The sequence below is a fragment of the Pseudomonas sp. PA-5-4B genome (genome assembly GCF_021606215.1).
GTDB classification, from domain to species: domain Bacteria; phylum Pseudomonadota; class Gammaproteobacteria; order Pseudomonadales; family Pseudomonadaceae; genus Aquipseudomonas; species Aquipseudomonas edaphica.
Genome location: NZ_WKDB01000002.1, coordinates 115344 through 173014 on the forward strand (window position 1 = coordinate 115344; position 57671 = coordinate 173014).

40 protein-coding genes and 1 riboswitch (1 of these 41 only partly in view) are annotated in these 57671 nt (G+C 61.2%); of the genes, 26 read left to right on the forward strand and 14 right to left on the reverse strand.

The window, feature by feature from the left end; all coding sequences use genetic code 11:
- Positions 1-3481: the 5' portion of a trifunctional transcriptional regulator/proline dehydrogenase/L-glutamate gamma-semialdehyde dehydrogenase gene (putA, locus tag GIW28_RS02455; protein ID WP_236445710.1), read on the reverse strand. It extends 473 nt beyond the left edge of the window; the window shows 3481 of its 3954 coding nt (coding positions 1-3481); the start codon lies at positions 3479-3481; the stop codon falls past the left edge of the window.
- A 460-nt stretch (positions 3482-3941) separates the two neighbouring features.
- Between putA and putP the strand changes: the two genes are divergently transcribed.
- Positions 3942-5426: a sodium/proline symporter PutP gene (gene putP, locus GIW28_RS02460; RefSeq protein WP_017138528.1), complete on the forward strand. Its 1485-nt coding sequence runs from the start codon at positions 3942-3944 to the stop codon at positions 5424-5426.
- A gap of 139 nt (positions 5427-5565) precedes the next feature.
- Here the strand turns inward: putP and GIW28_RS02465 are convergent, their stop codons facing one another.
- Positions 5566-6054 (reverse strand): DUF2165 family protein, encoded by a 489-nt coding sequence (locus GIW28_RS02465; protein WP_099548069.1) that lies wholly within the window; start codon positions 6052-6054, stop codon positions 5566-5568.
- Positions 6055-6240: 186 nt separating this feature from the next.
- Between GIW28_RS02465 and GIW28_RS02470 the strand changes: the two genes are divergently transcribed.
- Both GIW28_RS02470 and GIW28_RS02475 read left to right on the forward strand, forming a co-directional pair.
- Positions 6241-8253 carry a type VI secretion system Vgr family protein gene (locus GIW28_RS02470; RefSeq protein WP_236445712.1) on the forward strand — a complete coding sequence of 671 codons (2013 nt, stop codon included), beginning with the start codon at positions 6241-6243 and terminating at the stop codon, positions 8251-8253.
- Between the two features lie 15 nt (positions 8254-8268).
- Entirely contained in the window at positions 8269-8994 is a 726-nt protein-coding gene (locus GIW28_RS02475; protein ID WP_169986557.1) for a DUF4123 domain-containing protein, read from the forward strand.
- Here GIW28_RS02475 and GIW28_RS02480 read toward each other — a convergent pair.
- Positions 8980-10257, reverse strand: a complete 1278-nt coding sequence (locus GIW28_RS02480) for an O-acetylhomoserine aminocarboxypropyltransferase/cysteine synthase family protein (RefSeq protein WP_169986555.1) — start codon at positions 10255-10257, stop codon at positions 8980-8982. The two genes, GIW28_RS02475 and GIW28_RS02480, sit on opposite strands and share 15 nt — an antisense overlap.
- A 250-nt stretch (positions 10258-10507) precedes the next feature.
- On the opposite strand from GIW28_RS02480, the gene GIW28_RS02485 reads away from it, so the two are divergent.
- Positions 10508-11344 (forward strand): 23S rRNA (adenine(2030)-N(6))-methyltransferase RlmJ, encoded by an 837-nt coding sequence (locus GIW28_RS02485; RefSeq protein WP_017138523.1) that lies wholly within the window; start codon positions 10508-10510, stop codon positions 11342-11344.
- A 96-nt stretch (positions 11345-11440) separates the two neighbouring features.
- On the opposite strand, the gene msrA is transcribed toward GIW28_RS02485, so the two are convergent.
- The 4 genes from msrA to aceE form a co-directional block, all read right to left on the reverse strand.
- Entirely contained in the window at positions 11441-12088 is a 648-nt protein-coding gene (msrA, locus tag GIW28_RS02490) for a peptide-methionine (S)-S-oxide reductase MsrA (protein WP_017138522.1), read from the reverse strand.
- A 72-nt stretch (positions 12089-12160) separates the two neighbouring features.
- Entirely contained in the window at positions 12161-14854 is a 2694-nt protein-coding gene (locus GIW28_RS02495) for a putative bifunctional diguanylate cyclase/phosphodiesterase (RefSeq protein ID WP_169986553.1), read from the reverse strand.
- Between the two features lie 306 nt (positions 14855-15160).
- Complete coding sequence (gene aceF, locus GIW28_RS02500) at positions 15161-16810, reverse strand: dihydrolipoyllysine-residue acetyltransferase (RefSeq protein ID WP_099548073.1); 1650 nt, start codon at positions 16808-16810, stop codon at positions 15161-15163.
- Positions 16811-16821: 11 nt separating this feature from the next.
- Positions 16822-19467, reverse strand: a complete 2646-nt coding sequence (aceE, locus tag GIW28_RS02505; protein ID WP_017138519.1) for a pyruvate dehydrogenase (acetyl-transferring), homodimeric type — start codon at positions 19465-19467, stop codon at positions 16822-16824.
- A 383-nt stretch (positions 19468-19850) separates the two neighbouring features.
- Here aceE and glnE point away from each other — a divergent pair, with 383 nt between their 5' ends.
- From glnE to GIW28_RS02545, 8 genes are all read left to right on the forward strand, one after another.
- The gene (gene glnE, locus GIW28_RS02510) at positions 19851-22790 is read left to right on the forward strand and encodes a bifunctional [glutamate--ammonia ligase]-adenylyl-L-tyrosine phosphorylase/[glutamate--ammonia-ligase] adenylyltransferase (RefSeq protein WP_236445749.1); all 2940 of its coding nucleotides are present in this window, start codon (positions 19851-19853) and stop codon (positions 22788-22790) included.
- Between the two features lie 229 nt (positions 22791-23019).
- On the forward strand, positions 23020-24054 hold the full coding sequence (gene waaF, locus GIW28_RS02515; RefSeq protein WP_236445748.1) for a lipopolysaccharide heptosyltransferase II: 1035 nt from the start codon (positions 23020-23022) through the stop codon (positions 24052-24054).
- 1 nt (position 24055) lies between these two features.
- Positions 24056-25117, forward strand: coding sequence for a lipopolysaccharide heptosyltransferase I (gene waaC, locus GIW28_RS02520; RefSeq protein WP_138817158.1), 1062 nt, complete (start codon positions 24056-24058; stop codon positions 25115-25117).
- Positions 25117-26241, forward strand: a complete 1125-nt coding sequence (locus GIW28_RS02525; protein ID WP_176991746.1) for a glycosyltransferase family 4 protein — start codon at positions 25117-25119, stop codon at positions 26239-26241. The genes waaC and GIW28_RS02525 overlap by 1 nt, the downstream gene beginning before the upstream one ends.
- Positions 26238-27044, forward strand: coding sequence for a lipopolysaccharide core heptose(I) kinase RfaP (gene rfaP / locus GIW28_RS02530; protein ID WP_017138513.1), 807 nt, complete (start codon positions 26238-26240; stop codon positions 27042-27044). The genes GIW28_RS02525 and rfaP overlap by 4 nt, the downstream gene beginning before the upstream one ends.
- A complete protein-coding gene (locus GIW28_RS02535) occupies positions 27044-27778 on the forward strand; it encodes a lipopolysaccharide kinase InaA family protein (RefSeq protein WP_138817155.1) in 735 nt (244 codons plus the stop codon). The genes rfaP and GIW28_RS02535 overlap by 1 nt, the downstream gene beginning before the upstream one ends.
- Entirely contained in the window at positions 27775-28527 is a 753-nt protein-coding gene (locus GIW28_RS02540; RefSeq protein ID WP_099548076.1) for a lipopolysaccharide kinase InaA family protein, read from the forward strand. The genes GIW28_RS02535 and GIW28_RS02540 overlap by 4 nt, the downstream gene beginning before the upstream one ends.
- The gene (locus tag GIW28_RS02545) at positions 28527-29969 is read left to right on the forward strand and encodes a lipopolysaccharide kinase InaA family protein (RefSeq protein ID WP_236445745.1); all 1443 of its coding nucleotides are present in this window, start codon (positions 28527-28529) and stop codon (positions 29967-29969) included. The genes GIW28_RS02540 and GIW28_RS02545 overlap by 1 nt, the downstream gene beginning before the upstream one ends.
- 131 nt (positions 29970-30100) lie before the next feature.
- On the opposite strand, the gene GIW28_RS02550 is transcribed toward GIW28_RS02545, so the two are convergent.
- Positions 30101-32179, reverse strand: a complete 2079-nt coding sequence (locus GIW28_RS02550) for a TonB-dependent receptor family protein (protein WP_236445743.1) — start codon at positions 32177-32179, stop codon at positions 30101-30103.
- A 183-nt stretch (positions 32180-32362) separates the two neighbouring features.
- On the opposite strand from GIW28_RS02550, the gene GIW28_RS02555 reads away from it, so the two are divergent.
- The 8 genes from GIW28_RS02555 (at position 32363) to GIW28_RS02590 (ending at position 40986) form a co-directional block, all read left to right on the forward strand.
- Positions 32363-32698 carry a YceK/YidQ family lipoprotein gene (locus tag GIW28_RS02555; protein WP_099548079.1) on the forward strand — a complete coding sequence of 112 codons (336 nt, stop codon included), beginning with the start codon at positions 32363-32365 and terminating at the stop codon, positions 32696-32698.
- A 133-nt stretch (positions 32699-32831) separates the two neighbouring features.
- Positions 32832-34589 (forward strand): carbamoyltransferase family protein, encoded by a 1758-nt coding sequence (locus GIW28_RS02560; RefSeq protein WP_017138507.1) that lies wholly within the window; start codon positions 32832-32834, stop codon positions 34587-34589.
- Positions 34573-35703, forward strand: a complete 1131-nt coding sequence (locus GIW28_RS02565; RefSeq protein ID WP_056860561.1) for a glycosyltransferase — start codon at positions 34573-34575, stop codon at positions 35701-35703. Before GIW28_RS02560 ends, GIW28_RS02565 begins: the two co-directional genes overlap by 17 nt.
- Positions 35703-36599: an antimicrobial resistance protein Mig-14 gene (locus GIW28_RS02570; protein WP_017138505.1), complete on the forward strand. Its 897-nt coding sequence runs from the start codon at positions 35703-35705 to the stop codon at positions 36597-36599. The genes GIW28_RS02565 and GIW28_RS02570 overlap by 1 nt, the downstream gene beginning before the upstream one ends.
- The gene (locus tag GIW28_RS02575; RefSeq protein ID WP_236445741.1) at positions 36596-38011 is read left to right on the forward strand and encodes a PIG-L family deacetylase; all 1416 of its coding nucleotides are present in this window, start codon (positions 36596-36598) and stop codon (positions 38009-38011) included. Before GIW28_RS02570 ends, GIW28_RS02575 begins: the two co-directional genes overlap by 4 nt.
- Before the next feature lie 58 nt (positions 38012-38069).
- On the forward strand, positions 38070-38954 hold the full coding sequence (locus GIW28_RS02580; protein ID WP_236445739.1) for a DUF6625 family protein: 885 nt from the start codon (positions 38070-38072) through the stop codon (positions 38952-38954).
- A complete protein-coding gene (locus GIW28_RS02585; RefSeq protein WP_236445738.1) occupies positions 38951-40105 on the forward strand; it encodes a glycosyltransferase family 4 protein in 1155 nt (384 codons plus the stop codon). The genes GIW28_RS02580 and GIW28_RS02585 overlap by 4 nt, the downstream gene beginning before the upstream one ends.
- On the forward strand, positions 40102-40986 hold the full coding sequence (locus tag GIW28_RS02590; protein ID WP_099548082.1) for a glycosyltransferase: 885 nt from the start codon (positions 40102-40104) through the stop codon (positions 40984-40986). Before GIW28_RS02585 ends, GIW28_RS02590 begins: the two co-directional genes overlap by 4 nt.
- Before the next feature lie 559 nt (positions 40987-41545).
- Here the strand turns inward: GIW28_RS02590 and GIW28_RS02595 are convergent.
- Entirely contained in the window at positions 41546-43408 is a 1863-nt protein-coding gene (locus GIW28_RS02595) for a bifunctional O-antigen ligase/aminoglycoside phosphotransferase family protein (RefSeq protein WP_236445736.1), read from the reverse strand.
- 159 nt (positions 43409-43567) lie between these two features.
- Between GIW28_RS02595 and msbA the strand changes: the two genes are divergently transcribed.
- The 3 genes from msbA to GIW28_RS02610 all read left to right on the forward strand — a co-directional run bounded on the left by msbA (position 43568) and on the right by GIW28_RS02610 (position 47971).
- Positions 43568-45373 carry a lipid A export permease/ATP-binding protein MsbA gene (gene msbA, locus GIW28_RS02600; RefSeq protein WP_017138499.1) on the forward strand — a complete coding sequence of 602 codons (1806 nt, stop codon included), beginning with the start codon at positions 43568-43570 and terminating at the stop codon, positions 45371-45373.
- A gap of 245 nt (positions 45374-45618) precedes the next feature.
- Positions 45619-47043 (forward strand): bifunctional D-glycero-beta-D-manno-heptose-7-phosphate kinase/D-glycero-beta-D-manno-heptose 1-phosphate adenylyltransferase HldE, encoded by a 1425-nt coding sequence (gene hldE, locus GIW28_RS02605; RefSeq protein WP_017138498.1) that lies wholly within the window; start codon positions 45619-45621, stop codon positions 47041-47043.
- Positions 47036-47971 (forward strand): NAD-dependent epimerase/dehydratase family protein, encoded by a 936-nt coding sequence (locus GIW28_RS02610; protein ID WP_176991752.1) that lies wholly within the window; start codon positions 47036-47038, stop codon positions 47969-47971. Before hldE ends, GIW28_RS02610 begins: the two co-directional genes overlap by 8 nt.
- Before the next feature lie 74 nt (positions 47972-48045).
- On the opposite strand, the gene GIW28_RS02615 is transcribed toward GIW28_RS02610, so the two are convergent.
- The 4 genes from GIW28_RS02615 to GIW28_RS02630 are packed head-to-tail and all read right to left on the reverse strand — an operon-like array spanning position 48046 to position 51422.
- Positions 48046-49005, reverse strand: a complete 960-nt coding sequence (locus tag GIW28_RS02615; protein ID WP_017138496.1) for a hypothetical protein — start codon at positions 49003-49005, stop codon at positions 48046-48048.
- Between the two features lie 41 nt (positions 49006-49046).
- A complete protein-coding gene (locus GIW28_RS02620; RefSeq protein WP_236445734.1) occupies positions 49047-49859 on the reverse strand; it encodes an aldo/keto reductase in 813 nt (270 codons plus the stop codon).
- Positions 49856-51031, reverse strand: coding sequence for an NAD(P)/FAD-dependent oxidoreductase (locus GIW28_RS02625; RefSeq protein ID WP_169986541.1), 1176 nt, complete (start codon positions 51029-51031; stop codon positions 49856-49858). Before GIW28_RS02625 ends, GIW28_RS02620 begins: the two co-directional genes overlap by 4 nt.
- 55 nt (positions 51032-51086) lie before the next feature.
- Positions 51087-51422, reverse strand: a complete 336-nt coding sequence (locus tag GIW28_RS02630; protein ID WP_017138493.1) for a DMT family transporter — start codon at positions 51420-51422, stop codon at positions 51087-51089.
- A 103-nt stretch (positions 51423-51525) separates the two neighbouring features.
- Between GIW28_RS02630 and GIW28_RS02635 the strand changes: the two genes are divergently transcribed.
- Positions 51526-52416 carry a LysR family transcriptional regulator gene (locus GIW28_RS02635; RefSeq protein ID WP_017138492.1) on the forward strand — a complete coding sequence of 297 codons (891 nt, stop codon included), beginning with the start codon at positions 51526-51528 and terminating at the stop codon, positions 52414-52416.
- Between the two features lie 23 nt (positions 52417-52439).
- Complete coding sequence (gene waaA / locus GIW28_RS02640) at positions 52440-53717, forward strand: lipid IV(A) 3-deoxy-D-manno-octulosonic acid transferase (RefSeq protein ID WP_017138491.1); 1278 nt, start codon at positions 52440-52442, stop codon at positions 53715-53717.
- Positions 53718-53854: 137 nt separating this feature from the next.
- On the opposite strand, the gene GIW28_RS02645 is transcribed toward waaA, so the two are convergent.
- A complete protein-coding gene (locus GIW28_RS02645) occupies positions 53855-55294 on the reverse strand; it encodes a TolC family outer membrane protein (protein WP_026013800.1) in 1440 nt (479 codons plus the stop codon).
- A gap of 196 nt (positions 55295-55490) precedes the next feature.
- Positions 55491-55596, forward strand: a riboswitch (TPP riboswitch).
- A gap of 147 nt (positions 55597-55743) precedes the next feature.
- On the opposite strand from GIW28_RS02645, the gene thiC reads away from it, so the two are divergent.
- Positions 55744-57648, forward strand: a complete 1905-nt coding sequence (gene thiC, locus GIW28_RS02650; RefSeq protein ID WP_138453474.1) for a phosphomethylpyrimidine synthase ThiC — start codon at positions 55744-55746, stop codon at positions 57646-57648.
- The last annotated feature ends 23 nt before the right edge of the window (positions 57649-57671 follow it).

A 57671-nucleotide genomic window follows, 5' to 3' on the forward strand; every position in this document is an offset into this window, starting at 1 on the left:
CAAACTGGCTGCACAGGGCGCTCAGGTCGCTGAACGTGTTGCTGTCGGCCCAGGTTTTCAGGGTGGTCAGCGGTTGGCTCATGGCGTCGCGCAGGCGCACGTCCGGTGCAGCCAGCTTGTCGCCGCGCACGAAGGATTGCTCGATGGCATCCGTAGGGCGAGTCGACAGCAGGCGGTACAGATAAAGCGGGCCGCCAGCTTTCGGGCCAGTACCCGACAAACCTTCGCCGCCGAACGGCTGCACGCCGACCACGGCACCGACGATGTTGCGGTTCACATAGACGTTACCGGCATGCACATTGTCGATCACCTTGGCGATGGTCTCGTCGATGCGCGTGTGCACGCCCAGGGTCAGGCCGTAGCCGGAGGCATTGATCTGGCCGATCAACTGGTCGATCTCTTTGCGCTTGTAGCGCACCACGTGCAGTACCGGGCCGAAGATCTCGCGTTGCAGTTCGTCGAAGCTTTCCAGCTCGATCAGGGTTGGCATCACGAAGGTGCCGCGCTTGATCTCTTCGCCGTCGGCGATCGCCACCTGGTACACGTTGCGGCCTTTGTCGCGCATGGCCTGGATGTGTTTCTCGATGCCGGCCTTGGCTTCGGCGTCGATCACCGGGCCGATATCCACCGACAGGCGCTCCGGGTTACCCAGGCGGCATTCAGCCATGGCGCCCTTGAGCATTTCGATCACGCGGTCTGCCGAATCTTCCTGCAGGCACAGTACGCGCAGGGCCGAGCAACGCTGGCCAGCGCTGTCGAAGGCCGAGGAAACGACGTCGATCACCACTTGTTCGGTGAGCGCCGAAGAGTCGACGATCATCGCGTTCTGGCCACCGGTTTCGGCGATCAGCGGGATCGGGCGGCCCTGGGCATCCAGGCGACCGGCGACACTGCGTTGCAGCAGGCGCGCCACTTCGGTGGAACCGGTAAACATCACGCCTTTGACGCGATCATCACCGACCAGACGGGCACCGACGGTTTCGCCCTGGCCCGGCAGCAGTTGCAGCACGCCTTCCGGGATACCGGCTTCGAGCAGGATACGCACGGCCTGTGCGGCCACCAGTGGGGTTTGTTCGGCCGGCTTGGCCAGTACCGGGTTACCGGCGGCCAGTGCAGCGGCCACTTGACCGCTGAAGATTGCCAGCGGGAAGTTCCACGGGCTGATGCAGACCACTGGGCCGAGTGGGCGGTGGGTATCGTTGGTGAAATCGTTGCGCGCCTGCACCGCGTAGTAACGCAGGAAGTCCACGGCTTCGCGCACTTCGGCGATGGCATTGGCGAAGGTTTTGCCGGCTTCACGGGCCAGCAGGCCCATCAGCGGCTGGATCTCGCCTTCCATCAAGTCGGCGGCGCGCTCCAGGATCGCGGCACGTTCGGCGGGCGGCGTGGCCTGCCAGATCGGGCCGGCGTTGATGGCGCACTGGATCGCATTGTCGACGTCTTCGACGGTGGCTTCCTGTACATGGCCCACCACATCACGCAGATCGGACGGGTTCAGCACCGCTGCAGCGGCTTCATTACTGGAAGCGCAGCCCAGCATCGGCGCGGCTTTCCAGTTGTTGTGCGCGGTGGCCAGCAGTGCGCAAGACAGCGACGCCAAGCGATGTTCGTTGGCCAGGTCGATACCGGCCGAGTTGGCGCGGTCGCTGCCATACAGGTCACGCGGCAGCGGGATACGCGGGTGCGGCAGGCCGAAGCCGCCTTCCAGCGTGGCCATCTGCTCGATGTTGGCCACTGGGTCGGCCACCAGCTCCTGAATCGAGATGGTGTGGTCGGCAATGCGGTTGACGAATGAGGTGTTGGCGCCGTTTTCCAGCAGGCGACGCACCAGGTACGCCAGCAATGTTTCGTGGGTGCCGACCGGAGCGTACACGCGGCACGGACGGTTCAGCTTGCCCTCGGAAACCTTGCCTACAACCTGCTCGTACAGCGGTTCGCCCATGCCGTGCAGGCACTGGAACTCGTACTGGCCGGGGTAATAGTTCTGACCGGCGATATGGTAAATGGCCGACAGCGTGTGGGCGTTGTGCGTGGCGAACTGCGGGTAGATGACTTCCGGCACCGACAGCAGTTTGCGTGCGCAGGCAATGTAGGAAACGTCGGTGTACACCTTGCGGGTGTACACCGGGTAGCCTTCCAGGCCTTCGACCTGGGCGCGCTTGATTTCGCTGTCCCAGTACGCGCCTTTTACCAGGCGGATCATCAGGCGATGGCGGCTGCGGCGCGCCAGGTCGATCACGTAGTCGATCACATACGGGCAACGCTTCTGGTAGGCCTGGATCACAAAGCCGATGCCGTTCCAGCCGGTCAGTTGCGGCTCGAAGCACAGGCGTTCCAGCAGGTCGAGCGACAGCTCCAGGCGGTCGGCCTCTTCGGCGTCGATGTTCAGGCCGATGTCGTATTGCTTGGCCAGCAAGGTCAGCGACAGCAGGCGCGGGTACAACTCGTCCATCACACGCTCGTACTGCGCACGGCTGTAACGCGGGTGCAGTGCCGAGAGTTTGATGGAGATGCCCGGGCCTTCATAAATCCCACGGCCGTGGGAGGCTTTGCCGATGGAGTGAATGGCTTGTTCGTACGAGGCCAGGTACTTCTGGGCGTCGTGTTCGGTCAGCGCGGCTTCACCGAGCATGTCGTAGGAATAGCGGAAACCCTTGGCTTCGAACTTGCTCGCATTGGCCAGGGCTTCGGCGATGGTTTCGCCGGTGACGAACTGCTCGCCCATCAGGCGCATGGCCATGTCGACGCCCTTGCGGATCATCGGCTCGCCGCTCTTGCCGATGATGCGGCTCAGGGACGAGGTCAAGCCCGCTTCGTTATGGGTGGCGACCAGTTTGCCGGTCAGCAGCAAGCCCCAGGTGGCCGCGTTAACGAACAGCGATGGGCTGTTGCCCAAGTGCGGCTGCCAGTTGCCGGTGCTGATCTTGTCGCGGATCAGCGCGTCGCGGGTGCCCTTGTCCGGGATGCGCAGCAGCGCTTCGGCCAGGCACATCAGCGCTACGCCTTCCTGGGACGACAGGGAGAATTCTTGCAGCAAGCCCTGAACAATACCGGCACGGCCGCCAGCGCTTTTTTGGTTGCGCAGTTTTTCGGCAATCGAGGCGGCCAGCTTGTTGGTGGCCTCGGCCATTGGCTGCGGCAGGCGCGCCTGCTCGATCAGCATCGGCACCACTTCCGGCTCCGGGCGGCGGTAAGCGGCGGTGATCGAGGCGCGCAATACCGATTGCGGCAGAATGCTTTCGGCAAACTCCAGGAAGCACTGGTGGGCGTGGTCAGGTTGCACTTCGCCGGCGTCTTCAGCGTCCTTGCTGCCCGAGCCATTGAGCTCGGTCAGGGTTGCACCACCCTCGAGTTTCTCCAGGTAATTGAAAATCGCCTGCTTGATCAGCCAGTGCGGCGTGCGATCAATGGAGGTCGCGGCCGCCTTGAGGCGTTCGCGGGTCGGGTCGTCGAGTTTGACCCCAAGGGTGGTCGTTGCCATCTTTTTATCCTCATGGGTGCCACTACCGAGTGGCATCTGCTGGCGGCAAGATTAGCTTTGCGCATGCAGAGGTGCAACCGGGTGCAACCCAAATTGTTCAGGAATTTTTCGATCGTGATCGGGAAAAATTCCGGCCCTCGACGGAATACGCTGCGTCTTGGTGCGTTTACTTCTAAAATCGGCTGTTCTTGCTCCGAAAAGGAGCAAAAACCCGGTATTTTCGCGAAAACATATCAAGGTGCAACTTAATCTCAAGAAACTGGTTGCACCTTATTTGCTTTGTTGAATAGCATTCGCGCCCAAGGTGCAACCACTCGCAAGGGTCGGTTCATCGGCTGGCGGCTTTCCTGGGGAAACGCCAGTCATAAATGCGCGGCTCGCCGTATCGTCTACCCGTTACCAATGGGTGGCCGTCTGCCAGACCGCTGCTACATAAAAACAAAGCCAGGGCGTCACTCCTATGAGCGTTAGCAATCCAACCCTGATCACATTCGTGATCTACATCGCAGCAATGGTGCTGATCGGCTTCATGGCCTATCGCTCCACCAACAACCTTTCTGATTACATCCTCGGCGGTCGCAGCCTCGGTAGCGTGGTCACGGCCTTGTCGGCCGGTGCCTCGGACATGAGCGGCTGGTTGCTGATGGGCTTGCCGGGCGCGATCTACATGTCCGGCCTGTCGGAAAGCTGGATTGCCATCGGCCTGATCGTCGGTGCCTACCTCAACTGGCTGTTCGTGGCCGGTCGCCTGCGGGTGCAGACCGAGCACAACGGCGACGCCCTGACGCTGCCGGATTACTTCTCCAGCCGTTTCGAAGATAAAAGCGGCCTGCTGCGGATCATCTCTGCGGTAGTGATCCTGGTGTTCTTCACCATCTACTGCGCTTCCGGCATCGTGGCGGGCGCCCGTCTGTTTGAAAGCACCTTCGGCATGTCCTACGAGACCGCGCTGTGGGCCGGTGCTGCGGCGACCATCGCCTACACCTTCGTGGGTGGCTTCCTAGCGGTCAGCTGGACCGACACTGTGCAAGCTACGCTGATGATCTTCGCGCTGATCCTCACGCCAATCATCGTGCTGCTGGCCACCGGTGGCGTCGACACCACGTTCCTGGCGATCGAAGCCAAGAACCCCGACAACTTCAACATGCTCAAAAACACCAGTTTCATCGGCATCATCTCGCTGATGGGCTGGGGCCTGGGTTACTTCGGCCAACCGCATATCCTCGCGCGTTTCATGGCGGCGGATTCGGTGAAGTCGATCGCCAAGGCGCGTCGCATCTCCATGACCTGGATGATCCTGTGCCTCGCCGGCACCGTGGCGGTGGGCTTCTTCGGTATTGCTTACTTCTCCGCGCACCCGGAAGTGGCCGGTCCTGTCACCGAGAACCACGAGCGTGTGTTTATCGAGCTGGCCAAGCTGCTGTTCAACCCATGGATCGCGGGCGTGCTGCTGTCGGCCATCCTGGCGGCGGTGATGAGCACCCTGAGCTGCCAACTGTTGGTGTGCTCCAGCGCGCTGACCGAAGACTTCTACAAAACCTTCCTGCGCAAAAACGCCTCCCAGGTTGAGCTGGTGTGGGTGGGTCGCGCGATGGTGCTGTTGGTGGCCCTGATCGCCATCGCCATGGCCGCCAACCCGGACAACCGCGTACTGGGCCTGGTGAGCTACGCCTGGGCAGGCTTCGGCGCTGCGTTCGGCCCTGTGGTGCTGATCTCGGTGATCTGGAAAGGCATGACGCGTAACGGCGCACTGGCCGGTATCCTGGTCGGCGCGATCACCGTGATCGTGTGGAAGCACTTCAATCTGCTGGGCCTGTACGAAATCATCCCGGGCTTTATCTTCGCCAGCCTGGCGATCTATTTCGTGAGCAAGATGGGCGCACCGACTGCGGGTATGGTCGAGCGTTTTGATGCAGCGGAAAAAGACTACAACCTCAACAAGTAACTCGGTGGGCGGTAAGCGCCAATTGCGTTAGAAAAAAGGCCCGCATCCTTAGGATAGCGGGCCTTTTTTTGATCGTTTTGATCGTTCCCATGCTCCGCGTGGGAATGCCACCCCGGACGCTCCGCGTCCCGCTGCCAGTTCAGCCAGCATCCGGCTGATTGAGAAAAATCAGCACGCCCAGGATCGCCATGTAGAACTTGAATGCCGCTTCCTGGCCGTTCCACTGATGGGACTGCCACATCAGAAACCACTCACCGCCGACCACCATAAAGCCAAAAAACCACACCACAAAGCCGAGGGTCAGGCCGGCTGTTGCACCTGCCTTGGCGCGGTTGAATTCGCTCCCGCCTGCATGCCGCGCGCGCCATAGCGATAGCGCGCCCCGCGCCAGCAGTACAGCGGTGAGCGCCTCGCCGAGAATGATCAGCACGTAGGCCGCGTGCCACATCCACGGCGTCGTGATTGCCCGATACATGGCGGCGTTGTTCGGGAAGGTGGTGTCCATGCTCAACACATGTTGGACGAAGGCGAAGTTGGAGCCGTAGTCCGTGATGTTGTTGAACGCAACCAGGGTGGCGAAGGCGGCGAGGGCCAGGGTCAGGATGATTTTTGCGTAGCGGGTGGCCATGCTTTTTCCAGTGATCCGGTGAGGAGGAGCTATTACGCTAGCACGGCCTTGGCGTGCCTTCGACGCCAGATACATGAAGAATCCGGCACCCAGGGTGTAGGAGCTTACTGATTTGTCCGTGGTGTGCTCTGGTGGGTGAAAAGCTGGTGCAGAATCGCTCGCCCACCCCTTGCGGAGAGACACCGGATGTTTGCTCTTGCCAATCAAAGTGCCTTTAACCTGACCCTTGATGGGCAGCCCAGTGAACTCAAGGTTCGAGGGTTTTCGGGTGATGAATTTATCAGCCTGCCTTTTCGTTTTGACCTTGAGTTGGTGAGCGAACAACCCGACCTGGACCTCGATAGCCTCCTGCACCGTCAGGCGTTCCTGGGGTTTGATGCGCAAGGACACGGCGTTCATGGCCAGGTGTACCGGGTGGCGCAAGGCGATTCCGGCAAGCGCCTGACCCGTTACCAGATCACCCTGGTGCCGCAGTTGGCTTACCTGGAACACAGCACGCACCAGCGGATCTTTCAGAAAAAAACCGTGCCGCAGATCATTGCGCTGGCACTGGAGGCACAGGGTATCCAGGGTGATGCCTTTGCGTTTCAGCTGAGTGGGCAATACCCCGAGCGTGAGTACTGTGTTCAGTTCGGCGAAACCGATCTGGCGTTCATTCAGCGCTTGTGCGTGGAGTCGGGCATTCACTATCACTTCCAGCACAGCCCCGAACGCCATCTGTTGGTGTTTGGCGATGACCAAAGCGTGTTCACCCAGCCAGACCAAGCCACTCCCTACTCGGCCGGTTCCGCCATGGTGGCCGGGGCCCCTGCGATCAAGCACTTCATCCTGCGGTTGGAGACCCGCACCACCGGCGTAAGCGTGCGCGATTATGATTTCAAAAAGCCCGGTCTGGTCCTGGAAAGCGCGGCATCCAGCGGGCAACAGCCTGTGCTGAATGAGCAGTACTACCCTGGGCACTTCACTGATCGAGCCCATGGCAAGTACTTGGCGCAACGGGTGCTTGAGCGTCATCGCAGTGACTTTCGCCAAGCCAGCGGCAGTGGTGACCAGCCGGCCTTGTCCACTGGGCAGTTCCTGAAGATGACCGGGCACCCTCGTCCGGAATGGAATAATTTGTGGTTGGTTACCCGGTTGTACCATTCAGGGCAACAGCCTCAGGTCCTTGAGGAATCTGCGCCTGACACTTATGACGATGGCGTCTCCCCCGGCTACCACAATGAGTTTGTCGTCACACCTTGGGATGTGCCGTTTCGAACGCCGCTGATCATGTCCCGCCCGCAAATATCGGGCTACCAGAACGCAGTGGTCACCGGGCCTGCCGACGCTGAGGTCCATTGCGACGAATACGGTCGCGTCAAAGTGCAGATGGCCTGGGATCGCGACGGCGAACACAACGAGTACTCCAGTTGCTGGCTGCGGGTAGCCAGCGGCTGGGCTCACGACCGTTACGGTGCGGTGCTGATCCCGCGGGTCGGCATGGAGGTGCTGGTGGGCTTCGTCAATGGCGACGTGGATATGCCGCTGGTGATGGGCTGCCTGCCCAACGCGGCGAATCTGTTGCCCCTTGACTTGCCGGCGGAAAAGACCCGCAGCCTGTTCCGAAGCCAAAGCACTCCGGGCGGCGGCGGTTACAACGAGTTGCGCATTGAGGATCGCAAAGGCGCCGAGGAGATTTACCTGCGTGCCCAGCGCGACTGGACCCAGCACGTCTTGCATGACCAACACGTCCAGGTGGATAACCAGCGTCGGCTCAAGGTGGGTGGCGAATCCCACCATGAGCTGCTGGGTGAAGAGCAGCGCATCACCCATGGCAATCGCCTCGCGGAACTCAAGCAGGATGATCATCTGGTCGTCGCTGGCTCGCAGCAGGTGCGGGCCGGGCGGACCATCCAGATCGGCGCCGGGCAAAGCGTGGTCATCGATGCGGGCGCCAGCGTGACAATCCAGGCCGGAGGGCAATCGATCACGCTGTCGGCCGCCGGAATTTTCAGCAGTGTGCCGATCCAGGTTGGCGGTGCGCCCGCTGCCGTGCCGATGCCGTTGATGCCGGGTCTTACCGAAACGTTGTCAGCGGCTGTTGCTGCACCACTCAGTGGCGTACAGGTTGCCAGCCTCAAGCGCAGTGCGCCGTTTTGCGAGGAGTGTGAGCGCTGCAAGAACGGCCAGTGTGATATCCCCGGACACTCTCACCCTTAAATGGAATTTATCCCGATGTCTCAGTCCATGGTTCCCAGCGCCTGGCTCGCACAGTGGCCACTACAGCCCGAGGAGCGCCTCTACGCAGTGTTGGGCAGCGCCAGCGAAGCCAGGCCGCTTAATGCATGGCAAACCCTGGCACCGAGGAAATTGCCGCATTCGATATGGGCCGGTACGGCTTACGCCGAATGGGTCGACGTCATGCCTTATGTGGGCATTGTTGAGCCGGGCAGTGCCTTCCTTGATTGGGTCGCCAGCGCCGAGGCAACGGACTGGGGTTGGCTCGCGGTCTCGTCCAGCCCGCCGGAGACGGTGGCTGCGCACCTGCAAGGCCTGACCAAAGTGTGGTTGCCGGATGAGCAGGCGGTGTTTTTGCGTTTTTGGGATGGCGCTCAGTGGCTGCCCATTCTGCAGAAGCTCGGCGATGAGGCCGCACGCGTGTTGCCGGTGTTTCAGCGTTACCTGATCAATGGCCAGCCGCTGGCCGTCAGCACCGGCCCGGCCACGGCAGCCAAGGCCAGCCCATGGTGGCAAGTGCCGGCGTCGCTGCTTGAGCACTTGGCCGAGCACTCGCCGCAGGTGCTGATCGGCAACCTGCTGCAATGGCTCGAAGAACAGCGCCCGGACCTCTACACCGCGCTCAGGCCTGCGACCTTGCGGCACAAGGTCGCCTACTTTTCGCGCAGGCCCGACGTCAGCCCTCAAGCGCTGGCGGATTATCTGGCTTCAGAGTTGAGTTGAAGCCAGGGCCTGCTGCAGGTCCTCGATCAGGTCTTCAATCGCCTCGATGCCGACCGACAGGCGAATCATCTCCGGCTTCACGCCGGCCTTGGCCTGTTCCTGCTCGTTCATCTGCCGGTGAGTGGTGGACGCGGGGTGGCAGGCCAGGGATTTGGCATCGCCAATATTCACCAGCCGCTTGAAGATTTGCAGCGCATCGTAGAAACGCACGCCGGCGTCATAGCCGCCCTTCAAGCCGAATGACAGGATCGCCGAGGGTTTGCCCTGCATGTATTTCTGCGCCAAGGCGTGGTGCGGGTGGTCCGGCAGCCCGGCGTAGCTGACCCATTCCACCTCGGCGTGGCCTTGCAGGAATTGCGCAACCTTCAGCGCGTTTTCGGTATGGCGCTCCATGCGCAAGGCCAGGGTTTCCAGGCCTTGCAGCAACAAAAATGCATTCATTGGCGCCAGCGCAGCCCCGGTGTTGCGCAACGGCACGGTGCGGGTGCGGGCAATGAAGGCGGCGGGGCCGAACTTTTCCGTGTAGACCACCCCGTGGTAGGCCGGCTCCGGTTGGTTGAGGCCGGGGAATTTTTCCGGGTATCGGGTCCAGGGGAAGGTGCCGCTGTCGACGATTACACCGCCCAGGGAGTTGCCATGGCCACCCACGTACTTGGTGACCGAGTGCACCACGATGTCGGCGCCGAACTGAATCGGCTTGCACAGGATCGGCGTGGCCACGGTGTTATCCACCATCAGCGGTACGCCGCGCGCATGGGCGACATCGGCCAGGGCTTCAATGTCGATAATATTGCCTGCCGGGTTGCCGATGCTTTCGCAGTAGACCAGCTTGGTGTTGTCGTCGATCAGTTCGGCGATGGCCTGGGCAGAGTCGTCGCGGGCGAAGCGCACGTCGACGCCAAAGCTTGGCAGCAAGTGGGCGAACAAGGTGTAGGTGCCGCCGTAAAGCTGGGGCGTGGTGACGATATTGTCGCCCGCACGGGTGAGGGTCTGGATTGCATAGTTAATCGCCGCGCTACCGGCCGACACGGCCAGGGCGGCGATACCGCCTTCAAGGGCGGCAATGCGCTGCTCCAGCACGTCGTTGGTCGGGTTCATGATGCGTGTGTAGATGTTGCCGGGCACGTCCAGATTGAACAGGTCGGCGCCATGCTGGGCATTATCGAACTCGAAGGCGACGTTCTGGTAGATCGGCACGGCGACGGCCTTGGTGGTCGGGTCCGACTTGAAGCCGTGGTGCAATGCAATGGTGGCGTCTTTCATGATGCGGGTTGACCTCCTTGGATTCCAGGGTTGCCCCCAAGCAATGTGGGGGCTGGCTTGCCTGCGATGCCAGCACCGCGGTGTATGGGTAATACCGCGGTGATGCCATCGCAGGCAAGCCAGCTCCCACAGCAGCCATAGATTGTTTTCGGCAGTGCGCCTGCCTTTGCGACATAAGCACCGCCCGACACGCAGCCCTGCACCTTTGCCGCCGTAGAAGGTAAACTTCGCCCCCTGCGCAGGAGCAACCATGAATTATCGTCACGCCTTTCACGCCGGCAACCACGCCGATGTCTTCAAACACCTGACCTTGACCCGCCTCATCGCCCTGATGTCGCGCAAGGAGCAGCCGTTCGCCTACCTCGACACCCACGCCGGGATTGGCCTGTACGACTTGCAGGGCGACCAGGCCAACCGCACCGGCGAATACCTGGAAGGCATTGCGCGCCTGTGGGGCGAAAGCGACCTGCCGCCACTCACCGCCGACTACATGCGTGTGCTGCACGAGATGAACCCGGACGGCCAGCTGCGCTACTACCCAGGCTCGCCGGAGCTGGCGCGCCGCCTCACGCGGCCCCAGGACCGTGTATTGCTTAATGAGAAGCACCCGGAAGACGGCGTGCTGCTCAAGGACAACATGAAAGGCGATCGCCGGGTCAAAGTGCACTTGGGCGAAGGCTGGCATGTGCCACGTGCTTTGCTGCCAGTGCCGGAAAAACGCGCGTTGATGCTGATCGATCCGCCGTTTGAACAACTTGATGAGATGCAGCGCTGCGCGGCGTCCCTCAAGGAAGCGGTCAGCCGCATGCGCCAGACCGTCGCGGCGATCTGGTACCCGGTGAAGGACCAGCGCATGCTGCGGCGTTTCTATCAGGACCTGGCCGGCACCGGCGCGCCGAAGCTGCTGCGTGTGGAATTGCTGGTGCATCCGTTGGACACGCCCAACACCCTGACCGGCTCGGGCCTGGCGATTGCCAACCCGCCGTGGGGGCTGGAGGAGGAGCTTCGTGAGCTGCTGCCGTGGCTGTCCAAGAAACTTGGTCAGACCCAGGGTGGGTGGCAGATGGATTGGCTCATCGCTGAGTAATGAGTCGCCTGTCGGAACGCTATCGCGGGCAAGCCCGCTCCCACATTTGGAATGCATTCCAAGGTGGGAGCGGGCTTGCCCGCGATGCTTTTGGCGTCAGATAGGGCAGGTCACGCCGGTACCGCCGATGCCGCAATAGCCTTGCGGATTCTTCGCCAGGTACTGCTGGTGGTACGCCTCGGCGAAATACACCGTCGGGGCTTGTTCGATTTCAGTCGTGATCACACCCAGGCCCGCCTTGTTCAATTCAGCCTGATAGGCATCGGCGCTGGCCTTGGCCGCTTCCAGATGCTCAGGTTTCACCGCGTAGATCACCGAGCGGTATTGGGTGCCGATGTCGTTGCCCTGGCGCATGCCCTGGGTGGGGTTGTGCAACTCCCAGAACATTTTCAGCAGTTCTTCATAGCTGATCTTGTCCTGGTCAAACACAACCAGTACCACCTCGCTGTGGCCGGTCAGGCCCGAGCAGACTTCTTCGTAGGTCGGGTTCGGCGTGTAGCCACCGGCGTAACCGACCACGGTGCTGACCACGCCGTCGCGCTGCCAGAACCGCCGTTCGGCACCCCAGAAGCAACCGAGGCCGAAGATCGCAAACTCTACGTTGTCGACAAAGGGGCCAAGCAGCGGGTTGCCGTTGACGAAGTGGGTTTCGGGCAGGTTCATCGGCGTTTCACGGCCAGGCAAAGCTTGTTCTTGAGTCGGCAGCACGTTTTTGTTCACCAGAATTTCCGAGCGCAAGACCATGATCAGTCCTCTCAGTCAGATTGAGTTATGTATTAAGACAGACAGCCAGTGTGCCCGAGTGTTACAGCGCTGTCAGGCGATTGGCCCGCGCGGATAGCGTTTAAGCTTTTCCAACAGATCTGCGCCGGGGATCGGCCGGTCGAACAGGTAGCCCTGGCCCACATCGCAGCGATGGCGGCGCAGGAACGCCAGCTGTTCGGCCGTCTCGATGCCCTCGGCCACTACCTTGAGCTTGAGGTTATGGGCCATGGCGATGACCGCCGAGGTGATCTCCATGTCGTCCTGGTTGTCCGGGATTTCGTGGATAAAGCTGCGATCGATCTTGATGATGTCGATGGGGAATTTTTTCAGGTAGCTCAGCGACGAGTAGCCGGTGCCGAAGTCGTCCATGGCCAGGGTCAGGCCGAAGCTCTTGAGCTGGTCGAGTTGAAGGCGCGTGTCTTCGGTGGCTTCGAGCAGCAAGCCTTCGGTCAACTCCAGCTCCAGCAGGTTGGCCGGCAGTTGTTCTTCCTTGAGGATGGTGGCGATCGACGCCACCAGGTCCGGGTCGGAGAACTGCTTGGGCGACAGGTTGATCGCCACCTGCAGATTGCCCATGCCGCCTGCGCTCAACTGCTTGCTCATGCGGCAGGCCTGGCGCGCGATCCATTTGCCGATGGGGATGATCAACCCGGTTTCTTCGGCCACGCTGATGAACTGGTCCGGGCGGATCATGCCCTTTTCCGGGTGATTCCAGCGCAGCAGCGCTTCCATGCCCAGCAAGCGGCCGCTGCGCAGGCACAGTTTGGGCTGGTAGAACACGTCCAGCTCGTTTTGGGTCAGGGCGCGGCGCAGGTTGTTTTCCACGAACAGCTTGTAACTGGCCTCGGCGTTCAGGGCCTCGGTGAAGACCTGCACCTGATGTTTGCCGTTGGCCTTGGCCTTGTGCAGGGCCAAACCGGCGTTACGCATCAGGGTCTGTGGGTCGCGGCCGTGCAGCGGTGCACAGGCCAGGCCCACGGAGCCGGTGACGCTGATCAACTGGTTGTCGACAAACATCGGCTTGTCGAGGGTGGTCAGCAATTGGCTGGCCACCTGTTGGCCGGTCTCAAGGTCGGTATCGTCCAGCAACACCGCAAACTCGTTACTGGCAAAACGCGCCAGGCTGCCACCGGCACTCAGGCTGTTGCGCAGGCGCCGGGCCAGGCTGATCAGCAGTTTGTCACCGGTCTGGTGACCGAGGCTGTCGTTGATGCGCTTGAAGTTGTCGATGTCCACCAGCAGCAGGCTGATCGGGCTGTCGCTGTCGCGGGCGAAGCGTTCATCAAGGTTGCGAATAAACGCCGGGCGGTTGCCCAGGTTGGTCAGGTTATCGGTGTAGGCCAGGCGCTCGATACGCTGCTGCGCGAGCTTGGTCTGGGTGATGTCTTCGTAGATGCCGATGTAGTGGGTCAACTCACGGTTGTCGCCATACACCTTGGAGATCGACAGCTGGCCCCAATAGGGTTCCAGGTTTTTGCGCCGGCTCTTGAATTCACCCTGCCAGCTGTTGCTCTTGGCCAGGCTCGACGGCGCGTCGAACAGCAGTTCGCTGAGGTTTTCCAGGGCCGGCAACTGTGCCAGGCGGTGGCCGTGGACTTCTTCGGCACTGTACTGGGTGATCGCGGTAAAGCTTGGGTTGACGTACTCCACCACGCCGTCGCAATTGACCAGCAGAAAGGCGTTGGCGCTTTGTTCCACCGCGCGCTGGAACAGGTGCAAGGCGCTGGTGGCGGTGCGGCGGTTGTGGTTATTGATCACTTGCGCGAACTGGTCCGCCAGCTCGCCGGCAAAGGCGATCTCATCCGACTGCCAGGCACGCGAGCTGCCACTTTGCTCCAGGCACAACACACCGACGACCTGACCATCTACGCGGATGCTGGCGTCGAGCATGGCGTGGACGTCCTTGGCGCGCAGGCTCTCGGCCATTTCCCGGGTGCGCGGGTCACGCATCGCGTGGGTGGCGTCGATGGCACGGCTCGAATGCAGGGCTTCCAGGTAATCCGGGAAGTTGCTGGCGTCAATCGCTTCGGGCAAGTGGTGCTGCTGGTCTTCGCGGTGGTAGGCCGAGATCGGCACCAGGCGCTGGCCTTCGAGGTTCCAGATGCTGGCGCAGTCGATCTGGTAGATATCGCAGGCACTGCGGGTGATCAGCTCGGCGGCTTCTTGCAGCGAATTCGGCGTGGTGTAGCGCTGGCGCGCCAGCAGCAGGATCAGCTCCTGTTGGGCGCGTACCCGTTCAAGGTGCTGCAACTGTTCCTGCTGGGCACGCTGGTTGAGTTCCAGGGCAATCTGCAGGCGGCTGTTCTGGTTTTCCAGGTCGGCGGTCGGGGCGGCGGTGGGGATTTCGCTGAACAGGCCGTCGACCACCATCAGGTAGCCGCGCAACAGGTGGCGATTGTGTTGTTTATACGCCTCGCCCATCTCCAGCAGGCTCAATGGCCCATCGTTGGTGTGCAGGGTGTAGCGCACCAGGTAATGCGGGCTATGGGCCAACTGCTGCTGGATGGTGTCGTGCAGTTGATAGCGCGCCTGGGGTTCCATCAGGCTGGCGTAGGGGGTGCCGATCAAGGCGCACAGTTCCACCGCCGGCAGGCCGAATTGGCGCTCGCAATTGGGGTCCAGGTACAGCAGCGCCCAGCTTGCCTCATTAAGCCGCTCGAAACGCAGCATACCGAGGCGCGAAGGCACCGGTAATTGCGTCACTACCTCGGCCGCCATACGGGCGACATCGGGTTGGCTTTTCATGGGGGAAACTCGCTTGGGAAGATGCGCACGGCGCCGGGCTCACGCCCTCTTTACTGTCACCTGCGGCAAGGTTGCATCATGCAGCACGCACTGACAAGAGAGGATGAAGGCTAAGTGCTATAACCCTGTTATCGGCCGCGTGGGGGATTTCTGCAATCGGGGTGATGGAAGGTGTACAAACCTGTTTTGCGTGTTCAACAGACACCCAAAAAAAGCCCCGCCAAGTGGCGGGGTTGAGGTACGAGCGTGGCGCTCGGAAATCGGTAGTGCCAGGCCTCCCCGGTGACAGGGAGGCCCGTTTGAGGCTTATAGCAAGATGGTGCGGATGTCGTTGAGCAGTTGGCTCAGACGCTGCGTGAAGCGGGCAGCAGCAGCGCCGTTGATCACACGGTGATCGTAGGACAACGACAGCGGCAGCATCAGCTTCGGCTGGAACGCTTTACCGTCCCACACAGGCTGGATAGTGGCCTTGGACACACCCAGGATCGCCACTTCCGGCGCGTTGACGATTGGCGTGAAGCCAGTACCGCCAATGTGACCGAGGCTGGAGATCGTGAAGCAAGCGCCTTGCATGTCGTCGGCGGTGAGCTTCTTGTCGCGGGCCTTGGCAGCCAGCGCAGCAGCTTCAGCGGCGAGTTGCAGCAGGCTCTTCTGATCAACGTTCTTGATCACAGGAACCAGCAGGCCGTCCGGGGTATCCACGGCGAAACCTACGTTCACGTACTTCTTGCGAATGATCGCCTTGCCGCTTGGTGCCAGCGAACTGTTGAAGTCCGGCAGCTCCTTGAGCAGGTGCGCGCACGCCTTGAGCAACAGTGGCAGCACGGTCAGTTTCACACCGGCTTTTTCGGCCACGGCTTTCTGCGCAACGCGGAACGCTTCCAGGTCGGTGATATCGGCCTGGTCGAACTGAGTCACGTGCGGGATGTTCAGCCAGCTGCGGTGCAGGCTCGACGCGCCGATTTGCATCAGGCGGGTCATCGGCACTTCTTCGGTTTCGCCGAAGCGGCTGAAGTCCACGACCGGGATCGGTGGAATGCCCGAGCCGCCCGTAGCAGCGCCGGCAGCCGGAGCTTCCTTGGCTTTCTGCATCATGGCTTTGACGTACACCTGCACGTCTTCTTTGAGCACACGACCGTGCGGGCCGGTGGCCGACACAGCGTTGAGCTCAACGCCGAACTCACGGGCCAGCTGACGCACGGCAGGGCCGGCGTGAACCTTGGCACCGCTTGGCGCAGGTGCAGGCGCAGCCGCCGGAGCCGGTGCGGCCTCGGCTTTTGCAGCAGGTGCAGGAGCGGCAGCCGCCGGAGCAGCTTCAGCCTTGGCAGCCGGAGCAGCAGCCGGTGCTGGCGCAGCAGCAGGTGCAGCGCCTTGTACTTTGAGCTTGAGGATGAAGTCGCCAGTGCCGACTTCGTCTTCCAGCTTGACCGCGATGCTTTCCACTACGCCGGCAGCCGGCGATGGGATTTCCATGGAGGCCTTGTCGGACTCCAGGGTGATCAGTGACTGGTCGGCTTCGACGGTGTCGCCGACCTTGACCAGCAGCTCGATGATCTTGGCCTTGCCCGACGAGCCGATGTCCGGAACATGAATGTCCTGGACAGTGGCAGCGGCCGGAGCAGCAGCCGGGGCCGCAGGGGCCTCGGCAGCAGCAGGTTTTTCAGCGGCAGGTGCGGGTGCAGCAGCGGCAGCCGGGGCTGGCGCAGGGGCCGCATCAGCGGCGCCTTCGATTTCCAGTTCCAGCAGTTCGTCGCCTTCTTTCAGGCGGTCGCCCAGCTTCACTTTCAGGCTCTTGACCACGCCGGCCTTGGGAGCAGGGATTTCCATGCTCGCCTTGTCCGACTCCAGGGTCAGGATGCTCTGGTCGGCTTCGACGGTGTCGCCGACCTTCACAAACAGCTCGATTACTTCACCTTCACCGCTGCCGATGTCAGGTACGCGAATGAGTTCGCTCACAAAAAATCTCCTCAGCAGTCCAGTGGGTTGCGTTTTTCCGGGTTGATCCCGAACTTGACGATAGCGTCAGCCACCACCTTAGGTTCGATCTCACCACGGTCAGCCAAGGCTTCCAGGGCTGCCAACACCACGAAGTGACGGTCAACTTCGAAGAAGTGACGCAGCTTTTTGCGGCTGTCACTGCGGCCGAAACCGTCGGTGCCCAGGACTTTGAATTCCTTGGACGGGACCCACTGGCGAATCTGTTCAGCAAACAGCTTCATGTAGTCGGTAGAGGCAATGACTGGACCTTTACGGCCGGCCAGGCACTCTTCGACGTAGCTCTTGGCTGGTTTCTGACCTGGGTGCAGGCGGTTGTTGCGCTCGACTGCCAGGCCGTCGCGACGCAGTTCGTTGAAGCTGGTAACGCTCCACACGTCAGCGCCGACGTTGAACTCTTCACGCAGGATCTTCGCCGCTTCACGCACTTCACGCAGGATGGTGCCGGAGCCCATCAGCTGCACGTGGTGCGCCGCTTCCTTGGTGTCTTCTTCGAGCAGGTACATGCCCTTGATGATGCCTTCCTCAACACCGGCCGGCATGGCTGGCTGCTGGTAGGACTCGTTCATCACAGTGATGTAGTAGAAAACGTCCTGCTGCTCTTCGGTCATCTTCTTCATGCCGTCCTGGATGATCACCGCCAGCTCATAGCCGTAGGTTGGATCAAAGGTGCGGCAGTTCGGGATGGTGGCAGCCAGGATGTGGCTGTGACCGTCTTCGTGTTGCAGGCCTTCGCCGTTCAGCGTGGTCCGGCCGGCGGTGCCGCCGATCAGGAAGCCACGGGTACGGCTGTCGCCTGCTGCCCATGCCAGGTCGCCGATACGCTGGAAGCCGAACATCGAGTAGAAGATGTAGAACGGCAGCATCGGCTGGTTGTGGCTGGAGTACGAAGTACCGGCAGCGATGAAGGAGCTCATGGCGCCCGCTTCGTTGATGCCTTCTTCGAGGATCTGGCCCTTCTTGTCTTCCTTGTAGAACATCACCTGGTCTTTATCGACTGGCTCGTAGAGCTGGCCGACGGAGGAGTAGATGCCCAACTGACGGAACATGCCTTCCATACCGAAGGTACGGGCTTCGTCCGGGATGATCGGGACGATGCGCGAACCGATTTCCTTGTCCTTGACCAACTGCGCCAGGATGCGCACGAAAGCCATGGTGGTGGAGATTTCACGGTCGCCCGAGCCGTCCAGGATAGCCTTGAGGGTATCGAGTGGCGGAGTCGGGATGTCGAAAGACTTGGCGCGGCGCTGTGGCACGAAACCGCCCAGTGCAGTGCGACGCTCGCTGAGGTAGCGGGCTTCGGCGCTGTTTGGCTCCGGCTTGAAGAACGGCAGGTTTTCCAGCTCTTCATCCTTGACCGGGATGTCGAAGCGATCGCGGAACAGCTTCAGGCTTTCAACATCAACTTTCTTGGTGTTGTGCGCAGTGTTCTTCGCTTCGCCGGCACCGGTGCCATAACCTTTGATGGTCTTGGCCAGGATGACGGTAGGTTGTTCTTTGTGGTTGACCGCTTCGTGGTACGCCGCGTAGACCTTGTACGGGTCGTGGCCGCCACGGTTGAGTTTCCAGATCTCGTCGTCGGACAGGTCTGCAACCATTGCCTTGAGTTCAGGCGTGTTGAAGAAGTGTTCACGTACGAACGCGCCGTCTTTGGCTTTGTAGTTCTGGTACTCGCCGTCGATGACTTCGTCCATGCGACGTTGCAGGATACCGTCGACGTCCTTGGCCAGCAGTGGGTCCCAGAAACGGCCCCAGATGACTTTGGTCACGTTCCACTGAGCACCGCGGAACACGCCTTCGAGTTCCTGGATGATCTTGCCGTTGCCGCGAACCGGGCCGTCGAGGCGCTGCAGGTTGCAGTTGATGACGAAGATCAGGTTGTCGAGCTTCTCGCGGCCAGCCAGGGAGATAGCGCCCAGGGATTCCGGCTCGTCACACTCGCCGTCGCCCAGGAAGCACCAGACTTTCTGCTTGCCTTCAGGGATGAAGCCACGGGCTTCCAGGTACTTCATGAAGCGTGCCTGGTAGATCGCCTGGATCGGGCCAAGGCCCATGGATACTGTCGGGAACTGCCAGAAATCAGGCATCAGCCAAGGGTGCGGGTACGACGACAGGCCGTTACCGTCCACTTCCTGGCGGAAGTTGTTCATGTGTTCTTCGGTGATGCGGCCTTCCATGAACGCACGGGCATAGACGCCTGGCGAGGTGTGGCCCTGGAAGTAGATCAGGTCGCCGCCGTGTTCGTCGGTCGGGGCCTGAAAGAAGTAGTTGAAGCCGATGTCATACAGGGTTGCGCTGGAAGCGAAGCTGGAGATGTGACCGCCCAGGTCAGAATCTTTCAAGTTCGTGCGCATTACCATCGCCATGGCGTTCCAACGTACCAGCGAGCGAATGCGGCGTTCCATGAACAGGTCGCCAGGCATGCGTGCTTCGTGGGTAACGGGGATGGTGTTGCGGTATGGCGTGGTGATGGCGTAAGGCAATTGCGAGCCGCTGCGGGTCGCGAGTTCGCCCATACGGGTCATCAAATAATGAGCACGGTCTTCGCCTTCTTTGTCGAGAACCGATTCCAGGGCGTCCAGCCATTCCTGGGTTTCGACGGGATCGAGGTCTTGCATGGCTTGCTCCAGGGCGGAAAGGCTACCAGAATCGGTTGCCTGAAGTTTGCGACTGGCCTTGTGGGCAGACGACATAAATTCTTGGATGGCCGAAGGTTGCTTCGGCGTCCTGTAGTTTTACTACAAATCGTCGGCCATTTCAGCCTTTCGAATGTATATACGAGTAGTAAAACTACACAAGACTGAGCGTATGGCTCGGTCTGGCTGGTGAGCATAATCGTTATTGTTGATCATTTGCGAACAAGAAAAGGTGAAAGTTTGATGCTGGCTGCCAAGATGAAATTAATTTCAGCTATTTCTAACCTTTGTTCGACAGTCCTTCACCAAGCGTGGTTCTTGCCTTCACAACCACATGCCTTTCGCGCGCCGATCAAGGATAGACCATGAGCCTTCCAACGCTGGCCGAACTGCCGGCCATTCTCTTGCCTTTTGCCCAGCGGGCCGAGCAGTCATTTCGTGACGCAGTGGCCGCGCTGGACGCCGATCATGGACTTTCTGCGTGGACGCCGCAACGGTGGGCCGACTTTGCCCGGGTGTGCGCCGCCAGTGATTTCGTCATTGAACAGAGTGTTCGTGACCCTTTGATGTTGCTTGAGCTGGTGGCCTGGGGCGAGCTGGACCGCGGCTTTGCGCCCGGTGAGCTGTGCAGTCAGATCGCCGGTGCCGTGCAACAGGCCGAAACAGAAGATGAGTTGGGCCGGGTGCTGCGCCGCCAACGCACGCGTCAGCAAGTGCGCATTATCTGGCGCGACCTGACCCGACAGGCGGACCTGGTGCAAACCTGTCGCGACCTTTCCGACATGGCCGACGCCAGCATCGACCAGGCTTACCAGTGGCTGTACCAGCGCCACTGCGTACAGTTCGGCACGCCCACTGGCCGGCGCAGCGGCGAAGTCCAGCACATGGTCATCCTCGGCATGGGCAAGCTCGGCGCGGTGGAGTTGAACCTGTCGTCGGACATCGACCTGATCTTCGCCTACCCCGAAGGCGGCGAAACGGTCGGCGTGAAGCGCGCCTTGGACAACCAGGAGTTTTTCATTCGGCTTGGTCAAAAACTGATCAAGGCGCTCGACCCGATGACGGTCGATGGTTTTGTGTTCCGTGTCGATATGCGCCTGCGGCCCTATGGTTCGGCCGGTGCGTTGGTGCTCAGCTTCAATGCGCTGGAGCAGTACTACCAGGATCAGGGCCGCGACTGGGAGCGCTACGCCATGATCAAGGCGCGCGTGGTGGCCGGTGATCAGCTTGCCGGTGCGCAGTTGCTGGATATGCTGCGCCCGTTCGTTTACCGCCGTTACCTGGATTTTTCTGCGATTGAAGCATTGCGCACCATGAAACAGCTGATCCAGCAGGAAGTGCGGCGCAAGGGCATGGCCGAGAATATCAAGCTGGGCTCGGGCGGCATCCGCGAGGTGGAATTTATCGCCCAGGCGTTCCAGTTGATCCACGGTGGCCGCGACCTGAGCCTGCAGCAGCGGCCGTTGCTGATGGTGCTCGGCACGCTGGAAGGCCAGGGCTACTTGCCGCCTGCGGTGATCGCCGAACTGCGCAATGGCTATGAATTCCTGCGCTATACCGAGCACGCGATCCAGGCGATTGCCGACCGTCAGACGCAAATGCTGCCGGACAGCCCCGAAGATCAGGCGCGCATTGCCTTTATGCTGGGCTTTGTCGACTGGGCCGCGTTCCATGAGCGCCTGATGTATTGGCGTGGCCGGGTGGACTGGCACTTCCGTCAGGTGATTGCTGATCCTGACGAAGAAGAAGGCGAAGAAAGCGAGCTGGTGGTGGGCGGGGAGTGGTTACCGTTGTGGGAAGAGTCCCAGGACGAAGACGCCGCTTGTCGCCAACTGGCCGAGGGTGGTTTTACTGACGCGTCCAAAGCCCTCAAAGCCCTGGCTGGCCTGCGTGGCAGCCCGCAGTTGCGCGCCATGCAGCGCCTCGGTCGCGAGCGGCTCGACGCCTTTATCCCGCGCCTGCTGGCCCAGGCCGTCGAGCACGCCAACCCGGATCTGGTGCTCGAGCGCGTGCTGCCGCTGGTGGAGGCTGTGGCGCGACGTTCTGCTTACCTGGTGCTGCTGACCGAAAACCCCGACGCCCTGCGCCGCTTGTTGACGCTGTGCGCCGCCAGCCCGTGGATTGCCGAGCAAATCACGCGCTTCCCGCTGCTGCTCGATGAGTTGCTCAACGAAGGCCGCCTGTTCAAGCCACCTTTGGCGCCGGAGCTCGCCGCTGAGCTGCGTGAGCGCCTCACACGCATCCCCGAAGATGACCTTGAACAACAGATGGAGGCCTTGCGTCACTTCAAACTGGCCCACCGCCTGCGTGTAGCCGCTTCGGAAATCGCTGGCAGCCTGCCGTTGATGAAGGTCAGCGACTATTTGACCTGGCTCGCCGAAGCTATCCTCGAACAAGTGCTGGCCCTGGCCTGGCGCCAGACGGTCGCCCGTCATGGCTCACCGCAGCGCGTGGACGGCAGCCTGTGCGACCCGGGGTTCATCATTGTGGGTTACGGGAAAGTCGGCGGCATCGAGCTGGGGCATGGCTCGGACCTTGACCTGGTGTTCATACACGACGGTGATCCCCAGGCCGAGACCGATGGCGCCAAACCCATCGACGGCGCGCAGTTCTTTACGCGTCTGGGCCAGCGGATCATTCACCTGCTCACCACCCAGACCAACTCCGGCCAATTGTATGAAGTGGACATGCGCCTGCGACCTTCCGGCGCCTCCGGTTTGCTGGTCAGCTCGCTTGGGGCGTTTGAGCGCTACCAGGAAAATGAAGCCTGGACTTGGGAACATCAGGCCCTGATCCGCGCGCGGGTGCTGGTGGGCAGTCAGGATGTGGGCCATGCGTTCGAGCAGGTACGCGCTAACGTACTGGGGCGTGAACGTGACTTGGCGAAGCTGCGCCAGGAGGTCAGCGAGATGCGCGCCAAGATGCGCGATAACCTGGGCACCAAGGCGACGGCTGCCGGGACGGGGGCGAACGCCTTCGAGCCGACGACCGTGTTTGACCTCAAGCAAGACGCCGGTGGTATCGTCGATATTGAATTTATGGTGCAATACGCGGCTTTGGCGTGGTCTGCGCAACATCCATCGTTGCTGCGCTATACCGACAATATCCGCATTCTGGAAGGCCTGGAGCAGGTCGGGCTGATGCCCGCTGCCGATGCCCATCTGCTGCGGGAGGTGTACAAGGCCTACCGTTCCGCCGCGCACCGCCAGGCCTTGCAAAACGAGGCCGGCACGGTAGCCGGGGATCAGTTCGCCGACGAACGGCGCCAGGTGATGCGAATCTGGAATGAACTGGGGTTAAGCTGAAACTCGATTAAATGTGGGATGCCAATCTAATGTGGACACACAGCTTTGTGTGGGAGCCGGGCTTGCCCGCGATGCAGACGCCTCGGTTTATCAGTGATACCGAGTTGATGCCTTCGCAGGCAAGCCAGCTCCCACACAAGCCCGCTCTGACACAAAGTGGCTACCGTGACCTACAGTAAATAACGATGCGGGGAGGCATAAGCCTCCCCGCATCGTTTGTGGAAACTACATGAATATTCTGATCGTTGGGCCTAGTTGGGTCGGTGACATGGTGATGGCGCAGACACTGTTCCAGTGCCTCAAGCAACGTCATCCCGACTGCCAAATCGACGTGCTCGCCCCTGAGTGGAGCCGGCCGATCCTCGAGCGCATGCCCGAAGTGCGCACGGCCTTGAGCTTCCCGCTCGGCCATGGCGTCCTTGAATTGGCGACGCGCCGACGCATCGGTAAATCCATGGTCGGCCAGTACGACCAGGCGATTTTGCTGCCCAACTCGCTCAAGTCGGCGTTGGTGCCGTACTTTGCCGGCATCCCCAAGCGTACCGGCTGGCGCGGCGAGTTTCGCTACGTGTTGCTTAATGACGTGCGCACCCTCGACAAGGCGCGCTACCCGCTGATGATCGAACGTTTCATGGCGCTGGCCTACGAGCCCGGCGCCGAGTTGCCCACGCCGTACCCGCGCCCGAGCCTGCAGATCGATCCGGTGAGCCGTGACGCGGCGCTGGCCAAGTTCGGCCTGGCGCTTGACCGTCCAGTGCTGGCGCTGTGCCCCGGCGCCGAGTTTGGCGAGTCCAAGCGCTGGCCGTCGGAGCATTACGCCAAAGTCGCCGAGATGAAGATTCGCGAAGGCTGGCAGGTGTGGCTGTTTGGTTCGAAGAAGGATCACCCGGTCGGCGAAGACATTCGCCAGCGCCTGATCCCCGGCCTGCGTGAAGAAGCGGTGAACCTCAGTGGTGACACGTCGCTGGCCGAGGCTATCGATTTACTCTCCTGCGCCGATTCGGTGGTGTCCAACGACTCCGGCCTGATGCACGTGGCGGCCGCGCTGAACCGCCCCTTGGTGGCGGTGTATGGCTCGACGTCGCCCGGTTTCACCCCGCCTTTGGCTGACAAGGTTGAGGTGGTGCGCCTGGGCCTGGATTGCAGCCCGTGTTTTGAGCGTACCTGCCGTTTTGGCCATTACAACTGCATGCGTCAGTTGCTGCCGCAGCCGGTGAATGAAGCCTTGCAGCGGTTGCAGGGTTCCGCGGTCGAGGTTCGCTAGTTTGCGCGTATTGGTAGTCAAGACCTCATCCTTGGGCGATGTGATCCACGCCTTGCCGGCACTGACCGACGCGGCGCGGGCGATCCCTGGCATCCGCTTTGACTGGGTGGTGGAAGAAGGCTTTGCCGAGATTCCCACCTGGCACCCAGCCGTGGACAAAGTGATCCCGGTGGCGATTCGTCGCTGGCGCAAGAACATCTGGCAAACCATCAAGAGCGGCGAATGGCGGCGCTTCAAGCAGAGCGTGCAGTCGACCAAATACGATTTGGTGATCGATGCCCAGGGGCTGCTCAAAAGCGCCTGGCTAACGCGCTATGTACGCGCGCCGGTGGCCGGTTTTGATAAGAATTCTGCCCGTGAACCGATGGCTGCGCGTTTCTACTCGCGCCGGCTGGCCGTGGCCCGTGGGCAGCATGCAGTAGAACGCTTGCGCCAGCTGTTCGCCGTGGCGTTGGGTTATGACTTGCCCAAAGGCCTGGGCGATTACGGCCTGAGTGTCGACAAGCTGCTCGGCCTGCCGCCGAAAAAACCCTTCGTACTGCTGCTGCATGGCACCACCTGGGACACCAAGCACTGGCCCGAAGCCTACTGGCGTGAGCTGGCCGAACGCATGGGCCGCCTGGGTGTGGACGTGAAATTGCCATGGGGCAATGCCGCCGAAAAGGCCCGCGCCGAGCGTCTGGCCCAAGGCCTGCAAAACGCCGAAGTGCTGCCCAAACTCAACCTGGCCGGCGTCGCCCGTGTGCTGGCCGGTGCCCGCGCCTGTGTGGCGGTGGACACGGGGCTGGGCCACTTGGCCGCCGCGCTGGACGTGCCGACTATCTCCCTGTTCGGCCCCACCAACCCGGGCCTGACGGGCGCCTACGGCAAAGGCCAGATTCACCTGGCCAGCGATTTCCCATGCGCACCGTGCCTGCAAAAAACCTGTACCTATCAACCGACGGCCGACGACCTGCGTCGGTTCGACATCAAGCGCGAGTCACCCCTGTGCTTCACGCGCTTGAACCCTGAGCGTGTGGCAAGCCGGCTGAGCACGTTGTTATTGGCTGAGGAGCTGCACTGATGCAACTGGCTTTTGTTTTGTACAAATATTTCCCCTTCGGTGGCCTGCAGCGCGACTTCATGCGCATCGCCCTGGAGTGCCAGCAGCGCGGCCATACGATCCGGGTCTACACGCTGATCTGGGAAGGCGACATTCCGCCCGGCTTTGAAGTGCTGGTGGCGCCGGTCAAGGCGTTCTTCAACCATCGGCGCAACGAGAAACTGTTGGCCTGGATGGACGCTGACCTGGCCAAGCGCCCGGTGGACCGTTTGATCGGCTTCAACAAAATGCCCGGCCTGGACGTTTACTACGCCGCCGACGGCTGCTTTGAAGACAAGGCGCAAAACCTGCGTCACTCGCTGTACAAAAGCTTTGGCCGTTACAAGCACTTTGCCGAGTACGAACGTGCGGTGTTCGCCAAAGACGCCAAGACCGAAGTGTTGATGATCTCCGAAGTGCAGCAACCGCTGTTCATCAAGCATTACGACACGCCGCTGGAGCGCTTCCACCTGCTGCCGCCGGGCATTGCCCAGGACCGCCGCGCGCCGCCAAATGCGGCCGAAATCCGCGAAGGTTTCCGCAAGGAGTTCAACCTGCGCGACGACGAGTTGCTGCTGGTACAAATCGGTTCCGGCTTCAAGACCAAGGGCGTCGACCGCAGCCTCAAGGCCGTGGCCGCGCTACCGACCGAGCTTAAAAAACGTACGCGCCTGTTTGTAATCGGCCAGGACGACCCCAAAGTATTCCAGTTGCAGAGCGCCACGTTGGGGCTGGGCGATAACGTGCAGTTCCTCAAGGGCCGCAGCGATATCCCGCGTTTCCTGCTGGGCGCCGACCTGTTGATTCACCCGGCGTACAACGAAAATACCGGTACCGTGTTGCTCGAAGCCCTGGTGGCCGGGTTGCCGGTGCTGGTCTCGGCGGTGTGTGGGTATGCCCACTACATTGGCGAAGCCGACAGCGGGCTGGTGCTGGATGAGCCGTTTGAACAAGCGCAGCTCAACCAGTACCTCACGCACATGCTTACCGACACTGCACAGCGCGCGGCCTGGGGCCGCAATGGTTTGGCCTTCGCCGAGACGGCCGACCTCTACAGCATGCCGCAGCACGCGGCAGATGTGATTCTGGCGGAGCCGAAACGATGAAGTTGATTCTTGCCGAACCGTTCAAGACCTTATGGGCCGGGCGTGACGCCTTTGCCGAAGTCGAGAAACTGCAAGGCCAGGTATTTCGTGAACTGGCGGCGCGTCGCACCTTGCGTACCGAGGTGGAGGGCCGCCCGTATTTCGTGAAAATCCACCGTGGCATCGGTTGGGGCGAGATCTTCAAGAACCTGATCACCGCCAAGCTGCCGGTGCTGGGTGCCGGCCTGGAATGGTCGGCCATCCACCGCTTGCAGGAACTGGGTGTGCCGACCATGACCGGCGTGGCCTTCGGTGAAAAAGGCAGCAACCCGGCCGACCAGCACTCGTTCATCATCACCGAAGAACTGGCCCCGACCATCAGCCTGGAAGACCTGACCGTCAACTGGGTGGCCGAGCCGCCGGCACCGGCATTGCGCCATGCGCTCACCGCTGAACTGGCGCGCATGGTCGGCGACATGCACCGTGGCGGCGTCAATCACCGCGACTGCTACCTGTGCCACTTCCTGCTGGATACGTCCCGGCCGATCGATGCGCGCACCATCAAGCTTTCAGTGATCGACCTGCACCGTGCCCAATTGCGTGCCCATCTGCCGCTGCGCTGGCGCGACAAGGACTTGTCCGCGCTGTACTACTCGGCGCTGGACATCGGCCTGACTCAGCGCGACAAACTGCGCTTTCTCAAAGGCTACTTCCGACAGCCGCTGCGCCAGATCCTGGCCGAGCAGTCGGCGTCCCTGAGCCTGTTGCAGCGCAAGGCAGACAAGCTGTATGCGCGCAAGCAACGCCTGGGGGATGCGATCTGATGGCGGGTTGGAACCTGGAACCTGCTTACGCCGCCCTGGCGGATGATTTCGGCAGCCTGGAGGCGGTGTTTGCCTTGCAGGGTGAGCGACTGACGCGCGACCCCTTGTCGGAAGTGATTCGGGTGGAGCGTGGCGGGGTCAATTACTACGTCAAACGCTACGTAGGCGCCGGCAAAGGCCTGCGCCGTTACCTGGGAAAACCTCGGGTAAAGTCCGAATGGCAGAACCTCAAGCGCTTCGCCAAGTGGGGGATTCCCACCGCCGACGTGGTGGCCTGGGGCCTTGAGCGCAAGGGTTTGGCCTATGCGCGCGGGGCGATGATTACCCGCGAGCTGCCCAAGACCGAAGACCTGTCGGTGCTGGCCGATCGTAACGATCCGTGCTTGAAAGACCCCCAGTGGGTCAACGTGATCAGCCGTCAGCTCGCCGAATACACGCGCACGATGCACGAACACCGCTTTACCCATAACGACTTGAAGTGGCGCAACCTGCTGGTTGACGATAACCGTACGCTGTACCTGATCGATTGCCCGAACGGCGATTTCTGGCGCGGTTTCTGGCTCAAGTACCGTATTACCAAGGACCTGGCCTGCCTGGATAAAGTCGCCAAGTATCACTTGTCGGCCACCCAGCGCCTGCGTTTCTACATGCAATACCGCCAACGTACGCACCTGACGGCTTCGGACAAACAGCGAATCCGTCACGTGGTGAAGTTTTTCGAGGGGCGCGAATGACTGATTTCCTGGCGGCCGATGATCGCGCATTGCTTGCGCGCCACGGCCTGGCTGACTTCGATGCGCTGTGGGCCAGGCAACTGGACGCGGTGGATGAACCCAATACCAGCGACGGCGGCTGGAGCAGCGTGTTTCGCCTGGAGCTTGATGGCCAGGGTTACTACCTCAAGCGCCAGAGCAACTACCTGACGCGCACGCTCAGCAAGCCGTTTGGCGAGCCGACGTTTGCCCGCGAGTTCCGTAATATCAGCCGCTACCGGAAGCTGGGCATTCCGGCGTTGCAGGCGGCGTTTTTCGGTGAGCGCAAGGTTGAAGGCGAGCGCCGCGCGATGTTGCTGACCCGAGCCCTGGATGGCTGGAATGACCTGGATTCACTGCTCGAACAATGGCCGCAGCTGAGTGACGACCAGCACCGTGCGATCTTGCTGGCCTGTGGTCAGCTGGCGCGCCACCTGCACAGCGTAGGGCAAGTGCATGGCTGTTTTTACCCCAAGCATATTTTCCTGCAACCGCTCGGAGACGGTTATGCCGCGCAGTTGATCGACCTGGAGAAAACCCGCCCGCTGCTGTTTGGCCGGCGTGATCGGGTCAAGGACCTGGAGCCATTGCTGCGCCGTGCGCCGCAATGGTCGGACGCGCAAGTGCGGCAGCTGCTGGCAGCGTATCTGGACCAGCCTGAAGACAGCGCGCTGGTGGGCGCCTGGTTCGAGCGCCTGACGGCCCGGCGCAGTCACAAGGAGAAGCGCTGATGCGCTTGTCCGAACTGAAAAAAGCCGGCCGCACGCCTGAGCTGCCGCTGACCCTCGAGTTGGCCGACGCCGCAGGCACCGGCCAGCTTCAACTGCTTAACCTGTTGCGCGTGTTGCCGGGCGAACGCTACGTGGGCGCCGCCGTCTGGCGCGGCCGCCCGGTGTTGGCCAAATTGCTGGTGGGCAGCAAGGCGGCGCGGCATTTTCAGCGCGAACTCAGCGGCGTGCGCCTGCTGGCCGAGCAGGGCCTGACCACGCCACAGTTGCTGGCCGATGGCTTGCAGGAAGGCGAGGGCGGCTGGCTGCTGTTTGAATTTATCGAAGGCGCCGAAAGCCTTGCCGATGCCTGGCAGGCGGTCGAAGGGTTGCCGCCTTTGGCGGACGAGCAAACGGCTGTGCTCGCAGAGGCGTTGGGCGCAATTGCGCAGATGCACGCCAAAGGCCTGTGGCAAGAAGACCTGCACCTGGACAACCTGCTGCGCCAGGACGGCAAGCTGTACCTGATCGACGGCGCCGGGATTCGTGTTGAAGCGGCGGGCAAGCCGTTGTCGCGCAACCGGGTGCTGGAAAACCTTGGCGTGTTCTTCGCCCAGTTGCCGAAAAACCTCGAGCCGTTCACCGAAGAGTTGCTGGTGTACTACCTGCTGGGCAACGGCGAGCACGCCTTGCCGCTGCAAGCCCTGGAAAAACAGGTGCGCAAGGTCAGCGTCTGGCGCTTGAAAGACTTTTTGAACAAGGTCGGCCGTGAATGCACGCTGTTCAGCGTGGTGCGTGGCGCCTTTGCTTTGCGTGCGATTCGTCGTGAGGAAGAGGCGGCGATGCTGCCGGTGCTGGAGCAGGCCGACGCGCTGCTCGACCAAGGCCATTTGTACAAAACCGGTGGTGCGGCCACCGTCGCCAAGGTCGAAGCGGGCGGGCGGCCACTGGTGATCAAGCGCTATAACATCAAGGGGTTTGCCCATTGGCTCAAGCGCTTCTGGCGCCCCAGCCGGGCCTGGCATTCGTGGCGCGAGGGCAACCGCCTGGCGTTCCTTGGCATCGCCACGCCCAAGCCGCTGGCGGTGTTGGAAAAACGCTTTTTGTGGCTGCGCAGCCGGGCTTACCTGGTGACTGAATACCTGCCGGGGCCGGACATCATCGAGCGTTTTGCGCCGTATGTTGAGAAAGGCGATGCGCCCGAGAATGAACTGCTGGCCCTGGACCACTTGTTCGCCGAGCTGATCCGCGAGCGCATCAGCCATGGTGATTTCAAGGGCCATAACCTGTTCTGGGCCGAGGATCGCTGGGCGTTGATCGACCTGGACGCCATGTGTCAGCACAGCTCGGTCGCAAGCTTCGCGCCGGCGTTCGCCAAGGACCGCGCGCGGTTTATGCGTAACTGGCCTGAGAGCAGTGCGCTGTACCAGCTTATAGATCAGCGTTTGCCCAAACAGGTGCAATGATCGTTCCCACGCTCAGCGTGGGAATGCCGCCCCGGACGCTCTGCGTCCCGCTCCTCAAGCCACGTGCAAGGTGACGCGGAGCGTCACGGGATGCATTCCCACGCGGAGCGTGGGAACGATCAGTCCGATACTCAGAACTGGTATTCAGCCCCGGCCCCCGCATACCACGACCTTCCCGGCGCCGCCTCGTAGTAACGGAAGTTGCCGTCCCCAACAATTACCGAACCGACATACTGGCGATCCAGCAAGTTATCCAGGCGCACCGTCTGGTGAAAGGTCCAGTGCTCCACCTTTTGTTCGAAGCGCGCCCGCCAGTTGAACACGCTGTAGCCCGGCGCGGCGCGTTGCTGGTTGGTGTCTTCGACGTAAACCTTGCTGCGGTACATGCCTTCGAGGGCGGTGCTGACCCAGTCGCGGGGTTTCCAGTTCAGCTCGGCGAAGAGCGTGGTTTGCGGTACGCCGGGCAGGTAGTTGCCTTTGTCCACAGGCTTGCCGCCGCCCATGAAAGCGCTGTCATAGGTGGCTTGCAGGCGGGTATAGGCGAGGTTGGTGCTCCATTGTTCCGAGAGCTGGCTTTCGATGCCCAGTTCGAAGCCTCGGCGCAAGGTGCGGCCGGCGTTCTGGTAGGTAGTACGGCCGTCCTTGGATGACAGCACCACCAGTTCGTCGTCAGTGGTGATTTGAAACAGGGCCGCGTTGACACGCGTGTCCTGGCCTATCTTTGCCTTCAAGCCGACTTCAAATTGTTTGCTGACTGACGGCTTCAAGGCGAAGTTGAAGCCATTTGAAGTGGTCGAATACGCCGACTCGGCCTGGGTCGGGGTTTCGAAGCCTTTGCCCGCGCTCACATAGCCATGCAGGTCCGGCGTGAAGGCGTACATCACGCTGACCGAAGGCGTGTTCTTCTGGTAGGTCTTGCTGCCACTGTCATTGCCGTCGCTTGTGAAGTGGTCGTCCACCTCCATTTTCATGCTGCTGTGGCGCAGGCCGGCTTGCAGGGTCCAGTCGCCCAGCAGCCAGTTGGCTTGCACGAACGGGTCGATGCTGGTGGCGGTGTCGAGTTCGTCACGGCCCAGGGCGCCTTTGACACCGTGCACGCCGTCCAGGGTGTTGGAATAACCTTGGCGGTCATCCTGGCTGCGGTCGTAATCGAGGCCGGTGATCAGGGTCAGCTCGCCGGGGGCGCTGGTGATCGGTTGCAGCCAATGCACCGAGCCGCCGTAGAATTTACGGTCGAAGTCCACCACGCCGCCGCGCTTGTCAGAGGCGGTGCCGCCTGGAATCGACAGGTACTGAATCACGCTCCTGCGGCCGGTGTACGCATTCACCTGCAGCGTGGCATCGCCGATGTAGCGTTCGTAATTCAGGCCCAACTGCTGATGATCGATGCTTTTTCGCGTGTTGTACTGCAGTGCAGCCGGCGCTACCGAGCGCGGATCGGCCTTGTAGGCTGCCCAGCTTTGCCCAAGCGGATCCTGTGTGCCGTTTTGCTCCAGGCTGCTATAGATCAGCGCCAACTTGCTGTCTTCGTCCGGCTGGAAGTTGAGCTTGGCGAAGGTCTGGTCACGACGGGCGCTGCTGTGGTCGCGGTAGCCATCGGTGTCCATGCGTGAAGCGTCGAGCACAAAACCTGCGCCGTTCGCCGCGCCTTCGGCGGTGAGGTGGTTTTTGCTCATGCCGTCGCTGCCCACCAGGGTTTCGGCGCCGATGCGCGGCGGGCCTTCGCCGTCGCGGGAAAACATCTGGATCACGCCGCCGGCATTGCTGCCATACAAGGTGGCGGCCGGGCCGCGCAGCACTTCAATGCGCTCGGCGGTGTCGAGGTTGAAGGTGGCCGCCTGGCCCTGGCCGTCCGGAGTGCTGGCCGGGATGCCGTCGGCGATCAACTTGAGGCCGCGTACGCCAAACGCCGAGCGCGCGCCGAAGCCGCGCGAGGAGATCTGCAGGTCCTGAGCATAGTTCTGGCGGTTTTGTACCACCAGGCCCGGTACGCGCGACAGGGCTTCGGAGGCGTTGATGCCGAGTTGGCCGTCGCTGATTTGCGCGTGGCTGATGCTGTCCACCGAGTACGGCAGGTCGAAAGTCGGGCTGGCGCTGCGCGAGCCGGTGACCACGCTGGGGTCGAGGACCAAAGTGGCATCGTCGGCCAGGACGGTGCTGCTCAAGCCGAGCAGCAGCAGGGCAAGGGGAACGGGTGGGGGTGTATTCATCGGGAAGCCGGATCAGTGGCGCGACGCAAGGGATAGACGTCGGCGCAAGAAAAGCGCGAGTTTAACGGCTCCCTCCTGCTTTTGCCGAAGAAGAAGACTCCTACGCCGTTTTGAGCTTCGAGTTATCTGTCAGTCGCCGGCCATAATGGTAGGTTCTCGCCTTTCCAACGATTAGAGGCAACCATGAAAGGCAAAAAAGCGAGCCTGTGGGTCTTGATAGGCGGGTTTCTGGTTCTGGGCGGCTGCGGCACCGTGACCACGGCGTTCCGTGAGGATGGCGACACGGTTCGAACGCTCAAGGCGAAAAAAACCTATTGTCAGTCTGTTCCGCGTATCTACAGCGGGGTGGTCTATGACCTCTGCGTACTGCATGGGCCGCCGAATTCCGCAAGCGGGATCGCGTTGAACGACGTGCCATGGGCTTTTATCGATGTGCCTCTCTCCGCTGTTCTGGATACGCTCATCTTGCCCTACACGATCTACCAGCAAAATGTCGATGGCAGCATTGAGCTTCGCTAGTCCCTCGCAGCTAACAGCTTCCTGGCTCTTTTACGCTATAATCCCGCCCTTTAGCTGTTTCTCGCTCAGGCGGGAGGCACACTTTTTTCAGGCGCAACCCGCCTGCATGCAGACTAAAAGAGGCTAGACCCCAGTGGCATTGACGATTCTTGGCCTGTCCGGCGCCCTTAGCCATGATCCTTCCGCAGCGCTGTATATCGACGGCAAGCTGATCGCGGCCGCCGAAGAAGAGCGCTTCGTACGCGACAAACATGCAAAGAACCGCATGCCCTACGAATCGGCGAAGTTCTGCCTGGAACAAGCCGGCATCAAGCCTTCCGACGTTGACGTGGTGGCGATCCCGTTCGCCCCGATCAGCCTGTTCGGCGAGGCGCGCTGGCACTACGCCAAGCGTTACTGGTACGCCCCGGACCGCGCCCTTGACGCGATCCTGATGGGCAACCGTCGCTACAAGCGCTATCGCAACAAGATCGTCTGGTGCCTGGAGCAGTTGGGCTTCGATCCGAAGAAAATCAAGATCGAACCGGTTGAACACCACCTGGCCCACGCTTCCAGCGCCTACCACTGCTCGGGTTTCCAGGAAAAAACCGCGATCCTGGGCATCGACGGTAAAGGTGAGTACGCCACCACGTTCTTTGGCTATGGCGAAAACGGCAAGATCCACAAGATCAAGGAATTCTACGACCCGGACTCCCTGGGCGGCCTGTATGGCGCGATCACCGAGTTCCTCGGTTTCGAGATGCTTGACGGCGAGTTCAAGGTCATGGGCATGGCGCCGTATGGCGACGCCAGCAAATACGATTTCTCGCGCCTGGCCTCATTTGAAAACGGCGAGTTGGTGATCAACACCGACTACGCCAACGTCATCGGCCTGCGTCGTTATAAAGAGAAGGGCAAGGGTTTCTACTTCTCGCCAAAACTGATCGAGTGGCTGGGTCCAAAGCGCGAAGGCGACATCGCCGACGAGCCGTACATCCACTACGCAGCCAGCATGCAGGCGCTGTTCGAGAAGCTGGCCTTGCAGATGATCGACCATTACCTGGGCGACATCCTCAAGGACACCGGCAAGCTGGCGTTCGCCGGTGGTTGCGCGCTGAACGTCAAGCTGAACCAGAAGATCATTGCCCGCGATGACGTTAAAGAGCTGTTCGTGCAGCCGGCGTCCGGCGATGCCGGCACCGCGGTTGGCGCGGCGGCCTATGTGTCCCACGCCCGTGGCGTGCCGGTGGAGAAGATGGAACACGTCTATCTCGGCCCGTCCTACAGCAATGAAGACGTGATTGCCGCGTGCGCCAAACACGAAAGCAAGCCGGTGTGGCGCAAGATCGAAAACATGCCCAAGCGCATCGCCAAGATCATGGTCGACGGCAACCCGGTGGCCTGGTTCCAGGGCCGCATGGAGTTCGGCCCGCGTGCGTTGGGCGGTCGTTCGATCATCGGTTGCCCAAGCGCGACCGGCGTGGCCGACCGCATCAACCACCAGATCAAGTTCCGCGAGCGCTGGAGGCCTTTCTGCCCGTCGATGCTCGACACCGTGGCCCCACAGATGATCAAGGTCGATCACCCGGCGCCGTTCATGACCTTCACCTTTGAAGTGTCCGAAGAGTGGAAAACCCGCGTACCGGAAGTGGTCCATGAAGATGGCACCTCCCGCGCCCAGGTGCTCAAGCGCGAATACAACCCGCGTTACTACGACATGATGAAAGAGCTGGAAGTATTGACCGGCAACGGCGTGTCGCTGAACACCTCGCTCAACCGCCGTGGCGAAGCGATGATCTGCTCGCCAACCGACGCGCTGAACATGTTCTTCGGCTCCGACCTGCAGTACCTGATCATGGAAGACATCCTGGTCGTCAAAGACGGCGTGGACCCTTATGACTCGGTCGGCTGAGCGCCACGTCCTGCAGTTCTGCCACGGCTATGACGGGCCGTTCCTGGACTGCGCGCGGCAGTACGCCAGCCTGTTCGCAGGCACAGGCTACAAGGTGACCACGGTGTTTCTCACCGGGGTCGCCGACCCCGATGTGGCCGCCGGTTGCGCCTCTGATGAAGTGCTGTTCATGGAGTTCAGCTCCAAGGCCATTCGTGGCCTCAAGCTGGGCGCCATCCGTGAATTGCGCAAAATCGCCGCGTCGCGCAACTTCAGTTTCTGTATTGCCCACCGCTTCAAGCCGATCTACATCGCCTTGCTCGGTACGCGCCTGCCAGTGATCGGCGTACATCACGCTTTTGGTGATTATCAGCGCCGCAGCCGCAAGCTGTTTGCCTCGATTTTCAGCAAGCGCCTGAGCCTGCTCGGTGTATCTGACGCGGTGCGTGATGATATGCGCCGCTGCCTGCCGGCCTGGCCGGCGGCACGTATCCAGACCTTGTATAACCGCATCGATGTCCAGGCCATGCAAGCGTTGCAGGTGTCGGCCGATGAGGCGCGCGATGCCTTGGGGCTGTCGCCGGATGAGTGGGTGGTCGGCAACGTCGGCCGCCTGCACCCGGACAAGGACCAAGCCACCTTGCTCAAAGGCTTTGCCTTGGCCTTGCCGCATTTGCCGGCGCAGAGCCGGTTGGCGATCCTCGGCACCGGCCGCCTGGAGCAAGACCTTAAGTCTCTGGCGCGCGAACTGGGCATTGCCGAGCAGGTGCTGTTCCTCGGCCAGGTGCCGGATGCGCGCCGGTATTTCCGTGCATTCGACGTCTTTGCCCTGAGCTCCGACCATGAGCCGTTCGGCATGGTGCTGCTGGAGGCCATGGCCGCTGGCGTGCCGCTGCTCGCCACGTCTTGCGGCGGCGCCAAGGAAGTGGTTGAAGGCGTGGGCATCCTGTTTCCGTTTGGCGATGCCGAGCACTTGGGGCAGGGCCTTCGGCATTTGGCCGCGATGGATCGTCAGCAGCACCAGCAGTGCGCCGAGATGATGCTTGAGCGCCTGCACCAACGGTTTTCGGATCAGGCCGTGCGCGATACCTTCTGGCAGTTGCCTGCTGTCACCGAACTGACCGCGAGGGCTTGATGCTCAATCGATTCCAAGGCTTTCGCGAGCGCGGTTGGTCGGTCGTTGACGCGCCGACCTACAGCGACGCCTGGCAGCGTTTTGGCGGCAGTGTCGCCACCCATCCGCAGGTGGTCGAGCGTCTGGCCGGGCTGGCCGAAATTCCGGTGCGCTATTTGGCCTGGGAGCAAAGCGGTGAGCTTAAAGCGTGTATTGCGACCTGGGGGCGCGACCTGGCGTTGTCCAAAGACGTGCTCAAGCGCAATGGTAAAAAAGGCTTGTTCGACCTCGGCAACGCCGAGTTGATCCTGCCCGCCGCTGCCGATGCCCAGGCGCCGCTGCGCCATCGCGCGCGTTACCTGTCGGCCCTGAATGAAGGCCGCTTTGCCGGCATCAAACTCCAGGCCGAACAGTTGGCCATGGCGCGCACGCCTGAAGAACTGTCGAAAAAGTTTCGCTATAACCAGCGCCGTGAATTGCGCCTGCTGGAAGAGGCGGGCGGTGTGGTGCGGCCGGTGCAGGACTTCTCCAGCGCCGAGCTGGCGGCGATCTACTGCGACCTGTTCCAGCGCCGCTGGGGCTTCGCGGCCACCGGTGCCGCGCATATGGCGCAGGTGATCGAGCTGCTGCGTGAGTGGCTGATCGGTTCGGTGATTTTTCTTAACGATGCGCCGATTGCTGTGCAATTGGTGTATCGCGTTGAAGCGCCGCAGTGGGTCAGCGTCGAGTACATCAATGGCGGCGTAGACCCCGAAACCCGCGCGTTCAGCCCCGGCAGCGTGCTGAGCTTCCTCAATACGCAAAGTGCCTGGGAACAGGCGCGGGAAGTCGGCAAGCCGTTGCGCTTTTCGTTCGGTCGCGCCGACCGCGAATACAAGGACCGTTGGTGCAACCCCGTGCCGGTGTTCACCGTATGAGTACTTCGACCAGCCGCAAGCAGGCGTTGCTCAAGCGCCATCGCCGCAATAAGCGCATCGGGCTGCTGGTCAGCCTGTTGGTACTGATTGCGGTGGGTGTGCTGGTGGCCTGGTGGTTGCCGCTGCTGTTGGCGGTGCTGGCCTGGGTGGCCCATGAAGCCTGGTTTGCCGACCATCTGTTTTACTCGCCCAAGGACGACTATCAGTATCAATTTGCCGCCGATACCGAACAGCCCAAGGTGACGTTGGACAAGGGCCGGCTGGTGCTGGGCCAGACGCTGGAGCTGGCGGGTGATGAGACCTTGATCCTCGCACTGCGGCTCAAGAGCAACCTGCTGGGGCGGTTTATCGATCCCTATGTTGCGTTGCCGGGCGGCGACCGCCAAGTGTTCGAACGCGGCGTCAACGGCCTGCGCTACCTCAATCTCACGGGTCAGGCGCAAGCCTTGCTGGCTGGGCAGTTGCTGTTGCGTGGCCGGTTTTGCCGGGTACAGGGTGAGCCTGTGCTGTCGGTGTTCCGCCAGCCGGATGTGCGTCAGCAGCGGGTGATGGTGATTGCGCCGCATGCCGACGATGCCGAACTGGCCGCCTTTGGCCTGTACAGCCAGGCAGCACAGCCCTGGATCGTGACACTGACCGCCGGGGAGATCGAAGCCGAGCATTATCAGCACATGGGCCTGGGCAAGCCTGAAGCGGCGCGCCTCAAGGGCCGGCTGCGGGCCTGGGACAGTATCGCCGTGCCGCGCTGGGCGGGCGTGGCACAAGAGCACTGCGTTCAGCTCGGGTATTTTTGCCTGCAGTTGGCGGCGATGAAGGCCGAGCCTGCGCGTGCCATAGCGTCGCGGGAAGCCGAGTTGAGCGATATTCGCCTGTTTCGCCAGTTCAACTCGTTCCCGCTGCCCGCCGACGCCGATGGCCAGCCGACCTGGAACAACCTGCTGGCGGACCTGCGTGCCGTGCTGTTGATGGCACGTCCTGAGGTCATTGTGCTGCCGCATCCGGTGATCGATCCGCACCCTGACCATATCTGCGCTCAGCAAGCTGTATTGGAAGCCTTGCAGGGCCTGGAATGGCAGCCGACGACCTTGCTCGGTTACGCCAACCATCTGCATGACAACGACCGCTGGCCGATGGGGGATTCGGGCAATAGTGTCGCTTTGCCGCCATGCTTCGACTCCACTTACATTTTGCAACCATATTGCATGCCAGTATCGGAGGAGCGGCAGTGTGAAAAGGCCATGTCGCTGGGCATGATGCATGACTTGCAACCGCAGATGCCGTTCAAGCGGCGGGTGCGGCGAGTCATACAGCGTCTGCTGGCGGGGAGGGCCGTCTCACCGTGGGGTGAGAACGAGTTTTTCCGCAAGGCCATTCGGCGTCATGAACTCTTTTGGTTCATCAAGCACAAGTAACGTTAAGCAACGTGGTGGCGCGCAGCGCGCCTCAGTACCAAATGACAGTGAGTCCCCCTTGAGCAATTCGTGCCCCCGCATCCTTTTCATTATTCCTTACTTTGGCCGCTGGCCATTCTGGATGCCGTTTTTTCTCGAAAGCTGCCGTCACAACGCGGACATCGACTGGTTGCTGTTCAGCGACTGCCCGATGCCGGCCAATGTGCCGGACAATGTCCGCATCGAAAGCATCACCTATGCCGATTACTGCGCGCTGGTTTCCCAGCGGCTGTACATCAATTTTGCACCCCTGGCGCCGTACAAGCTGTGCGACATCAAGCCGGCGTTGGGGCATATCCACGCTGATCGCCTCACCGGTTACGATTTCTGGGCGTTTGGCGATCTGGACCTGATCTACGGCAACCTGCGCGAGTATTTCACCGCCGAGCGGTTGGCCAGCCATGACTTGTTTTCAACTCATGAACGACGAGTCGCCGGCCATTTGTGCCTGATGCGTAACACGCCCAGGAAGCGGCATGCGTTCATGCACATCAAGGATTGGGAAGCGCGTTTTACCGATCAGGCGCATCATGCGCTGGATGAAGGCGCATTCAGTCGAATTTTCCTGTGGCGCAAGAACTTCCCGAAGCCGTTGTTTGAGCTGGTCGGCAAGTTCAACCCATGGCGTCGGCGCAGTGAGTTCACCGAGGCGTTCAGTACGCCCGGTGGTGTGATCAAATGGCACGACGGCAGTGATCGCTTCCCGCATCAGTGGTTCTGGAACAAGGGCCGCCTGACTAACGACAGGGATGGTGAGCGGGAATTTCCGTATTTCCATTTTGTCTGCTGGAAGCGTAATCAGTGGCCGTTGCTACCGGAGCCTGACGCCGAATACGTCGAGACGCTGGCGGCTGAAACAACCTGGGTGGTTGATGCCACAGGTTTCCATCGAGGAGAGTTATGAGTCGGCGTTTCAAGGTCCTGCAACTGCAGCCTGACTACAATGTTAAATCCCATGACTTTGCCGACCTGGCCGAGCAGATCGTCAAGGCATTGCCCGCCGAGCGCTATGAGGTCACCGCCGCGTTCCTGCGTGGCAAGCCAGCGCCTGGGGAACCGGTCAGCCGGGCTGCCAAGTCGGTCTACTTCGAGTTTTCCGACAAGTCACTCAAAGGCTTGCGACTGCGCGCCATGTGGCAGTTGTATAAGTTCTGCCGCCGCGAACAGTTCGACGTGGTGGTGTGCAACCGCTTCAAGCCGGTCAACATGATGTTGCAGCTCAACCGTTGGTTGAAGATCCCGTTGTGCATCGGCATCTCCCACGGTTTTGGCGAGTATGACCGTCTCTACCGCCGCAAGCAGGCGCAGCGCTGGATCGACGCGCACTGGCGCTTTGTCGGCGTGTCGCCGGCGGTCAAGCAGTACCTGCTCGATTGCCAGTGCGGGTTTACCGACCAGAATACCTACGCGATTACCAACGCCATCGACATCGAGCAGGCCGAAGGCTTGCAGCATTCACGCACGCGTGCGCGCGAGTTGCTGGGCATCGACCCTTCGGTGCGCTTGATCGGCGCCTTGGGCCGGCTGGTGCCGGTCAAGGGCCACACCTATTTGTTGCAGGCGTTTGCGGCGCTGAAAGATAAATACCCCACCGCGCAACTGGCCATCATTGGCGCCGGGCGCGAAGAGGCCAACCTGGCCGCGCAAATCCAGAACCTTGGCCTGGATGGACGCGTGCACCTGTTGGGCTTCAAGGAAAATGCCCTGCAATACGTGCGTGCCTTTGACATCTGGGCAATGCCTTCGCTCGCAGAAGGCCTGGGCCTGGCACTGCTGGAAGGCATGAGCGGTCGCCTGCCGGTGATTGCCTCCAGCGTACCGGCCATGCTGCCGTTGATCGAAGGCGCCGGTGGCCTGGCGGTTGAGCCGGCCAATGTGCCCCAGCTGACCGAGGCGCTGGACACTTACCTGGCGCTGTCCGACGAGGCACTCGCACAAAAAGGCGAGCAGGCCTACCAGTACCTTCAGGCGCAACACGACATTGAGGTATTCCGTCAGGAATACCTGGAGCTGATTGATTCAGGGTTGGCTCAAGCACGCGGGAAGAATGTATGAGCCAGAGTCAGCCTTTGGTCACGGTGATCATTGCGTCGTATAACCATGCGCCCTACATTGAGGAAAGTATCCTCAGTGTGTTGAACCAGACCTATCCCAACATCGAACTGCTGGTGGTGGACGATGGCTCGACAGACGACAGTGTCGAGCGCATCCGTCGCCTGCAGGAGCAACACAGGTTCGACTTTCGTGTGCAGCAGAACCAGGGGCTGACCAACACCCTCAATGGTGCGATTGCCCGGTCTCAGGGGCCGCTGATCGTGCCGTTCGGTTCGGACGACATCATGATGCCCGAGCGCATTGCGACCCAGGTGGCCTATATGGATGGCAAGCCTGAGGTGGGGATCTGTGCGGGCAATATCGAGCTGATCGACTCCCAGGGCGAGCTGTTCCCGGAGAAGCGCCAGCGCCGTGACGTGCCGTTTCGACGCCTGGATTTCGACGATATGTTCCTGGAGCGCAAACCTTACCCGCCAGCGCCTACGCTGATGATCCGGCGTGAAGCGCTGGAAAAGGTCGGTGGGTTTGACCCGCAGATTCGTCTGGAAGATTTGCTGATCGAACTGAAGATTACCCACGCCGGGTACTTTATTGATGGCTTGAACGTGGTGATGGCGCGCTACCGCAAGCACGCGACCAATTCGTACAAGAATCATCGATTCATGATCGATAATATCCTGCGCACCTACGCGTTGTTCAGTGATCACCCGCTGTACAACGAGGTGCGTTACAAGTTCCTCAGCTCCATGTTCCTCAAAACCTCCAACCGCAACCGTGCGTTGGCGCGAGAGCTGCTGGCGCAGATCCCGTTTCGGGCCTGGAACAAGAAGACGTGGCGCGGCTTGGGCCGCCTGTATTTTTCCCCGCTGGAAAAAGACTGATACCAAGATCAGAGCAGCACACCTTCACTGGGTGTGCCGCAATCTAAATGTGGGAGCTGGCTTGCCTGCGATGGCGGGTTGTTGGTGTACATATCCGTTGCTGCGGTAACGGCTTCTATTGGTTCCGCTCTTACAGCGGGTCACTTTTGTAAAGACCGGAATGCCGGCCCAGACAAAAGTAACCAAAAAGTCTTCGCCCCAACACTCGGTGCCTCGCTATGGCTCGGCATGCCCGCAATCCGCCAGTGATTTGGGGGGGGGGGCGCCGCGATGGGCCATCCTTGGCCCAGCGCGGCTAAACCGGCATCCCTGCCGGTTTACCCCCCAAATCACTGTCGAATTGCGGCCATCGTGTTTGACGGGGCGATTTCAGATCAAGATCAAGATCAAAAGCGCAGATCAAAAGACCGCTGACTTCGTCATCGAAAAGGATGTAAGGGCCAGAGCAACAGCAGAGCCATACTCGGTCAAAGGTGGGAGCTGGCTTGCCTGCGATAGCATCACCTCGGTGCATCAGAAGTACCGAGGTGTCTGCATCGCAGGCAAGCCAGCTCCCACATCAGGCCGCCGGGCGGGCGAGTGTCAGTACCTGTTCGCGGATTTTCTGCGTGGCGTGCGGCGAAGCCACCGAGGCATAGCCCTTGGCCAATTGCTCGAAGTGAGCTTCGAACAACCAATTGCGATCCTGCGAATAGCGTTGCATATGCTTGAGGTTGCGCTGGCGCAGCGTGTTGCGCAGCGCTGACGGATAGACGCGCATATCCGCCACGTCGATCAGGCCGAACTCTCCGTCTTCCAACAGCAGCACATTGCCCAGGTGCAGGGAGCGGAAGTAGACACCGCGTTCGTGCAGTTGGGCCATAAACCGCCCAAACCGTTCGATCAGCGATTCGCGCAGGCTGCTGTCCAGGCTTTGCAAGGCCTGGCGCAACGTCAGGCCCGGCAGTGGCTGGTAACGCACGGCGGTGCTGCCGTCGCGCAGGCTGTACAGGTCGAGGATCGGCGGTGCTGTAATGCCCAGTGCCTGGAGCTGTTCGCTGTTGCAGGCAAACCGTTCCGAGTACGGGTTGAATGTGCCCGAGGTGTACCAGCGTCGAGCCCTGAACAGCTTAAGGAAGCTGCCATTGCCCAGGCGCAGGACTTTAGGCCCCAGGCCATCTTCCTCGACGATATGCGCGCCTTCGCACAGGGCTTTGAACACCTGTGGCTTGGGCGTGCTCACCACAATGCGCAGCAGGCTGTGGCGACGCTTGGCGATGCTCAGGCCGGCGATCAGTGCGAGGGGGATCCACAGCAGGAACCAGTGCTCCTTGGGCCGCGACAAGATGCCACCGCCTTCGGTAAGCCCCGCGCCGATGCCGTAGGCCAGCAGCGAGGAAGTCAGGATAAACAGCGGCTGCGCGCGCTCCTTGAGCCCTGCGTACAGCCCGCGGCCAAGCATGAAGATCCACGGGATAAAGCCGATGATGCCGACGTAATAAAGCACGCCCAAGGCAAAGCTGTGGGGCTCGCGCAGTGGTTCAAAATCGTAGTTGGCAGGTTTTACATACAGTTCGGAGTCGTAGCTGTGGCCAAACCATGGATGATCGGCGATGCGGTCGAGGATGATTTGCCAGATTTCGAAGCGGAATGAGCTGCCGCGCTCGGTGATCTGTTGCGGGTAAAACAGCAGCAAGCCGGCGGCCGCCAGCACCAGGGTGGCAACCATCAGCGCCGAGCGCCGATTGCGGCTGAGCAGGCCCATCCAGAGGACTGCTATCACCAGTGCAACCAATGGCGTCCTGGAACCGGTGGCTAGAATTGCCAGGGTCATGACCGCCAGGGCGGGTGCGCTGAGCCACAGTACCCGTAGCCGTTTGGTGGTGACGCAGAGGTACAGCCAATACACGCAGAAAAAGCCGAACAGGTGGGAACTGAGCAGCGGGTTGTCCAAGGCGCCAAGGCCGCCAATCATGCGCATGCTCGGCTCGAAGCCTTTGACGAATGCCACCAGGTTTAACAGCGTCACCACCAGCGCAATCACGGCGGCGCTGAAGAAGATCGGCTTGAACAGGTCATTGCGGTAATGCAGCAGCAGCCCGCAGCCGGCAAACAACATGAACGTCTGCAACGGGATCTTGAACAGGTTGGAGTCGCCGGTGGGTTCCGGGCTCCAGAGCACCGTGATCATTGCCCATGCGCAAAATGCTGTGAAGGCAAGCACCAGCGGCTCGCGTAGTAACTCTTTGAGTTCACGTGGGCGCAGGCACAGCAGGAGCAAGGCCGGCAGGGCAAAGAAAATATAGAAGCCGCGGTGCATGACATTGCGATTGTTGACGAAAAACAGCGAACTCAGAAGCAACAATAAGCCAATGGGCAAAATCCAGAGGACCAGGAAGTCGAAAACGCGATTTGTGCCATAGGTAAGGCGCTTGGAGTGCATACAGTAAAGCCGTTCCAGAATAGAGAAAGCCGACCATGTTAAGACAGTGGCTATATAATGTCGCCCGTTGGATCCAGCCGGGCCGCGGGTCACGCCGGGTGCAAGTACAACAGAGAAGCTGTGCTAAAGTCAGCCTCCTTTTTCAAAACGCCGCGTGATATGACCGACTCCAGTCCGAGCGCAAGCCCTTCGAGCTTGAAAATATACTTCCGCCTGCTCATGTACGTTAAGCCTTACGCCGGCTTGTTCGCGTTGAGTATTGTCGGATTTCTGATTTTCGCGTCGACCCAGCCTATGCTGGGGTACATCCTCAAGTACTTTGTCGACGGCCTATCCAATCCTGACGCCGTGCTGTTCCCCAGCGTCCCATTCCTGCGTGACATGAAATTGTTGCAAGCCGTGCCGTTGCTGATCATTTTGATCGCCGCCTGGCAGGGTCTGGGTTCGTTCCTGGGCAACTACTTGCTGGCCAAGGTTTCCCTGGGCCTGGTTCACGACTTGCGTGTGCAGCTGTTCAACAACCTGCTGACGCTGCCCAACCGTTATTTCGATAACCACAACTCCGGGCACCTGATTTCGCGCATCACCTTCAACGTGACCATGGTTACGGGGGCGGCCACCGATGCCATCAAGGTGGTGATTCGCGAAGGCATGACGGTGATCTTCCTGTTTGCCTCGCTGCTGTTCATGAACTGGCGCCTGACGCTGGTGATGATCGCCATCCTGCCGTTGATTGCAGTGATGGTCAGCACGGCCAGCAAGAAATTCCGCAAGCAGAGCAAGAAGATCCAGGTGGCCATGGGCGATGTGACCCACGTGGCTTCGGAAACCATCCAGGGCTATCGCGTGGTGCGCAGCTTCGGCGGTGAAGTCTACGAGGAGAAACGCTTCTTCAAGGCCAGCCAGGGCAACACCGACAAGCAACTGCGCATGACCCGCACCGGGGCCATCTACACTCCGTTGCTGCAGTTGGTGATCTATACCGCCATGGCGGTGCTGATGTTCCTGGTGCTCTACCTTCGCGGTGACGCGTCGGCCGGTGACATGGTGGCTTACATCACGTTGGCCGGGCTGTTGCCCAAGCCGATCCGCCAACTGTCGGAAGTCAGCTCGACCATCCAGAAAGGCGTGGCCGGTGCTGAAAGCATTTTCGAACAGTTGGACGAAGAGCAGGAAGTCGACCGCGGCAGCGTCGAGCGCGACAAGGTCAGTGGCCGCCTGGAAGTGCGCAACCTGAACTTCACCTACCCAGGCACCGAGCGCCATGTGCTCAAGGACATCACCTTCACCGCAGAGCCCGGGCAGATGATCGCCCTGGTCGGCCGTTCCGGCAGCGGCAAGTCCACACTGGCCAGCCTGATCCCGCGTTTCTACCACCACGAAAGCGGCGAAATCCTGCTCGACGGCGTAGAGGTCGAAGACTACAAGCTGCTTAACCTGCGCAAGCATATTGCCCAGGTAACCCAGCATGTCACGCTGTTCAGCGACACCGTGACCAACAACATCGCCTACGGCGACCTGGCCGGCGCGCCACGGGCCGACGTTGAAGCGGCGGCGGCGGATGCTTACGCCAAGGATTTCATCGACCAGTTGCCGAAAGGCTTCGATACCCAGGTGGGCGAGAACGGCGTGCTGCTGTCCGGCGGCCAACGCCAGCGCCTGGCCATTGCCCGGGCCCTGCTGAAGAACGCGCCACTGCTGATTCTCGACGAGGCCACCTCGGCGCTCGACACCGAATCCGAGCGCCACATTCAGGCGGCCCTGGACAAGGTCATGCAGGGTCGCACGACCCTGGTAATTGCCCACCGCCTGTCCACCATCGAGAAGGCCGACCTGATCCTGGTGATGGACGACGGTCGGATCGTCGAGCGCGGCAGCCACGCCGAGCTGCTGGCCCAGAACGGCTACTACGCCCGCCTGCATGCCATGGGCCTGGATGCCCCGGTGCCGGCCGACATCACCTAAACCTTGTGGGAGCGGGCTCTTGTGGCGAGGGAGCTTGCTCCCGCTGGGCGACGTAGTCGCCCCAGAACAACACTGTGTTTCTCTGTTAAAACGCGGTGCCGCATTCAGGAGTGCTTCGCACTCCAGCGGGAGCAAGCTCCCTCGCCACAAAGGTTCCCCGGGATCTTCTGTGCACACCCTCCACAAGCCTCCCATAACCCTGTGCTAATATCGCGCCCCTGTTCATTTTGTATGTGGGTTGCTCCATGAAGTTGTCCATGCCGCGATTCGATCAAGCCCCTGTCTTGGTGGTCGGCGATGTCATGCTCGACCGTTACTGGCATGGCGGTACCTCACGGATTTCCCCTGAGGCACCGGTACCGGTAGTCAAGGTCGAGCAAATCGAAGACCGTCCAGGTGGCGCTGCCAACGTTGCCCTCAATATTGCCGCCCTCGGCGCCCCGGCCTCCCTGGTGGGTGTGACCGGCGACGACGAAGCCGCCGACAGCCTGGCCAACAGCCTGCGCGGTGCCGGTGTGCGCGCGCTGTTCCAGCGCATTGCCCATCAGCCGACCATCGTCAAGCTGCGGGTCATGAGCCGTCACCAGCAATTGCTGCGTATCGATTTCGAAGAACCCTTCGCCACCGACGCCCTGGCCCTCAGCGGCCAGGTCGACGCGCTGCTCGAAGGTATCAAGGTGCTGGTGTTGTCCGACTACGGCAAAGGCGCCTTGAAAAACCACCAGATGCTGATCCAGGCCGCCAAGGCCCGCGGCATTCCGGTATTGGCCGATCCCAAGGGCAAGGACTTTTCGATTTATCGGGGCGCCAGCCTGATCACGCCAAACCTCAGTGAGTTCGAAGCCATTGTCGGCGGTTGCGCCGATGAGCATGAGCTGGTGACCAAAGGCGCGGCGCTGATGGCCGACCTCGACCTGGGCGCCTTGCTGGTGACCCGTGGCGAGCACGGCATGACCCTGCTGCGCCCGGACCACCCGGCGATGCACCTGCCGGCCCGTGCCCGTGAAGTGTTCGACGTCACCGGTGCCGGTGACACCGTCATCTCCACCCTGGCCGCCTCGATTGCGGCGGGTGAAGAACTGCCCCACGCCGTGGCCCTGGCCAACCTGGCGGCGGGTATTGTGGTGGGCAAACTGGGTACCGCGGCTATCAGCGCACCCGAGCTGCGCCGGGCGATCCAGCGTTCCGAAGGCTCGGAGCGCGGCGTGCTGGGTATCGAGCAATTGCTGCTGGCCATTGACGACGCCCGTGCCCACAAAGAAAGCATCGTGTTCACCAACGGCTGCTTCGACATCCTGCATGCTGGCCACGTGACTTATCTGGAACAGGCGCGCGCCCAAGGCGACCGCCTGATCGTCGCGGTCAACGACGATGCCTCCGTCAGCCGCTTGAAGGGGCCTGGCCGTCCGATCAACAGTGTTGACCGGCGTATGGCCGTATTGGCAGGTCTCGGCGCAGTCGACTGGGTGATCAGCTTCTCTGAAGGCACCCCGGAAAACCTGCTGGCCCAGGTCAAGCCGGACGTGTTGGTCAAGGGTGGCGACTACTCCGTCGATCAAGTCGTAGGCGCCGATATCGTCAGCGCTTACGGTGGTACGGTCAAAGTGCTGGGGTTGGTTGAGAACAGCTCGACCACAGCCATTGTCGAGAAGATCCGCAACAATGAGTAATGCTGAAAAGTGGGTGTTGATCACCGGAGGTGCCGGCTTTATCGGCTCGCACCTGGTCGATGCGCTACTTGCCAAAGGCTATGCCGTGCGGGTGCTGGATGACTTGTCCACCGGCAAACGCAGCAATTTGCCGCTGGATAACCCGCGCGTACAACTGATTGAAGGTAATGTCGCCAATGCCGAGCTGGTGGCGCAAGCCGCCGTCGGCGCCGCCGCCGTCGTGCACCTGGCTGCTGTGGCTTCAGTGCAGGCCTCGGTGGATGATCCGGTGAGCACGCACCAGAGCAATTTCGTCGGCACCCTGAATGTCTGCGAAGCCATGCGCAAGGCTGGCGTGAAGCGCGTGGTGTTTGCCTCCAGCGCGGCGGTGTATGGCAACAACGGCGAGGGTGCTTCGATTGACGAAGACACCACCAAGGCGCCGCTGACGCCTTACGCGTCGGACAAGTTGGCGGGTGAGCACTACTTTGATTTCTATCGCCGCCAGCATGGCCTGGAACCGGTGATTTTCCGTTTCTTCAACATTTTCGGGCCACGCCAGGATCCGTCATCGCCGTATTCCGGCGTGATCAGTATCTTCAGCGAGCGTGTGCAGCAGGGTGTGCCGATCAGCGTGTTTGGCGACGGCGAGCAAACCCGGGATTTCATGTACGTGGAAGACCTGGTGGATGTGCTGGTCCAGGCCATCGAAGCGCCCGAAGCGCCACTGGGTGCGATCAACGTGGGATGGAACCGCACGACCACGCTCAAGCAGGTGCTTCAGGCGCTGGAAGAGGTGGTGGGGCAGTTGCCGGTGATCACTTACGGGCCGGCGCGCTCGGGTGATATCCGCCATTCGCGGGCGAATAACCAGCGCCTGTTGGCGAGCTTTACGCTGCCGGAGCCGACGCCGCTGAAGGTCGGCCTGGAGCGCTTGCTTAACGGCTGACCTCGGTCATCTGTGGGAGCTGGCTTGTGTGGGAGCTGGCTCCCACACAAGCCAGCTCCCACATTGGATTTGCGTCAGCCTTTGGCCTTTTTCTTCGGCACGATCTTGCGCAGCACCCGTTGCGCCAATCGCTTCAACTTCGACTCCTTCTCAGGCTCCGCCAGGCCTTGTTGGCGCAGCCAATCCTTCCAGCGAATGCGCTCATCGCGCACCAGCCAGCCTTCCTGCTGGGCGAAGCTTTCCGCCAGGTACAAGCCGCGTGTGCTGGCCGGGTATAGCTGGTCTTTCTTTACGGTGTACAACTCTGCCAGCGGCTGGCCGTCCTTCAACGGCATCAGGTACAGGTCGGGCCGCTGACGGTCCAGGCGTGCCACCAACTGGTCGCCTTCGAGGCGCTCATCCACATGGAACAGGCTCAAGGACTTGGCTTCCTTGGGGACTTCAAGGCGCAAGTCATAAATCAATTGCAGCGACGCCGTCGGCAGATGCACATACGCCCGTGGGCGCTCGATCAGTTGCATGGTGGCGCAGCGCACCGGGCGAGCGGCGCCGGACAGCGGGCTCAAGCGAAACGGCAGGGCTTCACGGTAATGCAGCGCGGCGGAGTAGGGCGCGGGCAGCCAGGTGTCATTGAAGCGCCCGCCCAGCCAGCCTTCGGGCGTCTCCAGCAGGCATTCTTCGGCAATTTCCTGGATAGCGGTGTGCAGTGGCAGGTTCAGTTCGTGGGCGGGTACGTAGCCGGAGATCAGCTTGAGCACCACGTCGCCACGGTCCTGGCGGCGCTGGCGCACCAGTACCCAGTAATCCTTGTTCTGCCAATGCAGGGTCAGGCGCACCGACACGCCGAGGTTGGCCAGTTCCAGGGCGAAACGTTCAGGGTTTGCCACCTCCACCGGCTTGCGCCGTTGCAGGGTCTGGGCGAAGTTGAGCGGCATGCCCACGCTCTGGTAACTCAGGCCTTCGGGGGTGGCTTCGACGTGCAGCGGCAGTGTCTTGAAGTTACTGGGGTTTTTTCTAATCAGCGTTCGCGGCATGTCGGCTCCTTCTTGCGACGGGGTCGGCCGCGTGGGCGGCATCAGAGTTGACGAATGACCTGGGCAGCGGTCGCCACGTTGTGGGCCAGGTGCAGCGGATTAATGGTCCCGACAATAGCACTGGCGACGCCCGTTTGCGCAAACAACAGCATGAAACTGGCATGAATTGGATCCATTCCTGGCTCAAGGCACACGTGGCCGCTGGCCAGAGCCTTTTTCACCAGGATGCCTTTGCCGTGGGCGGCGGCGTAATCGATCACGGCTTTCTCGGCCTGTTCATTCAGATTGTAGGTGACCATCGCGCAATCACCTTGTTCCAGAGCCTTCACGCCACCTTCGACGGTTTTGCCGGAGAAGCCGAAACCACGGATCTTGCCCTCTTTTTTCAGCTGCGCCAGGGTCTCGTACACCTCGCAATCATTGAGGATATGCAGGTCATTGCCATCAGAATGCACCAGCACCAGATCGATGAAATCCGTTTCAAGTCGTTTCAAACTGCGCTCAATGGACATGCGCGTATGCGCGGCACTGAAATTGTGATGGGACACGCCGTCGGCAAACTCTTCGCCGACCTTGCTGACAATCACCCAGTCGTTGCGCTGGCCGCGTAGCAGTGGCCCCAGGCGCTCCTCACTGCGCCCGTAAGCCGGCGCGGTGTCGATCAGGTTCATGCCCAATTGCTGGGCCTGGCGCAATAACATCCGTGCTTCGTCGTCATTGGGAATCTGGAAGCCGTTGGGGTATTTCACCCCTTGATCACGGCCCAGCTTGACGGTGCCCAGGCCCAGCGGCGAGACCAGCAGGCCGGTGCTGCCCAGTGGTCGATACAGGTCGTGCAGGGTTGGCAGGCTCATGGCAACAGTTGCTCCCAGGCAGGTTGGCCGAGGGCCGGTTTTGGCAGCTCGGGCAGCGCGTCGCTGGCGCTTGGACGAATGCCGTCGCGTTCCAGGGCGTTGAGTACACGATCGGCGAAGTCCGGTGCCAGCGCCAGTTTGGTCGGCCAGCCCACCAGCAAGCGGCCCTGTTCGGCGAGGAAGGCATTGTCGGGGCGGCTCAGGCCCGATTGCAGCGGCTCGGCACGGTCGACACGCAGGGTGGCCCATTGGGTCTGGCTCATGTCGATCCACGGCAGTAACTGCGCCAGCTCTTTTTGCGCAGTGGCGATCTGTTCTTGTGGTGTGCGGGCCACGCCATCCGCCTCGGCGATATCGCCGCCCATGTACCACACCCAGTTGCCGTCGGCAGCCGGGTGAGTGGTGATGGTAAGGCGCGGCTTGGTGCCGCCGCCCAGGCAGTGCGCATACAGCGGCTTCAGGCCCGGGCCTTTGGCGATGATCATATGCAATGGGCGGGTTTGCATGGCGGGCTGGCTGAGGCCCAGGGCCGTCAGTAACTCAGCGGTGCCGCCACCGGCACTCAGCACGATGCGCTGGGCGCGGATCTCGCGGCCATCGACCTTCAGGCCCACCAAGGTATCGCCTTCAAGCAGCGGTTCGATGTGTTGCCCGGCGAGCAAGCCGTCGCCGGCCAATTGCGCCAGGCGTTCGATCAGGCTGGGCACATCGATGACCAGTTCGGCCAGGCGATAGACTTTGCCCTTGAAGCGACGGTCCTGCAGGGCTGGCGGCAATTCGTCGCCCTTGACCTGATCGACGCGGCCACGCACGGCTTTACTGGCGAAGAAGCTGGTGAGGTTGCCGGCGATCGTGCCGGGCGACCACAGGTAATGGGCTTCGGAGAGCAAGCGCACGCCGGTCAGGTCCAGCTCGCCGTTACCCGCCAGGGCTTCGCGCCAGCGGCGCGGCATGTCGGCAATGGCTTCGGACGCGCCGGTGAGGGCGCCGTGCAGGGCGTATTTCGCGCCGCCGTGAATGATACCTTGGGACTTCACGCTTTGCCCGCCGCCCAAGGTAGCGCTTTCCACCACCACCGTGGAAAACCCCTGGCGGCGCAGGCGTGCGTTAAGCCAGAGGCCGGCAACCCCGGCGCCGACAATCAGAACGTCGGTGGAAATAACGGATGGCATCGGCGACCTCAGTGTTCAAGACAAGAGGCGCAGTATACAGGCTGTAGCGTGGCGGTCAGTGCCCGGCGGTTTTCGAGAACAGTTGAATCACCACCACGCCCAGCACAATCAGGCCCATGCCCAGCATTGCCGGTACATCCAGCTTCTGTCCGTAGATAAACAGCGCGGCGATACTGACCATTACAATGCCCAGTCCGGCCCAGACCGCATAGGCGATGCCCACCGGCACCGTGCGCACCACCAGCGTGAGCATCCAGAAGGCCACGCCATACCCCACAATCATCAGCAACAGCGGAATCGGCGTGCTCAAGCCCTTGACGGCTTTCATGGAAACGGTCGCGATCACTTCCGAGCAAATGGCAATGGCCAGGTAAACGTAGGCAACATTCATGGGGGAATCCTCGGTGTGATACGTGCTTGATTAGGTCCGCATTTTAACCCTTCGCGAGATGAGATAAAGTCATTACCTATCCGATTTAAAGATGGGTTGAGTCATGAGCGTGCAATGGAACCTGGAACAGATGCGCCTGTTTGTCAGCGTCGCCGAGCAGCGCTCGTTTTCGGCGGTGGCGCGTGGGCAGCGCAAGGCGCAATCGGCGGTGAGTAACGCAATTGCCCTGCTGGAAGCGGACCTTGGGCTTAGCCTGTTCGAGCGCAGCAGCGGCCGTCAGCCCCGTCTGACTGAAGCCGGCAGTGTGTTGCTGGAAGAAGCGCGTGAGGTGCTGCGCCAATGTGAACGGCTCAATGGTCGGGCGTTGTCGCTGACCCGTGGTGAAGAAGCCTGCCTGCGCCTGGCCCAGGACGAAGCCATGTTATTTCAGCCGGTGCTCGACAGCCTTGAAGCGTTGGCCCGGCAATACCCGCTGCTGGAAGTACAACTTTCCAGCGCCGCGCAAGGCGATGTGGCGCGCAAGCTGGTGGAGCGCAAGGCCGACCTGGGTTTGCTGTTCTATCACGACCAGATCCCCGAAGCGCTTGAGCGGCGGGTGGTGGGCAGCGTGGAAATGGTCACGGTGTGCGGCGTGAATCATCCGCTGGCCCAGGACAAATACGTGACTTGCCAGCGCCTGGCGCAGTTCCGGCAACTGCTGATGTCGACCCAGACCAGCGTGTACCCCGGCAGTGAAGCCGCGAGCCCCCTGGTGTGGCGTGCCGACAGCTTCTACGTATTGGCCGAATGGTTGATGAGTGGCCTGGGCTGGGCCTGGCTGCCTCGGCACATCGTGCAGTACCCGGCCTATCAACAGCAGATGGTCGAGCTGGACAGCGAATGGACGCCGCCGGCGCTGGTGGTGGAGCTGGTCTGGCGCCGCGACGAGCACCTGGGCCCGGCCGCACGCTTCCTGACCGAGCGATTTGCCGAGTGCTTGCAGGCGATCGACTGAAAAAGCCGATAAACTCCGCCGCCATGAATAGAACTCTCTACAGCTGTCTGTTTTACCTGGCGCTGCCGTTGGTGGCTTTACGTCTGTGGCTGCGCGCGCGCAAGGCGCCGGCGTATGCAAAACGTATCGGCGAGCGGTTTTCCTATGGCCTGCCGGTGATGCAGCCGGGCGGGATCTGGGTGCATGCGGTGTCGGTGGGCGAAAGCATCGCGGCCGCGCCGATGATTCGCGGGTTGATGGAGCGCCACCCGACGCTGCCGATTACCGTTACCTGCATGACGCCCACCGGCTCGGAGCGTATCCAGGCGCTGTTCGCCAATGAACCGCGCATTCAGCACTGCTACTTGCCCTATGACTTGCCTTGCGCCGCCAAGCGCTTTCTTGATCGTGTGCAGCCCAGGCTCGCCGTGATCATGGAAACCGAGCTGTGGCCCAACCACATCCACGCCTGCGCTCAGCGTGGTATTCCGGTAGCGCTGGCCAATGCGCGGCTGTCGGCGCGTTCGGCCAAAGGTTATGCGCGCTTCGCCAAGCTGACCGCGCCGATGCTGGCCGAGATGAGCCTGTTTGCGGTGCAGACAAAAACCGAAGCCCAGCGTTTTTTGAGCCTGGGCGCACGACCACAAACCGTTGAAGTCACCGGCTCGATCAAGTTCGACCTGACCATCGATCCGCAACTGCCGGTGCGTGCCGCCGCCTTGCGCGAGCAATGGGGCGCCACCGAGCGCCCGGTGTGGATCGCCGCCAGCACCCACGAAGGCGAGGATGAAGTGGTGCTGGCCGCCCATCGCCAACTGCTCGAAAGTTACCCCAACGCGCTGCTGATTCTGGTGCCGCGTCATCAGGAGCGCTTCGGGCCGATGTTCGAGTTGTGCGAGCAACAAGGCTTTGCCACGGTGCGCCGCTCCAGCACTGAACCGGTGACGGCGCAGACCTCCGTGCTGCTCGGTGACACCATGGGCGAGCTGCTATTCCTTTACGCCCTTGCCGACAGCGCCTTCGTCGGCGGCAGCCTGGTGCCTACCGGCGGCCACAACCCGCTGGAACCGGCGGCGCTGGCCAAGCCTGTGATCATGGGGCCGCACCTGTTCAACTTCCTCGAAATCAGCGCGATGATGCGTGAGGCCGGGGCGTTGCGTGAGGTGGATGATGCGCAAGGCTTGGCAGAAGCCGTGCGGCAGTTGTTCGAACTGCCGCAGGATGCGCGCAAGATGGCAGAGGCGGGATTGAAGGTGATGCAGGCCAACCAGGGTGCGCTGAAACGCTTACTGGACGGTTTGGACAAACTGCTCAATCACTGAACCAACACGGACCAAAATGTGGGAGCTGGCTTGCCTGCGATAGCATCAGCTGGGCATGTCTGATGTACCGAGTTGCCTGCATCGCAGGCAAGCCAGCTCCCACACAAGCCAGCTCCCACATTGGTTTTGCTGTGTTGTTAATACCCGGGGCGGGCTTTGAGCTGCTCGGCGGCGGCCTTGGCCAGATCCGGCGGCAGAAAATCCTTGTCCGGGTTGTAGTCAGCCTTGAGGTAACGCGTCAGGTCCTGTAAATCCCCAGGGCTGAGCGTGCCCGCCGCCTGCTTCAAGCGCAGGTTGTCGAGGATGTAGTCGTAGCGGCTGTTGTTGTAGTTGCGCACCGACGAGTACAGCTGGCGTTGTGAATCCAGCACATCGACGATATTGCGCGTACCCACTTGATAGCCGATTTCCGTGGCTTCCACCGCGCTCTGGTTGGAGATGATCGACTGGCGGCGCGCCTGCACCTGTTCCACATCGGTGTTCACCGCGCGGTGCAGATTACGGGTGTTTTCCACCACCTGGCGGCGCAGGCCTTCGCGTTGCTGTTCAGTCTGGTCGAGGCGTGAATAGGATTCGCGCACTTGCGAGCTGGTCAAACCGCCGCTGTAGATCGGGATATTCAGGCGCAGGCCGATGGTGCGCTGAGACACATCACCACCGTACGGCACGGGCAATTGGTTCGGGTTGCTGAAACCCAGCGCGTCGTTGTCGCCTTTTTCGTATTGCGCCACGGCGTCGAGGGTCGGCAAGTGGCCGGCCTTGCGCTGGCGCAGGGTTTCTTCGGCAGCGGTCACGGCGTAGTTGCTGGCCAGCAAGTTCAAGTTTTGGCGGCCGGCGGTTTCGACCCAGGATTTGGCGTCATTCGGCGCCGGTGGCAGCACCGGCAGCGTGTGCACGATGCCCTGGATCGCGTTGTATTGGCGGTTGGTCAGCGTGATCAGCGCCTCAAAGGCGTCGTCCACCTGGCGTTGGGCGACGATGCGGTTGGCGCGGGCTGTGTCGTAGCTGGCCTGGGATTGCAGCACGTCGGTCTTGTCCGACAGGCCTACATCAAAGCGTTCGTTGGACTGGTCGAGCTGGCGCTTGAAGGCGTTTTCTTCGGCCTTGGTCGACGCCAGGTTGTCCTGGGCGCGCAGCACGGCGAAGTAGCTTTCGGCGCTTTGCAGGATCAGGTTCTGTTCAGTCGCCGAGAGTTGCAGCGAAGCTTGTTCGTTGACGGCTTCGGCGGCTTGCAGCTGGAACCAGCGATCAGCGCGGAACAGCGGCTGGCTCAAGGTTGCACGCCAGGAGTGCGCGTCACGGTTGACGGTGGCTGCCGGTTGGTCGATCTGGGTGCGCACGTTATTGCTGTCGGCGCCGGCCGACAGGTTCGGCAGCAAACCGGCGCGAGCCTGGGGCACCACTTCTTTTTGCGCGCCATATTGAGCGCGGGCGGCGGCCAGGTCGGCGTTGTTGTTCACCGCTTCCTGGTAGACGCTGACCAAGTCGGTTTTGGCGGACAAGGGCGCTTCAGCTGCCCAGACCATTCCATTGGTCGCACAAGACACGGCAAGAGCCAGTGAGAGTTTGCGCAGCATGAGGCGATCCCTAGTGTGAATATTACGACTGTAATTAAGCGCCCAAGGCTAAGGCTGGCCATTCCTGGCGTCAAGCATTGTGACGACGCCCGAGTGTAGTGGCGCTGACCCCGCGCAACAATCCCGCAATCACGCCATTCATCACGCTGAATACACCGCTATTGGCAATTTGCCCACACCATGGTCTAGACTGGCCGCGTTCTTGTCGGGGTGCCTTGTTGGAAGGCTGAGATCGGTAAATACCGGATCCCGTTGAACCTGATCAGGTTAACGCCTGCGTAGGGAACAAGATTTCTCGTCACCCGGCGAGTCCTCTTGTGCTTCGTCCGGGATGTTGTTCGACAATCGAACAGCCCTCGTGCCTTGCACAGCACTGGTTTCAGTGCGTCCATCCGTCACAGGTTCGACCCGACAAAAATCCACCGCCTGGATAAGTTGGAGAGCCCGTGATGAGCACTGAATTAAAAAGCCAAAAATTAAAAAATACCGTGCACCTGAGTGAATCGGCCAAAGTCGACTCCGGCTCCGTGCAGCCGTTTACCCGCTCGCAAAAAATCTACGTGCAAGGCACTCGCCCGGACATTCGTGTGCCGATGCGTGAAATCAGCCTGGACGTGACGCCCACCGATTTCGGCGGTGAAATCAACGCACCGGTGGTGGTGTACGACACCTCCGGCCCGTACACCGACCCCAACGTCATCATTGACGTGCGCAAAGGCCTGGGTGATGTGCGTTCGCCGTGGATCGAAGTGCGCGGCGACACCGAGCGCCTGTCCGGCCTGAGTTCGCACTTTGGCCAACAGCGCCTCAGCGATGCTGAGCTCACCGCACTGCGCTTTGCCCACGTGAAGAACCCGCGCCGCGCCAAGGCAGGTGCCAACGTCACGCAGATGCACTACGCGCGCAAAGGCATCATTACCGCCGAGATGGAATACGTCGCCATCCGCGAAAACATGAAGCTTGAAGAAGCCCGTGCCAGTGGCCTGCTCGACCAGCAGCACGCCGGTCACAGCTTCGGCGCCAGCGTGCCGAAAATCATCACGCCTGAGTTTGTGCGCGAAGAAATCGCCCGTGGCCGCGCGATTATCCCGGCCAACATCAACCACACCGAACTGGAGCCAATGATCATCGGCCGTAACTTCCTGGTGAAGATCAACGGCAATATCGGCAACAGTGCGTTGGGTTCGTCCATTGAAGAAGAAGTGGCGAAACTGACCTGGGGCATTCGCTGGGGTTCGGACACGGTGATGGACCTGTCCACTGGCAAGCACATCCACGAAACCCGCGAGTGGATCATCCGCAACTCGCCGGTGCCGATTGGCACCGTTCCGATCTATCAAGCCTTGGAAAAAGTCGGCGGCGCCGCCGAAGACCTGACGTGGGAGCTGTTCCGCGACACCCTGATCGAACAGGCCGAGCAGGGCGTCGACTACTTCACCATCCACGCAGGCGTGCTGCTGCGTTATGTGCCGCTGACTGCCAAACGCGTGACCGGCATCGTGTCCCGTGGCGGTTCGATCATGGCCAAGTGGTGCCTGGCGCACCACAAAGAGAACTTTACCTACACGCATTTCGACGAAATCTGCGAAATCATGAAGGCCTATGACGTCAGCTTCTCCCTTGGCGACGGCTTGCGTCCAGGCTCGATTGCCGACGCCAACGATGCTGCGCAATTCGGCGAACTGGAAACTCTCGGCGAGCTGACCAAAATCGCCTGGAAGCACGACGTGCAAACCATGATCGAAGGCCCGGGCCACGTGCCGATGCAGTTGATCAAGGAGAACATGGACAAGCAGCTCGAATGCTGCGACGAGGCGCCGTTCTACACCCTCGGCCCGCTGACCACCGACATCGCACCGGGCTACGACCACATCACCTCGGGTATCGGTGCGGCGATGATCGGCTGGTTCGGTTGCGCCATGCTCTGCTATGTCACGCCCAAGGAACACTTGGGTTTGCCGAACAAGGATGACGTGAAGACCGGGATCATCACCTACAAGATCGCCGCGCACGCTGCGGACTTGGCCAAGGGGCATCCGGGCGCGCAGATTCGTGACAACGCCTTGAGCAAGGCGCGCTTCGAGTTCCGCTGGGAAGACCAGTTCAACCTCGGCCTGGACCCTGACACCGCGCGTTCGTATCACGATGAAACCTTGCCGAAGGACTCGGCCAAGGTCGCGCACTTCTGTTCGATGTGCGGGCCGAAATTCTGCTCGATGAAGATTACCCAGGAAGTACGCGAGTACGCCGCCAACCAACGCATTGAAGCGGTGGATGTGGACGTGGCCAAGGGCTTGGCCGAGCAGGCGGAGCGGTTCAAGCAGGAAGGCAGTCAGCTGTACAAGAAGGTCTGACATCCACGATCGTTCCCACGCTC

Excerpts from the sequence above, each read along its gene's own strand:
- putP (WP_017138528.1), top strand. The coding sequence starts at position 3,942 with ATGAGCGTTAGCAATCCAACCCTGATCACATTCGTGATCTACATCGCA.
- GIW28_RS02465 (WP_099548069.1), bottom strand. The coding sequence starts at position 6,054 with ATGGCCACCCGCTACGCAAAAATCATCCTGACCCTGGCCCTCGCCGCC.
- GIW28_RS02470 (WP_236445712.1), top strand. The coding sequence starts at position 6,241 with ATGTTTGCTCTTGCCAATCAAAGTGCCTTTAACCTGACCCTTGATGGG.
- GIW28_RS02475 (WP_169986557.1), top strand. The coding sequence starts at position 8,269 with ATGTCTCAGTCCATGGTTCCCAGCGCCTGGCTCGCACAGTGGCCACTA.
- GIW28_RS02480 (WP_169986555.1), bottom strand. The coding sequence starts at position 10,257 with ATGAAAGACGCCACCATTGCATTGCACCACGGCTTCAAGTCGGACCCG.
- GIW28_RS02485 (WP_017138523.1), top strand. The coding sequence starts at position 10,508 with ATGAATTATCGTCACGCCTTTCACGCCGGCAACCACGCCGATGTCTTC.
- msrA (WP_017138522.1), bottom strand. The coding sequence starts at position 12,088 with ATGGTCTTGCGCTCGGAAATTCTGGTGAACAAAAACGTGCTGCCGACT.
- GIW28_RS02495 (WP_169986553.1), bottom strand. The coding sequence starts at position 14,854 with ATGAAAAGCCAACCCGATGTCGCCCGTATGGCGGCCGAGGTAGTGACG.
- aceE (WP_017138519.1), bottom strand. The coding sequence starts at position 19,467 with ATGCAAGACCTCGATCCCGTCGAAACCCAGGAATGGCTGGACGCCCTG.
- glnE (WP_236445749.1), top strand. The coding sequence starts at position 19,851 with ATGAGCCTTCCAACGCTGGCCGAACTGCCGGCCATTCTCTTGCCTTTT.
- waaF (WP_236445748.1), top strand. The coding sequence starts at position 23,020 with ATGAATATTCTGATCGTTGGGCCTAGTTGGGTCGGTGACATGGTGATG.
- GIW28_RS02525 (WP_176991746.1), top strand. The coding sequence starts at position 25,117 with ATGCAACTGGCTTTTGTTTTGTACAAATATTTCCCCTTCGGTGGCCTG.
- rfaP (WP_017138513.1), top strand. The coding sequence starts at position 26,238 with ATGAAGTTGATTCTTGCCGAACCGTTCAAGACCTTATGGGCCGGGCGT.
- GIW28_RS02535 (WP_138817155.1), top strand. The coding sequence starts at position 27,044 with ATGGCGGGTTGGAACCTGGAACCTGCTTACGCCGCCCTGGCGGATGAT.
- GIW28_RS02540 (WP_099548076.1), top strand. The coding sequence starts at position 27,775 with ATGACTGATTTCCTGGCGGCCGATGATCGCGCATTGCTTGCGCGCCAC.
- GIW28_RS02545 (WP_236445745.1), top strand. The coding sequence starts at position 28,527 with ATGCGCTTGTCCGAACTGAAAAAAGCCGGCCGCACGCCTGAGCTGCCG.
- GIW28_RS02550 (WP_236445743.1), bottom strand. The coding sequence starts at position 32,179 with ATGAATACACCCCCACCCGTTCCCCTTGCCCTGCTGCTGCTCGGCTTG.
- GIW28_RS02555 (WP_099548079.1), top strand. The coding sequence starts at position 32,363 with ATGAAAGGCAAAAAAGCGAGCCTGTGGGTCTTGATAGGCGGGTTTCTG.
- GIW28_RS02565 (WP_056860561.1), top strand. The coding sequence starts at position 34,573 with ATGACTCGGTCGGCTGAGCGCCACGTCCTGCAGTTCTGCCACGGCTAT.
- GIW28_RS02570 (WP_017138505.1), top strand. The coding sequence starts at position 35,703 with ATGCTCAATCGATTCCAAGGCTTTCGCGAGCGCGGTTGGTCGGTCGTT.
- GIW28_RS02575 (WP_236445741.1), top strand. The coding sequence starts at position 36,596 with ATGAGTACTTCGACCAGCCGCAAGCAGGCGTTGCTCAAGCGCCATCGC.
- GIW28_RS02585 (WP_236445738.1), top strand. The coding sequence starts at position 38,951 with ATGAGTCGGCGTTTCAAGGTCCTGCAACTGCAGCCTGACTACAATGTT.
- GIW28_RS02590 (WP_099548082.1), top strand. The coding sequence starts at position 40,102 with ATGAGCCAGAGTCAGCCTTTGGTCACGGTGATCATTGCGTCGTATAAC.
- GIW28_RS02595 (WP_236445736.1), bottom strand. The coding sequence starts at position 43,408 with ATGCACTCCAAGCGCCTTACCTATGGCACAAATCGCGTTTTCGACTTC.
- msbA (WP_017138499.1), top strand. The coding sequence starts at position 43,568 with ATGACCGACTCCAGTCCGAGCGCAAGCCCTTCGAGCTTGAAAATATAC.
- hldE (WP_017138498.1), top strand. The coding sequence starts at position 45,619 with ATGAAGTTGTCCATGCCGCGATTCGATCAAGCCCCTGTCTTGGTGGTC.
- GIW28_RS02610 (WP_176991752.1), top strand. The coding sequence starts at position 47,036 with ATGAGTAATGCTGAAAAGTGGGTGTTGATCACCGGAGGTGCCGGCTTT.
- GIW28_RS02615 (WP_017138496.1), bottom strand. The coding sequence starts at position 49,005 with ATGCCGCGAACGCTGATTAGAAAAAACCCCAGTAACTTCAAGACACTG.
- GIW28_RS02620 (WP_236445734.1), bottom strand. The coding sequence starts at position 49,859 with ATGAGCCTGCCAACCCTGCACGACCTGTATCGACCACTGGGCAGCACC.
- GIW28_RS02625 (WP_169986541.1), bottom strand. The coding sequence starts at position 51,031 with ATGCCATCCGTTATTTCCACCGACGTTCTGATTGTCGGCGCCGGGGTT.
- GIW28_RS02630 (WP_017138493.1), bottom strand. The coding sequence starts at position 51,422 with ATGAATGTTGCCTACGTTTACCTGGCCATTGCCATTTGCTCGGAAGTG.
- GIW28_RS02635 (WP_017138492.1), top strand. The coding sequence starts at position 51,526 with ATGAGCGTGCAATGGAACCTGGAACAGATGCGCCTGTTTGTCAGCGTC.
- waaA (WP_017138491.1), top strand. The coding sequence starts at position 52,440 with ATGAATAGAACTCTCTACAGCTGTCTGTTTTACCTGGCGCTGCCGTTG.
- GIW28_RS02645 (WP_026013800.1), bottom strand. The coding sequence starts at position 55,294 with ATGCTGCGCAAACTCTCACTGGCTCTTGCCGTGTCTTGTGCGACCAAT.
- thiC (WP_138453474.1), top strand. The coding sequence starts at position 55,744 with ATGAGCACTGAATTAAAAAGCCAAAAATTAAAAAATACCGTGCACCTG.